Source organism: Psychrobacter sp. Ps7 (assembly GCF_022129225.1).
Classification (GTDB): Bacteria; Pseudomonadota; Gammaproteobacteria; order Pseudomonadales; family Moraxellaceae; genus Psychrobacter; species Psychrobacter immobilis_A.
On record NZ_JADQAH010000026.1, the window covers coordinates 1 to 42,690 of the forward strand.

Annotated in this window: 33 protein-coding genes and 1 pseudogene; 20 read left to right on the forward strand and 14 right to left on the reverse strand. The window is 42.7% G+C overall.

Going from position 1 to position 42,690, the window contains the following annotated elements:
- The 5 genes and pseudogenes from I3257_RS09505 to I3257_RS09525 form a co-directional block, all read left to right on the forward strand.
- Positions 1 to 635, forward strand: a pseudogene (locus I3257_RS09505) (hypothetical protein); the annotation flags it as partial.
- A gap of 273 nt (positions 636 to 908) precedes the next feature.
- A complete protein-coding gene (locus I3257_RS09510; protein WP_060490843.1) occupies positions 909 to 1,373 on the forward strand; it encodes a hypothetical protein in 465 nt (154 codons plus the stop codon).
- Positions 1,374 to 1,424: 51 nt separating this feature from the next.
- Positions 1,425 to 3,551, forward strand: coding sequence for a DUF11 domain-containing protein (locus I3257_RS09515; RefSeq protein WP_238049584.1), 2,127 nt, complete (start codon positions 1,425 to 1,427; stop codon positions 3,549 to 3,551).
- Between the two features lie 139 nt (positions 3,552 to 3,690).
- Complete coding sequence (locus tag I3257_RS09520; protein ID WP_238049585.1) at positions 3,691 to 9,024, forward strand: SdrD B-like domain-containing protein; 5,334 nt, start codon at positions 3,691 to 3,693, stop codon at positions 9,022 to 9,024.
- 166 nt (positions 9,025 to 9,190) lie between these two features.
- On the forward strand, positions 9,191 to 9,964 hold the full coding sequence (locus I3257_RS09525; protein ID WP_238049586.1) for a hypothetical protein: 774 nt from the start codon (positions 9,191 to 9,193) through the stop codon (positions 9,962 to 9,964).
- Positions 9,965 to 10,105: 141 nt separating this feature from the next.
- Here the strand turns inward: I3257_RS09525 and I3257_RS09530 are convergent, their stop codons facing one another.
- The 4 genes from I3257_RS09530 to glpK all read right to left on the reverse strand — a co-directional run bounded on the left by I3257_RS09530 (position 10,106) and on the right by glpK (position 14,685).
- Positions 10,106 to 10,798: a TetR/AcrR family transcriptional regulator gene (locus tag I3257_RS09530; protein WP_055124242.1), complete on the reverse strand. Its 693-nt coding sequence runs from the start codon at positions 10,796 to 10,798 to the stop codon at positions 10,106 to 10,108.
- Between the two features lie 238 nt (positions 10,799 to 11,036).
- On the reverse strand, positions 11,037 to 12,065 hold the full coding sequence (locus tag I3257_RS09535; protein WP_238049587.1) for an endonuclease/exonuclease/phosphatase family protein: 1,029 nt from the start codon (positions 12,063 to 12,065) through the stop codon (positions 11,037 to 11,039).
- Between the two features lie 248 nt (positions 12,066 to 12,313).
- Positions 12,314 to 12,826, reverse strand: coding sequence for a hypothetical protein (locus I3257_RS09540; RefSeq protein WP_238049588.1), 513 nt, complete (start codon positions 12,824 to 12,826; stop codon positions 12,314 to 12,316).
- A 266-nt stretch (positions 12,827 to 13,092) separates the two neighbouring features.
- On the reverse strand, positions 13,093 to 14,685 hold the full coding sequence (gene glpK, locus I3257_RS09545; RefSeq protein ID WP_238049589.1) for a glycerol kinase GlpK: 1,593 nt from the start codon (positions 14,683 to 14,685) through the stop codon (positions 13,093 to 13,095).
- Between the two features lie 621 nt (positions 14,686 to 15,306).
- Between glpK and I3257_RS09550 the strand changes: the two genes are divergently transcribed.
- The 5 genes from I3257_RS09550 to I3257_RS09570 all read left to right on the forward strand — a co-directional run bounded on the left by I3257_RS09550 (position 15,307) and on the right by I3257_RS09570 (position 21,833).
- Positions 15,307 to 16,980, forward strand: a complete 1,674-nt coding sequence (locus tag I3257_RS09550; RefSeq protein ID WP_238034246.1) for a TolC family protein — start codon at positions 15,307 to 15,309, stop codon at positions 16,978 to 16,980.
- Between the two features lie 210 nt (positions 16,981 to 17,190).
- Positions 17,191 to 18,057, forward strand: coding sequence for a YihY/virulence factor BrkB family protein (locus I3257_RS09555; protein ID WP_201538962.1), 867 nt, complete (start codon positions 17,191 to 17,193; stop codon positions 18,055 to 18,057).
- A gap of 48 nt (positions 18,058 to 18,105) precedes the next feature.
- Positions 18,106 to 19,290 (forward strand): efflux RND transporter periplasmic adaptor subunit, encoded by a 1,185-nt coding sequence (locus I3257_RS09560; RefSeq protein WP_238049590.1) that lies wholly within the window; start codon positions 18,106 to 18,108, stop codon positions 19,288 to 19,290.
- A 3-nt stretch (positions 19,291 to 19,293) separates the two neighbouring features.
- Entirely contained in the window at positions 19,294 to 20,631 is a 1,338-nt protein-coding gene (locus tag I3257_RS09565) for an ABC transporter permease (RefSeq protein ID WP_238049591.1), read from the forward strand.
- Complete coding sequence (locus I3257_RS09570; RefSeq protein WP_238049593.1) at positions 20,631 to 21,833, forward strand: ABC transporter permease; 1,203 nt, start codon at positions 20,631 to 20,633, stop codon at positions 21,831 to 21,833. The genes I3257_RS09565 and I3257_RS09570 overlap by 1 nt, the downstream gene beginning before the upstream one ends.
- Before the next feature lie 130 nt (positions 21,834 to 21,963).
- Here I3257_RS09570 and sthA read toward each other — a convergent pair whose 3' ends face one another.
- From sthA to I3257_RS09585, 3 genes are all read right to left on the reverse strand, one after another.
- Positions 21,964 to 23,613 (reverse strand): Si-specific NAD(P)(+) transhydrogenase, encoded by a 1,650-nt coding sequence (gene sthA / locus I3257_RS09575; RefSeq protein WP_087814997.1) that lies wholly within the window; start codon positions 23,611 to 23,613, stop codon positions 21,964 to 21,966.
- 81 nt (positions 23,614 to 23,694) lie between these two features.
- Complete coding sequence (locus I3257_RS09580; protein ID WP_238049594.1) at positions 23,695 to 24,099, reverse strand: DUF4377 domain-containing protein; 405 nt, start codon at positions 24,097 to 24,099, stop codon at positions 23,695 to 23,697.
- Positions 24,100 to 24,252: 153 nt separating this feature from the next.
- Positions 24,253 to 25,149: a pyruvate, water dikinase regulatory protein gene (locus I3257_RS09585; RefSeq protein ID WP_045446910.1), complete on the reverse strand. Its 897-nt coding sequence runs from the start codon at positions 25,147 to 25,149 to the stop codon at positions 24,253 to 24,255.
- A gap of 594 nt (positions 25,150 to 25,743) precedes the next feature.
- Here I3257_RS09585 and ppsA point away from each other — a divergent pair.
- The 6 genes from ppsA to I3257_RS09615 all read left to right on the forward strand — a co-directional run bounded on the left by ppsA (position 25,744) and on the right by I3257_RS09615 (position 31,240).
- Positions 25,744 to 28,128, forward strand: coding sequence for a phosphoenolpyruvate synthase (gene ppsA, locus I3257_RS09590; RefSeq protein ID WP_045452104.1), 2,385 nt, complete (start codon positions 25,744 to 25,746; stop codon positions 28,126 to 28,128).
- A gap of 129 nt (positions 28,129 to 28,257) precedes the next feature.
- Complete coding sequence (locus I3257_RS09595) at positions 28,258 to 29,253, forward strand: RDD family protein (RefSeq protein ID WP_238049595.1); 996 nt, start codon at positions 28,258 to 28,260, stop codon at positions 29,251 to 29,253.
- Between the two features lie 281 nt (positions 29,254 to 29,534).
- The gene (gene rpsF / locus I3257_RS09600) at positions 29,535 to 29,939 is read left to right on the forward strand and encodes a 30S ribosomal protein S6 (RefSeq protein ID WP_045446907.1); all 405 of its coding nucleotides are present in this window, start codon (positions 29,535 to 29,537) and stop codon (positions 29,937 to 29,939) included.
- 16 nt (positions 29,940 to 29,955) lie between these two features.
- Entirely contained in the window at positions 29,956 to 30,186 is a 231-nt protein-coding gene (rpsR, locus tag I3257_RS09605; protein ID WP_010198808.1) for a 30S ribosomal protein S18, read from the forward strand.
- Positions 30,187 to 30,212: 26 nt separating this feature from the next.
- A complete protein-coding gene (gene rplI / locus I3257_RS09610) occupies positions 30,213 to 30,722 on the forward strand; it encodes a 50S ribosomal protein L9 (RefSeq protein ID WP_238049597.1) in 510 nt (169 codons plus the stop codon).
- 269 nt (positions 30,723 to 30,991) lie between these two features.
- On the forward strand, positions 30,992 to 31,240 hold the full coding sequence (locus tag I3257_RS09615; protein ID WP_055124252.1) for a hypothetical protein: 249 nt from the start codon (positions 30,992 to 30,994) through the stop codon (positions 31,238 to 31,240).
- A gap of 77 nt (positions 31,241 to 31,317) precedes the next feature.
- On the opposite strand, the gene I3257_RS09620 is transcribed toward I3257_RS09615, so the two are convergent.
- The 3 genes from I3257_RS09620 to cobT are packed head-to-tail and all read right to left on the reverse strand — an operon-like array spanning position 31,318 to position 33,801.
- Positions 31,318 to 31,869 (reverse strand): histidine phosphatase family protein, encoded by a 552-nt coding sequence (locus I3257_RS09620; RefSeq protein WP_193009353.1) that lies wholly within the window; start codon positions 31,867 to 31,869, stop codon positions 31,318 to 31,320.
- 31 nt (positions 31,870 to 31,900) lie between these two features.
- Positions 31,901 to 32,749, reverse strand: a complete 849-nt coding sequence (gene cobS, locus I3257_RS09625; protein ID WP_193009354.1) for an adenosylcobinamide-GDP ribazoletransferase — start codon at positions 32,747 to 32,749, stop codon at positions 31,901 to 31,903.
- Positions 32,749 to 33,801: a nicotinate-nucleotide--dimethylbenzimidazole phosphoribosyltransferase gene (gene cobT / locus I3257_RS09630; RefSeq protein WP_193009355.1), complete on the reverse strand. Its 1,053-nt coding sequence runs from the start codon at positions 33,799 to 33,801 to the stop codon at positions 32,749 to 32,751. Before cobT ends, cobS begins: the two co-directional genes overlap by 1 nt.
- A gap of 226 nt (positions 33,802 to 34,027) precedes the next feature.
- On the opposite strand from cobT, the gene I3257_RS09635 reads away from it, so the two are divergent.
- Together I3257_RS09635 and I3257_RS09640 are read left to right on the forward strand one after the other, a co-directional pair.
- Positions 34,028 to 35,386 carry a GntP family permease gene (locus I3257_RS09635; protein ID WP_238049599.1) on the forward strand — a complete coding sequence of 453 codons (1,359 nt, stop codon included), beginning with the start codon at positions 34,028 to 34,030 and terminating at the stop codon, positions 35,384 to 35,386.
- A 20-nt stretch (positions 35,387 to 35,406) separates the two neighbouring features.
- A complete protein-coding gene (locus I3257_RS09640) occupies positions 35,407 to 36,543 on the forward strand; it encodes a glycerate kinase (RefSeq protein ID WP_238049601.1) in 1,137 nt (378 codons plus the stop codon).
- 39 nt (positions 36,544 to 36,582) lie between these two features.
- Here I3257_RS09640 and I3257_RS09645 read toward each other — a convergent pair whose 3' ends face one another.
- Together I3257_RS09645 and I3257_RS09650 are read right to left on the reverse strand one after the other, a co-directional pair.
- Entirely contained in the window at positions 36,583 to 37,530 is a 948-nt protein-coding gene (locus I3257_RS09645) for a tetratricopeptide repeat protein (protein ID WP_238049602.1), read from the reverse strand.
- A 112-nt stretch (positions 37,531 to 37,642) separates the two neighbouring features.
- A complete protein-coding gene (locus I3257_RS09650; protein WP_238049603.1) occupies positions 37,643 to 38,512 on the reverse strand; it encodes a LysR family transcriptional regulator in 870 nt (289 codons plus the stop codon).
- A 107-nt stretch (positions 38,513 to 38,619) separates the two neighbouring features.
- Here I3257_RS09650 and I3257_RS09655 point away from each other — a divergent pair, with 107 nt between their 5' ends.
- Together I3257_RS09655 and I3257_RS09660 are read left to right on the forward strand one after the other, a co-directional pair.
- Positions 38,620 to 39,120 carry a lactoylglutathione lyase family protein gene (locus tag I3257_RS09655; protein WP_114700921.1) on the forward strand — a complete coding sequence of 167 codons (501 nt, stop codon included), beginning with the start codon at positions 38,620 to 38,622 and terminating at the stop codon, positions 39,118 to 39,120.
- 202 nt (positions 39,121 to 39,322) lie between these two features.
- Positions 39,323 to 40,135, forward strand: a complete 813-nt coding sequence (locus I3257_RS09660; RefSeq protein WP_238049605.1) for an enoyl-CoA hydratase — start codon at positions 39,323 to 39,325, stop codon at positions 40,133 to 40,135.
- Between the two features lie 623 nt (positions 40,136 to 40,758).
- On the opposite strand, the gene I3257_RS09665 is transcribed toward I3257_RS09660, so the two are convergent.
- Together I3257_RS09665 and I3257_RS09670 are read right to left on the reverse strand one after the other, a co-directional pair.
- Positions 40,759 to 41,097, reverse strand: a complete 339-nt coding sequence (locus I3257_RS09665) for a RidA family protein (RefSeq protein WP_238049607.1) — start codon at positions 41,095 to 41,097, stop codon at positions 40,759 to 40,761.
- A gap of 58 nt (positions 41,098 to 41,155) precedes the next feature.
- Positions 41,156 to 42,403: an FAD-binding oxidoreductase gene (locus I3257_RS09670; protein WP_238049606.1), complete on the reverse strand. Its 1,248-nt coding sequence runs from the start codon at positions 42,401 to 42,403 to the stop codon at positions 41,156 to 41,158.
- Between the last annotated feature and the right edge of the window lie 287 nt (positions 42,404 to 42,690).

The following is a 42,690-nucleotide window of genomic DNA, read 5'->3' on the forward strand; positions in this document are numbered from 1 at the left end:
TTAATACGCTTAGTTTACCAAGTTTAGTTGTACGGTTTATTCAGCATAGCTCAATCAGTATTCCTAAAACAACACTGGCTAATAATACTAATCTTTGTTTGGTAGAAAGTCGAACAGGGGCTACTTATCCTATTCGCACTAGTAGTGAGAGCAGAAATGTTGGTTTCTCAGCAACCACTTATAATTATCCTAATAACAACTTTGGTAGAGTCATCGCTGCGAATGCAGCTTTGGTTCTGCAGAAGTACCAGTTTGTGAACGATTGCAATGCCAGTACTTTAGTTTACGCCTCAGTTCCGATGACTGGCGATCCAAGAACTGGTTTCAGTATGGATCCTATCCAAAATAATATCACTCCGCAGCAGTGTATTGCTTATAAGATAACCGCGACCAATCGCGCCAATCTTACTATTAATGACTTTATCATGAGTGATGTGCTTCAAAAGAAAGGGGTAAATAATGCACAGGTAACGTCTATACGTGTGGCGCCTACCGATAATAATGGCAGTTATGCTACTGATAGTGTCGCTCTTGGTTTGAATGGTACGGTCAAAACTACTGCATTGATATTGCAAAAAAATACTAAGAGTGATTTTTATTTCAATACCAAATACGGCACTACTGTGAATCCTTAGTAACTATTTCCCCTTGCTATATTATCAACTCTAAAGAATATTTTTTACTGACAAAGGCCCTATCTCTGTAGATAGGGCCTTTACCGTTTGTGTACTCCAAAATACCATTTGTCGTTTTTGTGGTGAATATTTGTATTGTTTGCGTGACAATCACATTAAGGAACAATTCTAACTTTATCAGCATCTCTTATTCATAGTTGATTGCAGTTTTTACATTGCATGGGACGAAGTCAAGATTGACTTGATAATAATGGTTTAAGCAAGGAATACGATATGAAAGGTTTTAATTTTTTACGCAGTGCCATATTAGCAAGCTTAGCGTCGGTAATAGCACTAAGTGCTGCTCACGCCAATGATGCCTTAAAAATGGATTTAACAGCCAATCAAGTCACCAAAAACGCCGAAGGTAAGATCTCTTATCTACCAGTTCGTAATGCTCCAGCGGGTACGGTCATTCAGTACAAGGCAACATACAGCAATATTATTAACAAAGATATCCAAGATCTGGCTGTCGTACTGCCTATCCCTGCCAATATGGCTTTCACTGGTGAAGCTAACCCTACCAGTGCTCAAGCCAGTATCGATGGCAAGAACTATGCCGATATGCCACTGATGCGTAAAGTCGATGGCAAAATGGTCAAAATTCCGTTTTCTGAATATCGTACCCTGCGCTGGAATATCAAGTTATTACCAGCACAGAAGTCTGCAGCCGTGGCACTTAACACGATCGTCAACTAGACCTCTCCTTCAACTCATAAAATCTTGCTCTTCTAATTTTAAGATATCTATATGAAATCAAATAATTTTAATTATAGCCTGTTAGCCGTTGGTATTGCTGCGGTAATGGGTCTATCTACTGGTGCTATCGCAGGTGAACAATCTACTGCAGGCTCTGCTTCTATTACGAACGTTGCCTCAGCAACCTACTCTGTTGGAGGTCAAGAGCAGAAGAAAGTTGATTCAAACCCAGTAGTAATTAGTATTACTGAAACAGTTAAATTCTCATTAGTGGCTACTAATATTGATGGCGATAATGACGTTAATACTAATAAAGGCATAGCTGTTATTCCTAACGGTACTATTACCTATAATCATACTTTGACCAATGGTGGTAACTTTACTGATAGTTATGATATGGACTTAGGTAGTGTAGATGCTACACAGCTTGCCAATATAACAGTTACTTACCAAACGCGTAATACTGCTGGCGACTTAGTCACAGTAACCAATCAGTCAGGTGCTGATTTTGCCAATGCCACTATTATCCTTAAAGCTGGTGATGTATCTTCAATTGTAATCAGTGAAAAAACTTCAGGTAATAAGGGTGGTGCTACTACAGATTTAACCCTATCTGCTACTAGTGATTACTTATCTAAAGACAAAGTTACTGGTAACGAGAAAATCACTAACAACGATGATTCAATTACTAAACTACCAGTATTCAGTATCGTAAAGAGAGTAACAAACTCTTTAGATCTTAACAATATTAACGATACAGCAGAATATACTATTACTGTAAAAAATGACGGTAGCGCAACTTATGCATCTGATGCTAAAAATATCAAAATCGTAGATATTTTACCCGCTGGATTGAAACTAGCAACAGCAAACGGTAGTACCTTACAACCAATTACTGTCACTAACTCCACAAGTAGTGATTCTGTAGGTACTACAACTACGACTAGTACTTCAAGCTCAGTTCCTAATGGTTTTACAATTGACGGTGCGAATTTGAAAGTTGGTAGCACCATTACTATCATTTTCAAAGTCCAAAGAATTGATGCAACGACGGTATTAGCTGCTTCTACAGTCAACCATGTCCGAGTTGAAGACCTCTTAGACGATACTGCAAATACGACTAACACTAGTAAAGTGATAGATAGTACTAATGCTAGCCCTGCTGGCACTCAAGACGATCCTGCTCAGACTACTGGCACATACTATCCTAGTGGTAGTGATTCAGAGACTTTAAATGGTACTGTGCCAACTACTGTTGGTAGTGACTATGCACAATCTTTAATAACCACTAAGCGTGGATTAAAGATTGAGGGATCAGCTACCAAAGAAATTCCAGTAACCACAAATGGAACAACTCGAGCCAACTACGAGTCAGTTATTACTAACTCTGGCGATCAGGTTGAAGGCGATGTATCAGGTGAGCTAACGTTCACTATCACTGGAGATACTACTGATACAGACGTAAACATTGGTAAACGTGCAAATACTCAAGTCAGAGATGTAACCGTAACGATAGGTACTGTCACAAGAGACATTTCTCCTACCACAGTAGGCGGCAATACATATGATATTTTCAGCGCTTTCCCTGCTGGCATACCTGCTAACGGCACAGCAACGATAAAGTACAACGTTGTCTCTTCAAATGCCATTATCAATACTACTAACAATACGCCAAGTGAAACTACTATCGTAACGTTAGTACCACTTGCACCAGGTAATGATAATAGTGTGCCAACAGAAGGTGCTCGAGTAGTAACTGACAATACTTATGTAAGAGGACTACTGTTGAGTAAAAAACAAGTCATAGACACAAACTGTAACGGCGCAGTGGATAGTGGTGAAACATTAGTAAATACCCAAATATCAGCAATTCCTGGGCAATGTGTCATCTATCAAATCGTAGCGGAAAATAATTCATCTTCTTCAGCAACACCGACAGGCTTAGGCTTTAGTATTACAGATCTAATTATTTCAGATGAACTAGCTAAGTTCACAGGTAACGCTATTTATAAAGATGATGCTGTAACCACTACTACTGGTGGCACTATAACAACAACAGCTACAACCTCAGGTGGCTTCGTTACAACTACTGTCAATCCGCTAACTCCTAAAGGTACAGCAACTTTACAGTTTTCAATTCGTATCAAACCTAATGCTGCGACAGTAACACCTAATTAATCTTATAAGGAATTCCAAATTCTACAAGCATCAAACGATGCTTGTAGGACTCCTCTAGCTTGACCTAGTTATTTTAAATTAGACAAGCTAGAGAATCTCTACCCTTACCCTCACTGATATTTTATTGGATAAGCGACATATGACTCTATCTACCATGACACCGTCTAATCGTACTGCATTGTGTTCAGCAAAGATCTCTGCGCTGTCATTGGCAATGTTGCTTATGCAATCAAATATCGCGATTGCAGCTGATGCAGCAAACCCTAATCTGCAAATCATTAACAATACTGCAAATGCTAATTATAACGTCAATAACCAGACTGACGTCACAATATCTAGCACCTCAAACCAAGTACAAGTCAAAGCCTCAGACCTTCCTGAATACGGTATTAAACTCACTCAACAGCCGTTACTCACCGTTATGCCTAACGCCTTGGTCAACTGGGTAAACGTCCTAAGCAATACCAGCTATAGCAACCAGACTGTTGAGCTAACATTGGCTGTATCGCCAACGCTCTCAAACTTAAAAGTCTATCAAGATTTAAATAAAAACGGCGTCGTTGATAGTGGTGATACTGAAGTTATTTTCGATAATTTAAGCGCACAAATCAAACTTGGACACAGTGAAAGTATCCAGTTTATCGTGCAAGCCTTATCAGATGTTAACGGCAAAAGTGGCGATACTGCAGATATTAAAATTGGCGCTGTCGTTCTAGAAGACCCATCCGTATCGAGTGTCAACGCGATTGATAGACTGATCATCGTTGAGCCTGAAATCAAATTTACAACGCCTAAGTTTGACGAAAACAAAACCACCTCGCAAATCGATGAAAATGTCTATATCGATGCCAGCTATGCGCAGTGTAACGTTCAACTAGATAAGCCAGATCAAGTATGGGTCACGATTACCTCTTTGTTGACGGGTGACAAATACGCATTGAAAGCGATTGAGACGGGCAATAGTACTGGTAAATATCAGCTATCAGCACCAACACAAAACAATGCCAACGCTGTCAATGACAAATTTATTCAGACTCTAGCAAATGATACGTTGACTGCAAGTCTAGACGCCTGTATCGCGCCTTCTGTCGGCACTGGCGCTGAGCAGCTACCAAGCGAAGGTGACTTCACCGTACGTATCGATGACTTAGATACACAAATCAATATCGTCGATGATAGCCCAAGCTTAGTCGTCACCAAAGAAAGCGACGTTAAAAGCGCTGAATTTGGTGATTATGTTAGCTACACCATTAATATCACCAATAGTGGCAACTCTACCGCTTACGATGTGCAACTAAAAGACGCCCTACCACGTGGTTTTGCTTATGTAGATGGTAGTGTACGTGTCAACCAAACTACTGATATCAATATCGACCAAGCGCAAACCACTGAGTTTAAAGCTGATGGTAAATATCAGGTGCTAAATTTAGGTAATATGGCAAATGGCGAAAGTAAAAAAATCACGTATCGTGTCTTAATCGGTGCTTCATCATTAGGCGGTGATGGCATCAACCGCGCGACTGCCGTTGCTAGCAATGAACAAGGTAAAAGCTTAGTTTCAAGAGAAGCACAGTGGAAGATTGAAGTAGAGCGCGGCGTCATGAATACTGATGGCATCATCATCGGTAAGGTCTACCACGATATCAACCGTGACGGCATTCAACAAAAAGAAGATGGCGAACTTGGCGTTGCAGGCGTGCGTATCTACATGGAAAACGGTAACTTTGTCGTGACTGATCCTGAAGGTAAGTATAACTTCTATGGTGTCAGTGCCAAAACTCACGTCTTAAAAGTTGACCGCACCACCATCCCTCACTCAACCGAGATGGTCACCCAAAGTAATCGCAATGCTGGTGATGCTGGCAGCCGTTTCGTTGACTTAAAATATGGCGAATTACATCGTGCCGATTTCGGTATCGTGGTCGGTATGGGCGATAGCACTGAGCGTTTGAATACGGAGCTTGTCGCTCGTAGCAAATCAGTAAGCGCTAAGAATGATAGCCTTGAGCAAGCAGTAAAAACCGAGCTAACCCTAGATCCTGACTACAATCGTGACTACGATGATAATGTAGACGCCAGTGGCTGCAACATCAATGGCGACTTAGATCTGGGTAGCAACTGTGACTCTGCTATCGTCAATGAGATAATCAATCCAGCCGCCAATCGTGTTGATATGACCGTAACTACGGTAGCACCGCCAGTAGAAAAAGAGCTGGAAGAATATCTCAAAGAAGTGGCTAACAATGACGTGGCTTTTATCAATTTAAACGAAGGTCAACAGCTCAGTACTTATAAACAAATGGTACAAGTACAAGCGCCACTGGGTTCAATATTTACACTATATGCCAATGGAAAAGCAGTATCAGAACAACAAATCGGCAAAACTGCTGAGCAAGAAAAACAGAATGTGACTGCCTTTGATTACTATGCCGTCGACTTAAAACGCGGCAACAATATCTTGCGCGGTGTCGCTACTGACGTGAATGGCAAAATTATCTCTGAGCAAACCATTAAAGTATCAACGCCAGACACTTTACAAGCCATTGACTATCGCACTCAAGCGCAGCTAGTACCGGCAGATGGCGTTAGCGATTATCAAGTCGTTATTAGCCTAAAAGACCGTGATGGCCGTCCTTATATTGCCTCAACACCTATCACTATCGATACCAATATCGGCCGTATCAATCTTAATGACAGCAGTAAAGATCAAGCTGGTACGCAAGTTATTGTCTCAGGTGGCGAGTTACTCATACCCGTGACTGCACCAAGTGTACCGGGTAAAGGTGAGTTGGTCATCGACACTGGTAGCAGTAAACAGATTATCCCGTTACAATTTACCGCGCAATTACGTCCTCTCATTGCCGTCGGCATCGTCGAAGGCGCGATCTCACTTAAAGACTTTGATGGCAGCAGCATTACTGACGCCCAAGGCGCTTTTGAGCAAGAGCTCAATGATTTCGCTGGTAACGATGACTATACCGCTTCTGGTCGCGCCGCGATGTTCCTTAAAGGCAAAGTACGTGGCGATTATTTGCTAACTTTGGCTTATGACAGTGACAAAAAAGGCGAGCGTCTGTTCCGTGATATCGAGCCTGGCGAATACTATCCTGTCTATGGTGATTCATCAGCCAAGGGCTTTGATGCGCAATCTACCAGCAAACTCTATGTGCGCTTGGACAAGGGCCGCTCATTTGCTATGTATGGCGATTTAAAAACTCAAATCGATAACGATGAAGGTATTAAATTAGGTCAATATAACCGTACGTTGACTGGCCTAAAAGCCCAGTATGAAGATAGCAAGACTCGCATTACCGCCTTTGTCGCGGAGACGAGTACCAGCCAGCGCGTCAATGAGACTCGTGGTCTTGGTATCTCAGGCCCTTATCCATTGGCTGAAAACTTTGATGCCGTATTAGAAAACTCAGAAACTGTCGAAGTGATCACTCGTGACGCCAACAATCCAGGCTTGATCATTAGCCGTGAGACCCTTACCCGCTTTGCCGATTATGAAATTGACCCTATCAGCCGCAGCTTATTTTTAAAAGCCCCTATCGCTAGCCAAGACATCGATGGCAACCCTATTTATCTACGAGTCACTGTAGAAGTAGATGAAGGTGGCGAAAAATACTTGGTCGGTGGCATTGCTGCCAAGCAGCAGTTGACTGACAAAGTCGCCATCGGTGGTAGCTATGTCAACAGTGATGACCCTCTTAACAAAGAAGAGCTGGCTAGCGTCAACAGCGTTATCAAGTTTAACGATAAGCTAAAACTGGTCGCTGAATACGCGATGAATAAAGCTGAGAATCCAAATTTTCAGCCAAGCAATCAAATCAATGCGACAGAATTAGACGGTCAGGACGCAGAAGGTAATGCCTTGCGTATCGAGCTTGACTTTGATAACAAGAAAAACACTCGTGCCAAAGCTTATTATAACGATACTGACGAAGGTTTCGTGACTGGTGCCTCGCCGCAGACTGCTGGGCGCGCTGAATCGGGCGTCGAAGTCACTCATTTAATTAATGACAAAAAGACCGCGCTAAAACTAGAAGGCGTCCGCACTAAAGATCATACCACTAATGCTAGCCGCCAAGGTGTCTTAGCCAGTATTGAACAGCGTTTGAGTACCAACATCGTTGGCGAGATTGGCTTACGTTATTATAAGCAAGATGCGACGGCAGCTTCACGCAATATCCAAGCGGTAACAGACGTCGTAGATGTGACTGATAACACTCTCTTTAATGACGATATTATCAATCAATCAGCGCTAAATAATGTCAGTGATTCTGAAAAAGATATTGAAGGTACTACCGCCCGCGCTCGTATCACGGCACGGTTACCCAAGCTCAATGACTCTTTAGTATTTGCAGAATATGAGCAAGATATTGATAACAGTAATCGTAATGCCACCTCCATCGGAGGCGAGACGCCGCTAAGTGGTTTAGGTCGCCTATACGCCCGTCATGACTTGATCAACAGTCTATCTGGTAGCTATGGTCTTGATGATACTGAAGAACGCCAGCGTACCGTATTTGGTTTTGACGCCAACTACATGAAAGACGGCAAAGTCTATAGCGAATATCGCATGCGCGATGCTATCAGTGCCCGCGAAGCTGAAGCGGCCATTGGTCTTAAGAACAAATGGTATGTCCAGCAAGGTTTAACCATCAATACTCTATTTGAGCGTGTTGAATCATTAGAGGGCGATACCGAGAACACCGCAACGGCAGCTGGCATTGGTGTAGAGTATCTTGCGAAAGAAGATTACAAAGCCTCGGCGCGTTTTGAGAAGCGTTGGGGTGAGACCAGTGACACATTGCTAGGTAGCGCTGGTATTGCTTATCGCTATACCGACGATGTGACTCTGTTGGCCAAAGACATCTACTCGCGCGTCGATTATGACGATGGCAATCGCACGATTAATCGCTTCCAGCTAGGAGCTGCCTATCGTGATTATGATAGCAATCAGTTAGACATGTTAGCCAAGCTTGAGTATCGCTTAGATGATAACAGTACTGGCGATGACGCCTATCAAAAAGATGCCGTTATTTGGTCATTGAGTGGTAACTATCATCCAACACGTCCGTTGACGTTATCAGGCCGTTACGCGGGTAAATATACTCAGTTTGATGCTGATAATATCAGTAGCGACAATACAGCCCATGCGCTTTATGCTCGTGGTCTATATGACATCAGTGAGCGCTGGGATGTGGGCTTGCAAGCAGGCACTTATTGGAACAAACAAGCAGATGATATGTCTTATATGTTGGGTGCGGAAGTGGGCTATAGCCCGATGACCAATCTTTGGTTGTCACTAGGTTATAACTTCATGGGCTTTGAGGATGAAGACATCGCTTATGACGATAGCACTATGGAAGGCGCTTACTTTAGATTACGTTTCAAGTTTGACGAAGACCTATTCAAACGTGATGATCCACGTAAGAACCAGCGTTTGACGACTCACTCTACATTGTAATTTATCCCCATTGTCGTGTTATCATCTGACGACAATGCGGGCGTTATCGCGCTGTTCATCACATTATATGACAGATATATTTTAATAAGCGATGAGATCAGCGCCAAAAACCGCAAGTACCAATATTGATACTGATACTGCTCCGCTTAATATGAGGTTTTGCATCATGCCTAATCCTGCCAACAAAGCAGCCCATTATAAACAGCCTATAAAGGCTTTATTATCAACCGTTTTCTTCCTGACAATGACCTCGGTTGCATCGGCGAGTCATCATACTCCTGAAGTGGCAGTAACCCATGACGCTACTCACTGTGCCAATGATGTTCAAACTCAGTCTCACCACCCAAAATACCAAAGTACGCGCCAACGTGCTATGAATTGTATGTTGAAAGAGTTACAAGCGTATCAACAAGAAAACATGAGCGCACGTCAACAATACTTTGCCTATAAAGCTCAGGCTTGGCTCAACTACGCCCTCCATCAAGACAGCATGAATAGTCGTTCACCTGCTGGACAGCAAGCAGCACAGGCAGCAGAGACGATTTTAACCACCTTAAAAAATGGCAAGGAACAAGATCTCAACCTTATTCAAGACATACCATCAAACTCTGCTCTCATGCGCCCCGATCTATGGGCAACCCTAAGCGCGCTAAAAGATAGCGGTGGTATCGAGTCAGCACCACGAGAGATAGCTTTCAGCGAGGTCGCTTTAATTTGGGCCGCTACGAACCAATGCGAGCGCGGCTGGCGGGAATCAGGCATCCATTTTCGCATGGCAGATCGTTGGCTTGAACAAGCTCGCGAAGCATACGTCAATACCCATGATTCACAGACCAACGTCGCTTTGGAAGAGCTGATCGTCAGCTATTATAAGCAATATGAGACATTAGATGCGAGTGCTGATATTTGCCGTGGGCAAGTATTAACCCCTATCCGTTAAGTCTATTACTACCACTGCTCATCAATGCAGCAAATACAAAAAAGCCGACATATGATGTCGGCTTTTTTGTATTTGCTTAGCAGACATTAGGGAATCTTAATCACACTCTAATGTCTATACATCATCTAAATAGCGAAAAAACTAGCGATTCTTACGCGGTAGCTTTTCTGGTAGATAGCAACGCAAATAAGCGATAAACGCAGTGTTTGCTTCTTGAATATATTCATTGGTAATGCTTTGATGACGGCGATAAGACAATGTAAATATCGCATTAATAATGCTATAAGCAATCAATAGCGTGTCTTGAATATCGTGGAAACTCGGCATCTCATAGCGCTCTGATAAACGCTTATAAACCAAATCGACGATCTGATGATCGATATCTTCACCAAAACTATCACCTTCAAAATCAGGCGTGTTCGTGTCATAAATGAGCTTGGCTTTGGTCTCGTCGTTATGGAATATCGTCACACAATTATCAATAAGCGCCGTCAAATAGCCCTGCCATCTGTCATAATTACCAATATCGACTGTTTCTACTATTTCTAATATTTCGATAGCATTCAAAAAACGCAATGCTAAAAATATCGCTTCGATGTTAGGAAAAAAGTGATAAGCAGAAGCTCTTGGAATGCCTGCTTCTTCACATACAGCCGCCAAAGTAATGTCATTGATAGGTTGTGTTTCACTTAACTTCTTAGCACCAGCCAAAAGTTTTTGACGGCGCGCACGGCCTTGTTGGCTAGTAAACTTAAACTTATTCGGGACCAGTTTTTTTGCCAGTTCCGAATCTACCAACACATCTTCAATCTTTTCGTCTTTATTTTCGCTCATCATAAGTCTCTTAATGTTACACCCTATTTTATAAATATAATCTTCAATAGATAGTATTCGCCCTAAATTGAAGAATTACATCCTATTAGCTAATAATGTAGCACTGATATTAGCGCTACTATGTCTAATGGAGAGGCATCATAAACGCTTGTACACTATCAAGCAAGGGAGATAAATAGGTTAAAAATTAATGTATAGGTCAACCGTTTAATAGCGTTAACCACGTAATGTAAAAAATTTAATCTTTGAGTTTAATTTTCGCTCTTATAATACCATGATCGATGACTCTATCTGCATAGTCCCACTTTAAATGATCATTGAAATAGTCTACTCTTTCAACCTGACCCAGTGAAAACTTGCTATCAGGAAGAAACTCTTCTGAAACAAATAATTGATCTATCACTTCTGGCATACCTTGATATATATGGGTATATGCCACATCTTTCATCCAACCATAGCGTGCTTGGATACGCGCAGCATCGAATAATGCAACATCGCGCATGCCTTTATCGTAATTAACTTCACCAGTCTCAGCCATCAATTGGGTGGTGACGCTACCGGTGACATCATTCATATCACCTAACAAAATCAATGGCTCACGAGTATGACGTAATCGATCTATAATAGACATCCGAATAGAGGCTGCTTCTGCGGCGCGCATACATAAGCTACGGAGCTTGGCACGGACTCGAATATTTGGATCGTCCATGTCTTCTAACAAATTGCCACTTTCATCACGCAAGAAAAATGCCCGTTTGCTTTTTAGATGCGCCGTAATAATCGTTATCGGTTGACCAAAGGCATCGACCCGTACTAGCAATGGTGGACGATTAAAGCGATGGTAAGGACCAATATCAGGGATATCAATCACCGCTTTTGGCGCAATATCTTCAAGCAAGCGGCTTTCTAATTGCTCAAAGCGGCTAATGATACCAACGGCAGGAGTGTTTTGTGCCCCTTTTCCATGGGTATAAGGGCTTGAACGGTCGTTACTTGCCAACGGAACAACAACATGCTCGGGCTTAAATCCCAACGACACCGCCAACGCTGCAAGCGCATTACTATCCCAGACTTCTTGCACCGCAATAATATCAGCATGTGCTTTTGCTAATAAATCGGTGATGCCGCTTAGCTTGTGCTCGTATTCATCGTTACTGTAAGCTGGCGCATTGTCATAATAAATTCGGTTAGGGTTGGCAAAATTGAGCAAGTTGGCAGTGGCAATATAAAATTGTCTGGTGCTTTTAGCTTCCGCATTATTGTTCATAGATTACCTATTATTTTTATTCTAGAATATTGCTTCCAAAGATGATTGGCTGTTTAATATATTCATACTTAGTAATATACAGCAAAAAAGCCTCCAAAGAAATCTTTGAAGACTTTAAAATAGCATAAATCGAAAGTATTTGGTCTATCAGCAGACCCAAGTCTACAATCAGACTAGGCCCAGTGATAAGGTAGTAAGCTTATATACTGTCTACTTACTTAAATCAAATGTGCTGTTAGTTTCGCTTATTACGATACACGATTCCACGCGTCATGCGATGCTTTGCGTGCTTCTTCCCACTCCATGCGTGATTCACCTTTTACTTCATGCCATGAGCGCTCTAATTCAGCTTCATGGTCTTCAAAACGTGCATCCGCAGGATAACGAGCACGGTTAGCGTACCCTACTGCATAAGCTGGATGTAGATCACGATCGAAGTCATAACCTTCTTTGTAATAATCAACATTTGCATATTCTGCACGCCAGTAAGCTTCTTCACGTGTTGGATCAATCGCTTCTGCTGCTGCATGTCCTGCACCGCCACCAACGATAGCACCAATCGCACCGCCAATGAGTGTGCCAAGTGGTCCTGCCATTGTACCGATTGCTGCACCCGCTGCTGCGCCGCCAAGACCACCAATAGCTGTGCCTACTGGATGAGAACCTGGCTCACCTGTGATGATATCAGCATTCAGATCCTGCTTAGCTTCTTTTGACATATGCTTTACTTCATTGCGATCAATACCGTCATAGTTACTCATAATTTTATCCTTAAATTAATTTGTTATATTTTAGATTTATTAAGTGCTAAAAATTAGCGGTCTTACTCGAATCATGTGTTACTTGAGTCGCCTAAAGTATAGAAATTTATGGATAACAACAGATAGATAGGTTGTGTAAATTGTGTCCAGATTGCGATTGCCTTGCGTTACAGCCTGTATCTTTATAATGATTTTGTAGGACAGTGAAGTGTTTTAAGTAATTTTTCATTGAGTTGTTACAATATTTTAATGTGTTTATTCAATACTTATAAGGATGTCAGTGCTCTATCGATGGCTCGTTGCCACTTATTAAGATGCTGTTCACGGATATCACTGGACATTTGGGGTTCAAAAACACGATCGACTTGCCATGATGCTTGCATCGTCCCTTCATCATATAACCCCGTTTTTGACCCCGCGAGTAATGCTGCACCTTTGGCAGTGATTTCTGTATCTCTGGGACGCAGGACAGGCACATCGAGTAAATCAGCTTGAAACTGCATCAATAAGTCATTGTTAGCCGCGCCACCATCTACTCTTAGCTCAGTTAATGGATGAGGACTGTCTTTTTGCATGGCAATGAGCACATCATAAGTTTGATAGGCAACTGCCTCTAACGCAGCACGAGCAATATGGGCTTTAGTCGTGCCGCGGCTCATACCAGTAATACTCGCGCTGATATCGGAGCGCCAATAGGGTGCTCCTAATCCTGTGAATGCAGGCAGTAACACCACCTCTTCACTGCTATCAACTTGGCGGGCTAAATCTTCGACTTCACTGCTTTGTTGAATCATACCCAGATTGTCTCGTAACCATTGGACAATAGCACCTGCCATAAAAACACTACCCTCCAAGGCATAAGTAACTTCCTTTCTGGGTGGCTGCAACATGCGTTTGCCTGACTGTACAATTTGATCGAACGATAAATTGTCTGGACGAGCCGATGTGGATTTTCGTTGCCAAGCGATTGTCGTTAGTAGTTTATGCTCGCTAAGTTTGGGTTTTTGACCAATATTCATCAGCATAAAACACCCAGTACCATAAGTGTTTTTAGCCATGCCAGCATCGAGGCAGCCTTGTCCAAAAAGTGCCGCTTGCTGATCGCCCAATACCGCTTGAATAGGAATTTGTTTGGCAAATAGTCCTTTTTTGGTTTTACCAAAGTCACCATCAGATGGTAGGACTTTAGGCAAAATATTCATGGGTATCGCAAAACGGGCGCACAGCTCTTCTGACCACTCAAGCTTGTGGATATCATATAATAAAGTACGGGAAGCGTTGGTCACATCAGTGACATGCTCGCCACCGGTTAGCTTATATATGAGCCAACTGTCTATAGTACCAACCGCTATTTCTCCTCTGCTGGCTCGTACGCTCAATTTCGGATTGTGCTCTAGTAACCAAGCGATTTTGCTGGCACTGAAATATGGATCTAAACGTAGCCCTGTAATGCGTTGCACTTCGCTTGCCACATCATCATGGCTGTCATTCATCATGCAGCTGGCACCCTCAGCCGCGAGTGTTTTACAGTAGCTCGCCGTACGGCGATCTTGCCAAATGATGGCAGGGGCTAAAGGTTTACCCGTTTGCTTATCCCACATGACAATAGATTCACGCTGATTGGTGATCGCGATACTGGTGACGTCGGTAGCAAGTAGCCCTGCTTGATTAATCACATCATGGGCACAGCTAATCTGCGTTTGCCAAATTTGTTGTGCATCTTGTTCGACAAAGCCCGCTTTTGGGGTTTGTAAAGTGGTAGGCTGCTGTGCCATTTTTATCGGACGCGCACGATCATCGTACAATATCGCTCGACTCGATGTCGTCCCTTGATCCAAAGCCAAAATATATCCTGCCATTACTCACATCCTATTTTGTCGCATTCATTTTTTACAATTATATTTTATAGCTGAGTTTTGATTGATAGTACGTACTTTTTGCGAGTAACGCCTATCGCAATAGCCAGTTTTATTTACATTAGCACTGCGCTAATGAGCAACTGCCGACAGTTAAAATAAATGCCGTTCATTTTAATCTTGCTCAACGCTATAAGGTGCTGAAATATAGCACACACCACTATTATGTATAGTTTATAAGCTGCTTTGTAATACAACAATCATCATTAACCATCATTATCGCTGAAAACTTTTAAAAGTGATCTAAAATCGATTTAAGTGCTAATGACTTGATAAACCTTTTATTATTAATTAACAAATGATGTTATTATTTGTCTTAACATCCGACCTCTAACATAAAATCATGGCTTATTCAACGCACAGTAAGCAAATACTGAGCATTGACCCGTCACCATTGTGCCACTACAGTGTAGCGCTTGTTATCCATAACAAAATACTGGCTTCTGTTAATGGTTGACCATATTGAACTGTTTGGACAGGGTTTGACCACAACAGTTGATATTTTTGATACTTTTTGCCTGACTCTAAAATACTTTGCATTCTAATTAATGGCTTATGTGACTTATGAAATTTGCTTTATCGACTCTGTCTACTGCGGTGATGACGATTACGTTCATGGGTTTAGCGGCGCCTGCTTTGGCAAGCGCTACTGATCATAATATCGAGTCACCGAATGAGGTCACAGCCGTTGCAGTGACGCAAATTATCGATGCTGATACTCAAAACAGTACTCAAAAAAATGAGATTCAAAATAGAAAGTCAACGACAGATACAGAGATGAGTCAAGCCGAGCAAAAAACTGGCTTAACAACGCTTATCGATCCCATTACCCATAAAAGTATTGATAATAGTTATCCATTAGCAGTATCTAGCCTGTTAAGCCTTGAGCAAGCTCAAAATATTTTATTGCAAGTGTCACCGAAACTGGCCGCCAATCAAGCGGCGATTGCTGCTAGTGAATATCAAACGGATGCGCTCAAAACTTTAGACAATCCATTGGTGTTTGCCCAATTATCAGCCAATGCTTACAACTTAGACGCGGATCTTGACTTATCATCATTGAAAAACGGTATTGTTAATGACGTTAACAATGGTGTCGATAATGTGATTCCGCCTATTCCACCGCTACCAGATTTGCCGAATTTTGGTGAATTGGTCGGTGAGCGTATCCCAGATTCTTATGAGTTAAAACGCTCAGGCTCAACGGCTGGTGCAGGTCTGGGCGTGGTTTGGCCCATCTATACTGCTGGACGTACCAACGCTTTGACAGGTGCTTCAAATGCCCGTACCCAAGAAGCCGTCGCAGACAGTCTATTGGATAAAAACGAGCTTTATAACACCCTGATTGAGCGTTACTTTAAGGCACAGTTGGCCATCATTGCCGCTTATTTACGTGAAGATGCTTATGATACCTTGCAGCAGACTGACCATATGGCGCAGCGGCTTTTTGAAGAAGGTTTTATCTCACGTGTTGATCGCTTAGAAGCACAATCTGCGCTTGCCGATGCAAAAAGTGAGTCCGTCAATGCCAATAACGATGCTCGTCTTGCGATGATGGCTTTACAGCGGCTATTGCGTACCGACTATCGTATCAAACCCACGACACCGTTATTCGTCTCTAGCCGTCCTTTACCCGATGTAAACTATTTTCAGAATTTATCACTCACCAATCACCCAGGTCTACAAAAAGTTGCCGCCAAACGCGCACAAGCTGAGCAGCTACATGCGCTATCAGATACTGGTCACAAGCCTACCGTCATGCTCTATGGCTACGGACAAATTGAAAAAGACCCCAGTTGGGTAGCCGGTATATCAGCCAGCTGGAAGCTGTGGGGTGGTCTTGATAAAAATGCATCACTCGCATCGAGTAATGCCAAAATACGCCAAGCGGATCTGTCTGAAATCGAAGTCAGTGACAATTTATTATTACTGGTCGAAAAAAACTGGCACGATGTGAATAATGCCCAATCTCGTTACCAGGCATTACAAAGCAATGTAGATCTGGCCGCAGAAGTATTGCGTTTGCGCCAGTTGGGGCTACAAGAAGGTGTAAATACACCGATTGAGGTAGTCCAAGCACAAACGCAGTCGCTTAAAGCACGTACTGAACAAGCGCAAGCGGCGAACAGCTATGTACAATCGCTGGCCGCACTCATGCAAAGCTGTGGTACGCCTCTTGCCTTTAACGCCTATCTTAATGCTGCTGATATTCGATTACCGACTTTGTATACTGAGTAATGATTTAATTTGAAAATGATAGATAGTGTGGATAAGCGTTTATATAGTTGATTCAATTTGAAAGTATGACAAGGCAGCTGAGCGAAGATATATATTTGATACCTCAAGCGAGGTTAACGCCGCAATACTATTACAGTAGCCTGACCATACTAACTATCATGAAGCTGCCATTAACCATACTATTGCTAACTCTATTGTGAATACTGTTTTATGAAAAACCCGACTTCTAAATTAATAAGTAACTGGCTGCAGCCTTCATTAAAGACGTGGCGTATTGCGAACAACTCTAATGTTTGGGCACACTGCGCGAGCGTGGGATTTTTTGGTTTCTTATCAATTTTTCCAGTAATGGCGGTGTTTGTGCTGCTTTATGGTCTCGCGTTTTCACCAGCTGAGATGCAAGAGCAAATCTCGATTTTGCGTCCGTTTATACCTGATACGGTGTATGAAGTCCTCAATTCACGCCTAAGCGCATTGGTCTCTAATACCACATCCGCACTCACGTTCAGTCTTGTCTTATCGACCTTACTCGCCCTTTATGCTGGCTCTAAAGGTGTTAAATCTTTAATTATTCTTATCAATCTTGCCTTTCATATCACTCAAGAGCGTAACTTCATACAAGGTAATATTTTAGCAGTCAGCTTAACCTTTGGCGCGGTAGTAATCTTGATTATAGCAGTCTCTTCTATTGCTATTATTCCTGTAGGGGCAGCCTATTTCCCCTTCCCGCAAATAGCTAAAACGATTGCGCTTTGGAGCAGGTGGCCTATATTGGCTGGTATCATATTTTTGAGCTTTTTAAGCCTCTATCGCCTAGCCCCAAACCGTGACGCCGTCGCGCTAAAAAAACTGGTGCCAGGAGCAGCTCTGGCGACCATTCTTTGGATTGTATTGTCTGTGCTATTTTCGATTTATGTGCAAAACTTTAATAACTATAGCGCTGAGTTTGGCGCGCTTTCAGCTGCCGTGGTCATTATGCTTTGGCTTTATTATTCAGCATTTATCGTCGCCTTTGGTGCGATTTTTAATTCTGAAGCCTTAGAAAGCGCCAAACCTTATGCTGTACGAATGTACTAATAACATACCCTTTATCCTCAATTTTGCTGCTTTAGGAATCTCACTGTCATGACTGAATCTACCAACGAATCAGACGACTCGCGCAAGTTAAACGACTCAGAGCAATCTACTGACTCAGTCAATAACCATAACGATCAAGCAACTGATGCTGAAAATGAGCAAGCAGTGCCTACTTATAAGCGCCATGCAGAAAAAGCGGATAAATCTGCCATGATAAAAAAGGCATTTCTGGCGCTATTGATTCTGATTGTATTAGGCGTTATTGCCTATGGTCTATATAAAAGCAATCAGCATAGCGAGCCTGAAGTCGTGACTTTGCAAGGGCAGATGCAGATGCAGCAAACCTCCATCGCTGCAAAAGTACCAGGACGTATTGCCAAAATTCTGGTCACAGAAGGTGATGCAGTGACAGTCGGGCAACAGCTGATTGAAATGGACTCGCCTGAGATTAACGCAAAGATCAATCAGGCGCTGGCTGGCAAGCAAATGGCACAAAGTCAGTTAGATAAAGCAGAAAATGGCGCCCGTCCACAAGAGATCGCTCAAGCAAAAGCGGCGTGGCAAGCCAACAAAGCTGCTTCTGATTTGGCGGAGAACACTTACCAGCGTGTCAACCGCCTGTATGAAGAAGGTCTTATGGCACGGCAAAAACGCGATGAGGCATATGCGCAATATCTGGCCACTCAAGATCAAACTGAAGCTGCGCGCTTGCAATACGATTTGGCAAAAGAAGGCGCACGCAGTGAAGATAAATCAGCGGCGACAGCACAAGTAGCACAAGTCGATGCCCAACTAGAAGAAGCACTGGTGGCAAAAGAAGAAGCCAACTTAAAAAGCCCTATTGCAGGCATTGTGGACAATGTCATTGTCAGCGCGGGTGAAGTCATCGGACAAGGCGTGCCTATCTTGACGTTGGTCAATACCGATGAGCAGTGGGTCGTACTTAATGTCACCGAATCCTACTTAAACCAGTTTGCGATTGGTCAGAAATTTACTGGTACGATTCCTGCGCTGTCATCAGCAAATAAGCCTTATACCAAACAGTTCACCGTTTATGCTACGTCAACATTGTCTGACTTTGCCACTTGGCGGCCGACCAATAATGATGATGGATTCGATGTACGTACCTTTGAAGTAAAAGCACGTCCGACGACTCCTGATGCACGTATTCGCTCAGGTATGAGCGTTATTGTACGCGTCAATCCAGCACTTACTAATGCAAGCCAAGAGTAAGCCATGCACCCGATGAAGTTAAGTAAGGCTTTTTTACGTAGTGCTGCCTATGAGCGACGGTTTTTGACCGAAAATCCGTGGGACTTTAGTATGGTGGTCTGGATACCACTGGCAACCGTTTTACTGATTTGGTGGATATTTTCACAAACGCAGATTACGGATTTGCCCATTGGGGTGATAGACCAAGACAATAGCCCGATTGCCAATACCGCGGTACGCTATTTGGAAGCCAGCCCTACTCTAACGGTTAGACAGCTTTATTACTCAGAGGCTGAGGCAAAAGCGGCTATTTTGCAGCGTGATATTTACGCTATTGTCATTATCCCTGAAGATTTTTCTCGGCATATTTTATCTGGTAAGCCTGCTCCATTGATTTTACAAGTAAATGCTCAGTACGGCACACATTCGGGCATTATCCAGACCAGCGTTCAAGCAGTCGCTGGAACGTTATCGGCAGGCGTTGAGATACAGCGTTTAGTCAAACAAGGCATGGCACCGTCGCAAGCTGCGATTGCTTACTCGCCGATTGGTATACAGCGCATCAGCCTATTTAACGCAGCCACCGATTATCAGCAGTTTTTGGCTTCAACCGTCATACCCGCGCTGCTGCATATTTTAGCGATGGTGATCGGTGCAACGACGATTGGTCGCGAGCTGCGGGATAAACGACTCGGCCACTGGTATCGCTTTATCAGTACAGGTCATCCTGATTTGACGCGAATCACAAAAAACGAGTCAACATCAGGGCAAATATTAAATGCCGTAGAAAACAATCAATACTTGAGCAAAAACGATCAAATCTCAGTCTCTAGCCATGCGAATGAAGATATGACGGAAAGTACAAACGTTTTAGTATTATTGTTTGGTCTGTTGGGCAAATACTTTTGGCCGACATTGGCCTTTAGCATTTGGGCGATGTTGGCTCTATGGCTTGCCACGCCGCAAGAATCCGTTGCCATGAGCTCAGTACTTGCAACTTATGCTGGTTTGATATTATTAATAATGCTATCGTTTTGGCTGGGTGCTGTCTTTACCTTAGGCTCATTTTCATTACGCATGGGCTTGTCTGCTACTGGCTTTATTTCAGCACCTTCTTACGCCTTTGCTGGTGTGACCTTCCCTTATATTGCTATCAGTGACAGTGCTCGGCATTGGTCAGATGCACTGCCACTCACTCACTATCTAAAGCTGCACATTGCACAATTACAGATGCAAGCGCCTGTTGCTGTGTCATTACCGATCGTCTATGGTCTGGCTATTGCCACGACGATTGCGATGACCCTGACTACTTTATTAACCAAACGCGCGCTGGCGCATCCTGAACGTTGGGGGGCGCGCTAATGTCATTACCACCAAAAGACCATTTATCTTCGACAACGTCAGATTCAACCAAGCAGTCTTCAACACCTAGTTTCTTAGCTAGTTTTTTACAAACTATTAAGGACATTTTTTCTGATAAAGGTGTGCTATTACTCTTACTGATTGCCCCCATTATTTATGGCTTCTTTTATCCTTGGCCTTATTCGACAGAAGTGGTCAACCATGTACCTGTTGGTATCATTGATAACGACAATAGTAATCTATCACGAACCATCGTTCGCTATGCGAGCGCCAGTCCGCAGTTAGACACACAGCTTTTTCTCAACGAGCAGCAGGCTAAAGAGGCCATATGGTCAGATGAAATCGCTGGGTACATGGTCATTCCAAGTGGGCTTGAGCAGCAAGTACTATCGGGAAAAGCAGCGAGCGTCAGCGTATTGGGTAATGGCGGCTACTTTCTGTTAAATAAAAACGTACAGATGGGGTTTTTAAAAGCAGTCAGTACGGTATCAGCAGGGATTGAAGTCAAAAAAAATGTGGCACAAGGTGCTTATTCAGCAACAGCGGCTGCTAATACTCAAGCGGTACCGTTAGTGATTGTCCCTCTATACAATCAAACAGAAGGTTATGGCGCTTACGTGGTGCCAGCGGTCTCTATTCTAATTTTGCAACAAACCTTATTAATCGCCACAGCGATGCTGATTGGTACATGGTATGAGCAGCGGCGACATGCGACGAGTATCCGTGGTTGGCTTGGGCGAATTGCTGCGCTCAGTATGTTTAGCTTCATTATTGGCTGCTTTTATTATGGCTGGACATTTGAGCTACACCACTATCCGCGCGGGCAAAACATGATTGGCAGTTTACTGTTCCTTTTGTTATTTTGTCCAACTGTGGCGACACTTGGCTGTGTGCTTGGACTCTGGTTTCGCCAGCGCGAACGTAGTATGCAAATCCTAATTTTTAGCTCACTACCGATGTTTTTTGTCAGTGGTTATCCGTGGCCAGCAGATCAGCTGCCCACAGTTTTACAAATCATACGTTGGTTCATACCCACGACACCGGGTATCAACACCTCCGTTCAGCTTAATCAAATGGGAGCTAGTATCTCCCAAGTTTCTACTGGATTTTATGCACTAGCCGCCTTATGGGTATTTTACTTTGCGCTACTTATGTGGGTGCGCTGGCATGATACGAATAAAGCACTTAAAACAGTGTCCTAAAGCAAAAGACGATTGCATGTCATTAGCGCCTACTATCAATAAAAGCCAAATCAATAATCCTGAATCAAAAAAAAGCGCCTGCTAACATAGCAGACGCTTTTTTATTTATAACGTTTCAATATTCTATCACTTAAAAAACACGATTAAGACCATTTAGTGCCGCCACGCGATACGCTTCTGCCATCGTTGGATAGTTAAAAGTAGTATTCACAAAGTACTCAAGTGTATTATTGCTCTTACACTTCATCACGGCTTGTCCAATATGGATAATCTCTGATGCATGGTTACCGTAGCAATGGATGCCTAAAATCTCTAACGTATCACGATGGAACAAAATCTTTAGTACGCCTGAGCGTTCACCAATGATTTGTGCACGTGCCAAATGCTTGAAGAATGCTTGACCCACTTCGTATGGGACTTTTTCGTCGGTTAGCTCTTGCTCAGTTTTACCGATACAAGAAATTTCAGGAATCGTATAGATACCAGTTGGCACGCTTGACACTGGTTCCGCATCGCTATCACCAACCATAAAGGCCGCCGCACAGCGTCCTTGGTCATAAGCGGCAGAAGCCAAAGATGGCCAACCAATCACATCGCCTGCCGCATAGATATTTTCGATTTCAGTACAATAGGTATCATCAACTTTTAATTGACCACGGCTGTTTGCTTTCAGACCAATCGCTTCTAAGTTTAAACCTTCCGTATTACCTGAGCGACCATTTGACCAAAGAATGGCATCAGATTTGATGCGCTTACCACTCTTTAGATGTAAGACGACATAATCGTCATGCGTCTCAAGATGATCAATCTCTTCGTTACTACGAATCAATACGCCAAATTGTCTAAAGTCATGCGCGATAGCATCGCTAATCTCGCTATCGAGATAACTGAGCAATTGATTTTGGTTATTAATCAAATCAACCTTATAGCCAAGACCCGTAAAGATAGAGGCATATTCACAACCAATCACACCCGCACCATAGATGATGATTTTTTTGACCACATAATCCATTTGCAAAATTTTATCAGAATCAAAAACGCGTGGATGGTTAAAGTCTAAAATTTCAGGGCGATAAGGACGACTACCAACCGTTACGATGGCTTTATTAAAGGTAATGGTTTCAAAGACATTGTCATCGGTTTCAACACGCAAAGTATGAGCATCAATGAAACTTGCCCAACCTTGAATCACTTCAATGCGATTGCGTTCATAGAATCGTGTGTGCGTACTAACCTGATTGCGAATGACTTTTCGAGCATTGGCAAGCACTCTATTTAGAGGAACTTGCTTGTACTCCATCGCCTTGGTAAACATAGGATCACGGCGAAAGTTAATGAGGTTAAATACCGATTGGCGCAGTGCTTTACTTGGAATCGTACCCACATGGGTAGAGTTGCCACCTACCTGATCACGTGGATCAATGACCACCACTTTTTTGCCAGATTTAGTCAGTTTCATAGCCGCCGCTTCACCAGCAGGACCTGCTCCTAAAACGACCGCATCATATTCATACTCGTGGTTATCGCCTTTTAAGCGACGTGAATCTTTTGTATAACCAGACTTGATATCGATTCGCGTATCATCGAGCGGATTAATAAGATCAGGATGGTGCATGACATCATCAGTGACCTGCTCATGGGTTTGTTCAATATTTTGTTTTTTATTTTTGCCTTCAGTATGCTCAGGATTCGGCACGCGACCGCTTTCTTTATTTGATATTTCGGTATGAATGTCCTTACCAATATCATTGGTCGCGTCGCTTGGTTTTTTAGTTCCCATCGTGTCCTCTTTACATTTACTTATTTATTTGATTTTTAGACTGTGTATGAATCAATAATTGCTTGAGTCAAAATCACACGACTAAGGCGTGCCCACCATACGTTGTGACACAATATTTTGCAGTGTCCAATGCCCAGTCGCGCTTTTCTGGCCCTCGTCAATCTGCGGACGCGCACTAATCACATATTCTGTGCCAAGGCTTGGTTTAAAGTCATCAATCCAATCATAAGGTACCTGAAACACGCTGCCATCTTTGCTTGATTTGGCCAGTAAACACTGCATCGGTAATGCCGAGGCGCAGGCCACACGATTGGGCATGATTGTTAGCGTTTGCGCTTCACCCAATACAATGGTTGGGATATAACGTGGCTCAGGCACTGGCTCACGTGAAAAAGGTGACGTTTGGCAAGCACTCAGTAAGCTGACCGCACTCAGCAAGCTGGCCAATAATAAAGGAGTCTTGTTAGACTTATAAGATGAACTCATAATATTCTCTATGTGATAATGAGATGGTATTAAATGATGATTATTAATAATAATGCTTTAAATAATGGTTCTTTTTTGAGCAATCGTTATTGCTAAACCGTTATTACTAAACAATTAATTGATTCAAGCAATTCATTGATAGCTTATATTTTATTAGCCGATACGGCGTTTGAGACCCGTCATCTGCAAGATGCGCGTAGCGATTTCTTCAACGGACATCTCAGAGACATCAAGGCTTGGAATACCATGCGTGATATAAATCCCTTGTATCGCACGCTGCTCCTGCTGACATTGCTGATAGCTCGAATAACGACTGCCCGCACGGCGCTCTTGACGGATTTTCACCAAGCGATCGGTATCGATCAATAGACCAAACAGCTTGTCTTTGTGCTCGCGCAATGCTTTTGGTAATTGATTATCGTACAAGTCATCTTCGGTCAAAGGATAATTCGCTGCTCGAATACCGAACTGTAAGGCTAAGTATAAAGAAGTCGGTGTTTTGCCTGAACGCGATACGCCCACCAAAATAATATCGGCCGCATCGTAATGACGCGTACGCGCACCATCATCATTGTCTAAAGCGAAATGCACCGCGTCGATACGTTCTTTATAAGTCTCAGAATCCACATCGTCGTGTGCATGACCCGAATGTCCGTCAGGCTCCACACCCGTTTCTTCAGCGACGCGACCTATCAAACCCTCATACATATCCAAGTTACAGCTTTGGGCAGAATTGATCTTTTCACGAATATCAGGGTTAACAATCGTATCAAAAACCAATGGCAACAAACCATCTCGTTGATACGCCATGTTGATTTGCTCAACGGCGTCTTCTGCACGCTCTAAGCTATCGACATATGGCAACACTCGTGTTTCAAAAGGTACTGAAGCAAACTGACTCAAGATAGCGCGGCCAAGTGTCTCCGCCGTAATCGCTGTGCCATCTGAGATAAAAAACGCGGTTCGAACGGCTTGAGAGCTGTCTAAGTTTAACGCGTTGCGATTTTGAATAGTGGGATTCAGTTGTTCAGCTGGATTACTTGAGTACATAACGTTGGCACCTCGATTGAAAACACAATGGTAATTTTCATTTGGCTTTTATTTTTGATCGGCTTTAGACTTGATTTTTAGACGTAATTTTCGTTTTGTATAAGCGCTAATATTGCACATTTATATCAGGATAAACCGCTACTATTAATGCTCTACATTATACGCATAATAGCGACCTAATAGAAATCAATGTTACAGGCGTACACTTAGAAAGCCACAGTGCCTTTAATCTTATCATGCCGATTAATAACCATTATTGTGCTGACTGGTTACTCATAATAGCGCAGCATTACCTGCTATATATAAAGTCAGCTATTGTCAGAATATCCTAAAGTTCTTCTGCTATTTATTTTAAATCCTCTATTTATCAGCCGATTTATAGATATATCTTGATAATTAGAGTGGTCTTTACTCGCATTTTTACGTCATCTCAAAAATAGAAAAATGAATAACCTTCTATTAATTATGTAGCAAACCCCACAATTTGTATCTTTTTGACAAAAATATTGGTTCAACCCCTCGAAATTCTCCAAATATAGCGGTATAATTCACCGTTATAATCTTTACTAAATAACCTTATTTTCTGGAGTTATCATGGCAGCGCAATCTACAGCACTTGTAATCAATCTTGATCAGCTAGGAAAAGACGACATTGAAATGGTCGGCGGCAAGAACGCCTCATTAGGTGAAATGATCAGCCATTTGTCTGATTTGGGTGTTAGTGTACCAGGCGGCTTTGCCACCACATCAAATGCATTTAACCGCTTTTTGAATGAAACTGGCCTGCTTGACAAAATCAACAGCGAACTAAAAACGCTAGATGTTGATGATGTCAAAAAACTTGCAGAAACGGGTAAAAAGATTCGTACTTGGATTATTGAGCAAGAGCTGCCAAGTGATCTTGAGCAAGAAGTACGTCAATCGTTTGAAACGATGAGCGGCGGCGAAGACATCGCGGTTGCTGTACGTTCTTCTGCGACTGCCGAAGATTTGCCAGATGCATCATTTGCGGGTCAGCAAGAGACTTTCTTGAACATTCGCGGCATTGATAACGTCCTAATTGCAATTAAAGAAGTATTTGCATCACTATATAATGACCGTGCCATCTCTTATCGTGTCCATAAAGGTTTTGAGCATGAAGGCGTTGCCTTATCTGCTGCTGTACAGCGTATGGTTCGCTCAGAAACTGGCGCGGCGGGTGTGATGTTCACGCTAGATACCGAAAGCGGTTTTGATCAAGTGGTATTCATCACGTCAAGCTATGGTCTAGGTGAAATGGTTGTACAGGGCGCGGTTAACCCAGATGAATTCTATATTTCTAAGCAATTGCTAGCCAATGGCAAACCATCGGTGATTCGCCGTAACCTAGGCAGCAAGCATAAGAAAATGATTTACGGTGATGAAGGTAGCACCACTAAATCAGTGAAAACTGTCGATGTTGAAAAACAAGATCGTATGCAGTTCTCATTATCAACTGAAGAGCTAACCTCTCTTGCTAAACAAGCCGTGACGATCGAAAAGCATTATGGTCAAGCGATGGATATCGAATGGGCAAAAGACGGCGACACTAACGAAATCTTCATCGTTCAGGCGCGCCCTGAAACGGTTAAGAGCCGCCAAGACAGCAATGTTATGGAACGTTATATCATCGACACGACTAACGCTAAAGTATTGTGTGAAGGTCGTTCAATCGGTCAGCGTATCGGTTCAGGTAAAGTCCGTATCGTTAGCAACTTAAATGAGATGGATAAAGTACAAGAAGGTGATGTATTAGTATCAGACATGACGGATCCGGATTGGGAACCTGTCATGAAGCGTGCTTCTGCTATCATTACTAACCGTGGTGGTCGTACTTGTCACGCAGCGATTATCGCTCGTGAGCTAGGTGTTCCAGCCATCGTTGGTTGTGGTAATGCCACTGAGCTATTGGTTGATGGTCAAGACGTCACTGCTTCTTGTGCCGAAGGTGATACTGGCTTCATTTATGAAAGCCAAATTGATTTTGAAGTACAGACCAACTCTGTTGAGTCTATGCCAGAGCTTGCCTTCAAAGTAATGATGAACGTTGGTAATCCTGATCGCGCCTTCTCATTCACGCAAATGCCAAACGAAGGTATTGGTCTTGCGCGTTTAGAGTTCATCATCAACCGTATGATTGGTGTGCATCCAAAAGCACTACTGAACATGAACAGCTTGCCACGCGAAATTGCACAAGCCATCCAAGAACGTATCGCTGGTTATGCCTCACCGGTTGACTTCTATGTAGATAAGTTGGTCGAAGGTATCTCAACGCTAGCCGTTGCCTTTATGGATCAGCCCGTTATCGTTCGTATGTCAGATTTTAAATCGAACGAATATGCTAACTTGCTTGGTGGTAAATTATACGAGCCATCAGAAGAAAACCCAATGCTTGGTTTCCGCGGTGCCAGTCGTTATGTGTCTGATAATTTCCGTGACTGCTTTGAGCTTGAGTGTAAAGCACTAAAACGCGTACGTGATGAGATGGGCTTGACCAATGTCGAGATTATGATTCCATTCGTTCGTACCGTTGGTGAAGCCAAAGAAGTCATCGAATTACTTGAGAAAAACGGTCTAAAACGTGGCGAAAACGGTTTACGCGTTATCATGATGTGTGAGCTACCAACCAACGCCCTATTGGCAGATGAATTCCTAGAGCATTTCGATGGTTTCTCAATCGGCTCTAACGACTTGACTCAGTTGACACTTGGTCTTGACCGTGACTCAGGTATCGTCTCACATCTATTTGATGAGCGTGATCCTGCGGTTAAGAAACTATTGACCATGGCGATTGATGCGTGCCGTAAAGCAAACAAATATGTCGGCATCTGTGGTCAGGGTCCATCAGACCATCCAGATCTCGCGTTCTGGCTCATGGAGCAAGGTATCAGCTCAGTGTCATTGAACCCTGATTCTGTACTAGATACTTGGTTCTTCTTAGCTGGTGAAGAAGCGAAGTAAGCCGTAACGTTCAGTCACAGCAGTAATTCACACAGTCATTAAAGAAACAATTATTAGGGTCTATTTGAAAAATGTTAAATAGGCCCTAATACTATGTATCATATATAGTGACTTAAGATATGACTAACTATGCAGGCAATTATGCAGATTTTCCTTGCTCGAAATAACGTACAAGCTGGTCCCTACAATTTGGAGCAGCTAAATATCATGTTGGCATCTGGTGAAGTACTGCTGGATGATTTGATGTGGCATGAAGGCTTAGACCAATGGCAGCGTGTCGGTAACTTGACCAATAATCAAACGGTTTATCGACCTACCAACCTTGGCAAGCCTGAGGTTAATGACTCTATTATCAATAATGTAACTGTTTTTCCTGAAGATAGCGCTAGCAATAGCTCGGATAGCAAATCAGTTTCATTAGATAGATTGTATGGCAAGCCTGAACGTCCAAAAGACACGGATAAAAATGTGAAAGCTGACATGACTACCAATCGTCAGCACACACCGCACAATAATGTGTCACTAAACAAGTCTAATAGCAATCAGGCTGCGGCTAGTAAAGACAAAGTCGTCGGCAATGTGGTACTTGCACCGATTATGTCGCGAGTATTAGCAACAGCCATCAATGGACTACTCTATCTACTGGCTATTTTTCCGCTGGTGATGGCATTGACAAAAATGGATGTGGATTATACTAAATTCCAAAATATCCAAGATATGGATGCGGCTTATCAGTATTCAATGACACTGATGGAGAGTCTTCCTAGTAGCACATTGATGATGTCGCAAGTGATGGTATTTGGCTTATTTGCGCTACAATTGGTATTTATCACACTGCGTGGTCAGTCACTCGGTAAGCTGATTACGGGTATTCGCGTGGTGGATCAAACCACTCATCGGTTGCCCTCTTTTACCAAGCTTATTGGTGTGCGTACTTTGTTATTGTTTATTATTTATAACTTATTGTTTTCGTTTACCAGCTTTCTAGGGTTCATGATTATTGCTATTCATTATTACATGGCCTCAAAAAGCCCTGAAAATATCGGCTGGCATGATAAGCTGGCTAAAACTTTAGTAGTCAAGGCTGATAGCAGTCAATTGACTAAACAACCAAAAGTAAAATAGCCACTATATTTGGCTATCTAAAATTATAAATATTAAAAAAGCAGCGTATCATCGTTGCTTTTTTATTGTTAAATAACCATTTATTGGTTTTATATTTTTATTAGCAGTGGCTTAGTGATTAACCTTTGTGTTAGTTGCTAAGTACTGTTATAATACGGCGCTTTATAAACTAAGCTTATTTCTTATTATTTTTCATAATAATAGCTAGAAATCTGGCTTACCTTATAAATCTCCTTGCTATTAACATAGGGTTAATAGCTACTAATCCGTAAGGAGTCATAATGCGACATTACGAACTGGTGTTACTTGTACACCCAGACCAAAGCGACCAAGTGGTCGGCATGGTTGAGCGCTACATCAAGTTAGTTCAAGACAACAACGGTGTTATCCATCGTTTAGAAGATTGGGGCCGCCGTCAATTGGCATATCCAATCAACAAGATTCATAAAGCTCACTACGTTCTTTTCAACATTGAAACTGACGGTGAAACTTTAGCTGAACTTGAAGAATTATTCCGTTATAACGACGCGATCATTCGTAGTCTAGTTATGCGCCGTGACGACGCTGTCACTGAAGAGTCGCAGTTAGCCAAGAATGCCGATGAAAAACGCGCACGCAAAGCAACTACTCGTCGTCCAGACAGTCGTGAAAACGATAATGACGACAACGACAACAGTGAAGACTAATTAAAGGAGAATACTCATGGCACGTTTCTATCGCCGTCGCAAATTCTGCCGTTTCACTGCTGAAGGCATCACTCACATCGATTATAAAGATGTTGAATTGCTAAAACAGTACATCAGTGATAATGGTAAAATCGTACCAAGCCGCATTACCGGTACATCTACTAAATATCAGCGTCAACTAGCTACTGCTATCAAGCAAGCTCGTTATTTATCGCTACTTCCATACACTGATAACCATCAGGGTTAACCGTTAATTTTAACTAGGAATGACTCATGCAAATTATTTTGTTACAGCGTATCGTCAACCTTGGTAAACTCGGTGAAACTGTCGATGTGAAACCAGGTTACGGACGTAACTTTCTTATCCCTTTGGGTAAAGCACTACCTGCTACTGCAGCTAACATTGAAAAGTTCGAAGCACGTCGTGCCGAGCTTGAAGCTGAAGAAGCGAAAGAAGTAGCTGTTGCTCAAGAACGTGCTGATGCGCTAACTGACGTTAATGTCATCATGCGTGCTAAATCAGGCGACGAAGGCAAGCTATTCGGCTCTATCGGTACTCGCGATATCGCTGAAGCATTGACTAACTCAGGTCTAGAAGTAGACCGTGCTGAAATCAAGCTTCCTGAAGGCACTTTACGTCAAGTTGGCGAATACAATGTTGATATTCAACTACATCATGACGTTACCGCTACTATTCTAGTTACCATTCTTTCTGAAGATGGCGACAACGAAGAGTCAGCAACAGAAGTTGAAGACGAGAACGAAGATTATTCAGAAGATTAATTTTTGAATATCTAGATCTAGTCTAAAAAAGCCAGTAACATCATGTTGCTGGCTTTTTTGCGTTTTGCTATCGCGTTTAATTTATGATTTTATCAGGTATCTTGTGCAGTGATATATTCTAGCAACTATTTGTAATAAATAGCTTGGAAAGCCTATACTTAACAATAAGATACTACCTATAAAGTCATCTTTATTATTGTCACCTGAGTTGATATGCTCGTTGTATTTGATTGATAGATTTTATTCAGATAACGATAGGCTGCAATGACATGATAAATACTGACGACAAATTACGATGTACACAAGGCAATCACTTTTATAGCGAAGGTGAAATTTATAAGGTGGGTAGAATCGTTAATAATAAATACTTTCAAATCCTAACCGATAATGATGCAGACCACTGGTACGCAACACTGGATGATAGAGGCATTTATGTGAGCTTTGATTCTAACCTAGGATTAGCAGAAAACGAGAGAGCCTATTTTGAAAAAATCGATGAGCTACAAGCTGAAAGCTAACAGCCTCCTAAATTATTCAAAAGCACTCAAAAGCATTCAAAATTTAAAAACGGTCAATATAATGGCCGTTTTTTTAATTAAATATCAATACGATTACAGGACAGATATGCGACAGAGCGCGGCCACTCAGCGGCTGTTTTCGGCACTTCTTGGTCAGCAGCTATTATCTTGGCTGCATTTATCCAGCCTGCATGACCGATGACTAATACTGGGCTATCTTTTTGTTCAGTTGAAACCTTAACCAACCAACCTTCAACACGCTCAAATAGCTGCTGCAAGCTCTCTCCATGACTGGGCGCAAAATGGGCAAAATTATGACACCACTCATCAATCTCTTGCTTGGTGATTTGCGCCCACCGACATCCATCCCATTCGCCAAAATGAATCTCAGCCAATTCAGGCGCGACGCGACACTCAAAACCACGTTGCGCTAATATTTGCCCGACTTTTAGTGAACGTTGTAAGGGGCTGACCCAAATTGTTTTTGGCAATTGATGCAAACGCACAAAGCGCTCGATTTTATTGGCAAGACGTTTCAACTTACGTTTATCGACGCCGACATCAGTTTGTCCAATACAAATTCCTTCAGTATTCATCGGTTTGGGATGACGCCAAATATAGAGAATCATGAATGAGTATGGTCCTTGTTGACGATTTGATTTAAATAAAGGGTATAGAAGCAGCCAGTCCGATATAAATAGCAATTTCACTAAGCTGCTGCGTCGCGCCGAGCCCATCGCCCGTGTAACCATCCAAGCGCCTGCGTAATAAACGTCGCATGTAATCAGTGGCTATCAGCGCCAATATCATGGCTAACAACCATTGAGCAAGCCCAATCTGCTGCATCGTATTGGGGAATATAAGTGCGACTAAAATAATAGCCAATATTAGCCAGCCACTGCTATATAGCCCTTGTATTGGCGTCAACTGCTGCGCCATCGGTTTGGCTTTTGCGTGTTCTATCTCTCCACCATAAGGCAGTAAAGACAGCAGGCTAATGCAAAGTAAACGCGATGCGGTATGTCCTAGGATAAGCGCGATGACAGCCATTGATATCGGCATCGAGGCAAGTAAGCTAATTTTGAGTAATAGCGCCGACACCAAACCTAATACACCATAAGTACCTAGGCGCGAGTCTTTCATAATAGTCAGTGTGCGCTCGCGAGTCAGACCACCGCCGAGACCGTCACAGCTATCCGCAAGACCATCTTCATGAAAAGCGCCAGTGAGCTTAATTCCAAAAGCTGTGCTCAGCACTGCAGCAACTAGGGGCGTAAATAACAGACTGCCCAGCCAAAACACGCCAGCACAGAGTAAGCCAACCAGTAAACCGACTGCGGGAAAATGGCGACTGCTCTGATGCAACCATTGCGGATCATAATGCTTAAATGGTGGTACTGATAATCTCGTTAAAAATTGAACGGCGACCAGTAACAATATCCATTCATGCTTTATCAATTGAGCAAGGGTTCGTCTAGGCGAGGATGGCTGATTTGATGATTGTGACATCAGTTGGTTTGCTCACTGATACCGGCGTCACTAAAGCTTGCCATCTCATTGATAATGGCGCAAGCGGATTGCAACAATGGATACGCGAGCGCAGCCCCGCTACCCTCGCCTAAGCGCATGCCCATATTAAGTAAAGGCTCAGCATTTAGTGATTTCAATAAATGCGCGTGCCCCGGCTCAACAGAGTGATGAGCAAAGACCGCGTATTGAGCAACACCAGGCGCTAGGCGTTCAGCCACCAATAATGCGCTACTGGCAATAAAACCGTCAATCAGGAGAATACGCCGTTCACTAGCAGCTTGAATCAGCGCACCCGCCATCATGGCAATTTCAAGCCCGCCCAATGCAGCGAGTACATCAAACGGTGCTTGTGCCTGTTGATGACGCTCTAATACTTGCGTCAAAATATCCGTCTTATGCTCTAATCCTGCATCGTCAAGCCCTGTGCCGCGACCAATACAATCAGCAATGGGAAAATTGCCCAATCTCGCCAGCAAGAGACTCGCCGCCGAAGTATTACCAATACCCATCTCCCCAACAATCAACAGATTACCCGCTAGATTCTTGACGACTTTCATGCCGTTTTCTAGCGCTATTAAACACTCTGTTTCTGTCATTGCAGGCTCTGTTAACGCATCACGACTACCATGACGAACCTTGTAATCCAGCAATTTTGGATGAGGAGCAAAGTCGGCATCCACCCCAGCATCAACAACCTTTAACTCAATATTATGCTGGCGTGCCAGTACGTTGATGGCGGCACCGCCTTGCAAAAAGTTATGAACCATTTGCGCAGTGACAGCACTAGGAAACGCTGATGTACCATGCTTAGTTAAACCATGGTCTGCCGCAAACACTCGTATTTGCGCTTGCTCAATATGCGGTGTGATCGTTCCTTGAATCATGCCCAACTGCACAGCGAGTGCCTCTATTCGCCCAAGCGCGCCCAGCGGCTTGGTTTTTAGGTCTATAATCTGCTGTAGCTGTAGACGTAATTCATCATTTTCTATATTGGCTATAGTAGGCGCGGTAAATATGGTCAAGGTAGGCATCCTGATAATGGTACGTGTGAAGCAAAAAGCACATACTAGCAGAGTATCTAAGCTTTACCATGAATAAAATCAAATATGAGCCGAATAGATTCCCTAGCAGCTTGGATTTACTATAGAATATGCCCCTTTAAAAATCCATATACCTATTGATGCTGCTATTAATGAAATAATAGCTCAGTAGCAGCATCCACAATTATCGCTATCAACCCTACATGTAGAGACAGTAATGATCGTATTTTGGCTTGTGCTGACCATTCTTTTTATTATTTTTGCCACAGCAAAGTTAAAGTGGCATCCTTTTTTAGTATTGATATTATCAGCCTTTTTAGTAGCGCTATTTTACCAAGTGCCGCTTAATACTGTTGCTAAAACCATCTCGGATGGCTTTGGCGGTATTTTAGGTTACATCGGTCTGGTTATTGTCTTTGGTACTATCATCGGGCTAATCCTTGAAAAAACAGGTGCTGCCATTGTAATGGCAGAAACGGTCATCAAAGTTTTGGGGCCCCGCTTCCCTACTTTGACCATGTCTATCGTTGGTGCTGTAGTTTCAGTACCAGTATTCTGTGACTCTGGCTATATTATTTTAAACTCATTAAAAGAAACATTGGCCGAGCGTTTACACGTATCCAGTGTGGCGATGAGCATTGCCTTAGCGACAGGCTTATACGCAACTCATACCTTTGTACCACCAACCCCAGGTCCAATTGCCGCAGCAGGTAACTTAGGGCTAGAATCCAATTTAGGCTTGGTTATTATGGTCGGTGTGGTGGTGACAGCGGTTGCTGTACTGGCTGGCTGGTGGTGGTCTAATCGCTTCTTAAATGTCGCTCCCGACAATATCGATGCACTGGACGCGCCAGCAGCGACTTTGCCTGAAAACATGAAGACACGTGACGACTATAGCAGCATGCCGTCAGCAACAATGGCGTTTTTGCCTATCATTGTCCCTATCGTATTGATTTGCTTATCGTCTGTTGCGAACTTCCCAAGTACACCATTTGGCAGTGGCACGCTGACAGATATTTTAGTGTTTATCGGCAATCCACTCACGGCATTACTAATTGGTTTATTCTTGTCTTTCTTATTAATTAACACTGAGCAAAAAACGCAGCAAATTAGCGACAGCATCTCACAAGGTTTGGTTGTGGCAGCGCCTATTCTCTTAATCACTGGCGCTGGTGGTGCATTTGGTGCCATGCTAAAGGTCACACCTATTGGTGACTATTTAGGCACAACGCTATCTGCGTTAGGGCTTGGTATTTTTATGCCATTCATTGTCTCTGCTGCGTTAAAAACGGCACAAGGCTCGACCACAGTCGCCTTGGTCACCACCTCTGCGATGATCGCGCCGTTATTGGATCAAATTGGTCTCGACAGTGAGCTTGGTCGCGTATTCTGTGTGATGGCCATTGGTGCAGGTGCCATGACTATCTCGCACGCCAATGACAGCTTTTTTTGGATTGTCAGTCAGTTTAGTCGTATGAGTGTGGCGCAGGCTTACAAAGCCCATTCTATGGCAACGGGTATTCAAGGCGTGACCAGCATCGTCTTTATCTGGTTATTAACCTTGGTATTTATTTAAAGAGATTCAAAGAGACATTCATGAAAATTTTAATTGCTCCCGACTCATTTAAAGAAAGCTTAGACGCACTGGATGTTTGCCGCGCCATTCAATCTGGCTTCAGTCAAGTGTTTCCAGAGGCTGATTATAAGCTATTGCCGATGGCTGATGGCGGCGAAGGCACGTCTGCGGTATTGTCTTATGTATTGTGTGGACGCTGGAAAGAAGTGGTGGTCAATGATCCACTGATGAGACCGATAACGGCAAAGTATTTGTTATTGCCCGACGCTACGGCTGTTATCGAAGTTGCTCAAGCGTGCGGATTACATCTATTGACAAGCGGTGAACGCAATCCTGTGATTGCTAGCAGTTACGGTGTCGGCGAGCTGATTGCTGATGCGTTAGAAGAAGGGGCTAAACGTATCGTGATTGGTCTAGGTGGTAGCGCAACCAATGATGCAGGTCTTGGCATGCTAATGGCATTAGGCATCACATTTCACGATATCAATGACACTCTACTCACTCATGGTGGTGGTGCACTTGCCAGCCTACATAGGCTTGATAATATAAATCTTCATGCAAAGGTATTAGACACAGTATTTGAAGTCGCTTGTGATGTGACCAATCCTTTATGTGGTCTTTTGGGTGCGAGCGCAGTATTTGGTCCACAAAAAGGCGCTTGTCCAGAGCAAGTCAAAGTCTTAGACAAAGCACTCAGTCACTTTGCCACCATGTGTGGTCATCACGGTTATGAGGACTGCCAACATGTCGAAGGTGCTGGAGCAGCTGGCGGTCTTGGCTACGCGATGATGACATTCTTTCAAGCTCAGCTAAAATCAGGCTTTGACACAGTTGCTGAGGTGGCTCATTTATCGCAGCATATCGCAGAGGCTGATCTCGTTATCACTGGCGAAGGTAAGCTCGATGCGCAAACAGCCATGGGTAAAGTGGCAGGTGGTATCAGTCAGCTTGCCAAAGCCAGCCATACGCCAGTCATTGCTATTTGTGGTAGTGTTGACGGACTCAAACCTGCGCAAACCAGCCAATTCAATGTTGTTATGCCTAGCATTCAAAAAGTAGATACCATCGAAAACGTACTGAGTCAGGCTTATGACAATATTGAAACCACGGCTGTAAATATCGCTGCTGCTATGCGCTTAGGTATTAATATGAGATAGATGTTTTTATCATTTCAAAGCAGAACAGAGCCAAACCATTTAATCTGTTTTTTGGCTCCATTCTGTATACATATCACAATATTTCTGGATGCCAGTGTCACAGATACGCTTTAACCCTGCTAACCCACCTACTCTATCGCCATGGACACCATCACTTAGAATATAAATTTTTGCTAATTCGTTTTGCACGTCTTGATATCCTAGCTGACTATAGCTTTCAAACCAATGCGCTGCTTTGCTATAGTCTAATTTTACACCCTCGCCTTTATAATACATATAACCAAGGTTAAACTGAGCCTCTGCCATGCCTTGCTTAGCCGATTTTTCAAACCATTCAACCGCTTTTATATTATTTTTAGGAACTCCTTGCCCCTGCTGATACAGCACACCTAAATTAAATTGAGCGCCAGCAACGCCTTGTTCAGCAGATTTTTGATACCATTTAAACGCTGTTTCATTATCTTTAGGGACACCTTTAGCATTGGCATAAGCAATGCCCAAATTAAACTGTGCTAACTTATTATTTTTTTCAGCTGCCTGTTGCCAATACTTAAGGGCATTAATATCACTTTGAGCGACACCGTCACCTGTAGAATAAAGATTACCAAGATTGTATTGGGCTCTGCTGTAGCCTTGTTTAGCAGACTTACTATAGTAAGCAAAAGCTTTTTCATGGCTTTGTGGTATTCCTATTCCTTTATCGTACATAACACCGATATCATATTGTGCTTCAGCTAATCCTTGATTGGCAGATTTATTCAACCACTCAAAAGCCCTAATGTTATCTTGCTCAATATCTAAGCCTGCTGCATACATGAGACCTAAATTATACTGGGCAGTAGCATTCCCTCGCTGTGCTAGTGACTCAATAGTAGTTAAATCTCTTATCAATACTGACTCTTCCGCAATAGCGGGTATTGTTAGTCCAGCTATCATATAAGTTATTATAATATTGAAGCAGGTCTTTTTTAATAGCTGTATATTCATCATTAGTCCATAGATATAGAGTAAATTGAAAACATTCATATATAAATACTGCTGCAAACTTAGCTAAACTGTATTACAAACAGAATGTAAGGCTAATACGCATGTGTCAATTTTATAACCATTTTTGCACTTCATTGATAACGGTTTGCATTCTGTTGGGCAGTACAGAATGACTGCGTACAGCAAGGTATAAGGTTTCACTGACAGGCACTGGTAAATAGTGACTTTTGATGGATTGAGGATTTGGATATGCAGCGACCGCATGCGCTGGTAACACAGTAAACCCAAGTCCCCTACTCACTGGCTCTAGAATTAAGCTAATCTGATTCGAAAACCCTTTTTTATCGAAATCATTGACGTGCTGGAATTCAGGATAATTGGCGCTTAGCAGCAAACTTGCGTGGTGCGCACCATCTGGATGATCTATAAACCCAAGCTGGTTTAGTGCCTCCCAGCTTGTCTCAGTAATCGTCGCAGGTGTAATCAATATCAATGCCTCTTGAGCTATTGGCTTGCAACTGACTGTCTCATCACCTGAGATATCTGTCATAAAACCAATATCAATCTCATGTTTGGCAAGTGCCCGCTCTATATCAGCATTGGGTGCAAAGCGATAATCAATCACTAGCTTTGGGTGCTGCTGTTGTAAGTTCAATAGCTTTGGATACAGCTTAAGTCCCACGCTACCAGGCGACATCACTCGTACCAACCCTTCATAAGCGAGATCTTCGCCAATGCGCTGCTCTAAGCGCGCCAATCGTTGTAAGATATCTTCAGCTTCCTGATAGAGCTGCATACCAGCATCGGTCAATGAAAACTGCTTACCTTGTCGAATAAGCAAGTCAATATCCAACTGACTCTCTAGCTTACTGATATGTTGACTGACACCTGATTGCGTCATGTGTAAGCGCTCAGCCGTACGTGTGAAATGACCGACATCAACAAGCGTACAAAAGGTACGTAACCATGTGGTATTTATCATTACAATAGATACTTATATTCATAACAAATGATAATTTTACGTAATTACCCTCTGTTTGTATACTGGCTCCACGTTAGAAAAACGTACATCAAACAGGAGTATCAACAATGAATAACGTTTATCCAAGAAGCTTTTCGCACATCGGTCTTTCAGTTCCTGACCTAGATGCAGCCGTAAAATTTTACACTGAAGTGATGGGCTGGTATACCATCATGGAACCTACTGAAATTGTCGAAGATGACAGTGCCATTGGTGAAATGTGTACCGAAGTATTTGGTGCTGGTTGGGGCAGCTTCCGTATTGCTCATTTATCTACTGGCGACCGTATCGGTGTTGAGATTTTTGAATTTAAGAACCAAGAAGATCCTGAAAACAACTTTGAGTACTGGAAAACGGGTATCTTTCACTTCTGTGTTCAAGATCCAAATGTTGAAGAGTTGGCTGAGCGTATGGTAGCAGCAGGCGGTAAAAAACGTATGGAAAAACCACGCTACTACTATCCTGGTGAAAAGCCATATCGCATGATTTATATGGAAGACCCGTTTGGCAATATCGTCGAGATATACAGCCACAGCTACGAGCTTATCTATAGCGAAGGCGCATACTAAACTCAGTGTAAATACAGCTTAATACAGCCTTGGCTTGTATCTGACTGATAAACAAATAGCGACCTCAGAATATGAGATCGCTATTTTTATTTGTCTGCTTTCTACACGAGCAACCTATTATATAAGAGGTAAGCCATGCTACTATTTAGGTAGCTATACATAGCATCTACCAAACGAAACAACCCATTATCAAGGATGATAAATGACAAACTCTGACGTTGCCTTAAACATGGACGACTTTCTCGTTATTAGAAAAGACGATAGAAAAAGTGGCGTGGTCACTCTCACCTTAAACCGACCAAAGCAATTCAATGCCTTATCCGTTGAGCTACTCTCTGCGCTACAAGCGGAGCTGGACAGTATCGCTCAAGATGACAATATCCGTGTAGTCGTCATTGCAGCAAATGGTAAAGCGTTTTGTGCCGGTCACAATCTAAAAGAGATGCGCGCACATTCAGATGAAGCCTTTCAGCGCGCCCTATTCCAGCAATGCAGTCACATGATGCTCACTATTAACCGTATGCCACAAGTCGTGATTGCAAAAGTGCAAGGTATCGTGACAGCAGCAGGGTGCCAACTGGTCGCTGCCTGTGATTTAGCCGTTGCCGCTGATAAAGCCAAATTTGCCACTTCAGGGATAAACGTTGGGCTTTTTTGCTCCACGCCTGCTGTAGCCGTCAGTCGCAATCTACCTCGTAAGCAAGCGTTTGAGATGCTGATTACTGGTGAGTTTATCGACGCACATACTGCTTTGCAATATGGATTGATTAATCGAGTAGCGCCAGCGGGACAATTAGAGCAAGTTTTGCAATCGTTGATAACGGCAATCACCGTCAAATCTCCAGTAGCGATAAGAATTGGCAAAGATATGTTTTATAAGCAATTGAATATGAGCATCGAAGATGCTTATCACTATGCTAGTGAAGTAATGACTTGTAATATGATGGCAGACGACGTGAGTGAAGGTATTGACGCCTTTATTGAAAAGCGCCAAGCCGTATGGAAAGGATGCTAACTGTTTGACGAAAACACTCTGACTAGAGAAAGATGACGTTACTATTATTATGAAGCCATCAAAGCGCCCACAATCATAAATACAACGGCTATGAGTGATCTCAAAAATGGTGAACTGCACTCTGCCCAGCGAGTGATAATAAAGTATAAATTGGCAAATGGAAGAAATAGATATAACAGCCCCCACAGTACCGACTCTTGGAAGGCTATAATAATTAACTTAATGCTATAAATAATGCACATGATGCTTGCGATGACAAGTAAAATAACACCTATGAATTCCACGTGAATTTCCTCAGAATATTCAATAAGAAACAAACTATTATTAATTTAAAAAGACATTGAAAATATAACTACCAGCAGTTTGCTTAGCCATCAATGCTAAAAAATGATGGTTTTGAGAGGCTATTTATTATCTCAGAACTGTTGCTGGCGTATAATAACAGGTAACGTGAGAAAAACATAATATTATAAAACATAAGTTGAATAAATATAGCTTAATCTACTTTGATCGCTTATAAAAACATATTCACAACCAATCTATGAGAAAACAGGAAAACAAAAAAAGGCCATGATAGCGATATCATGGCCTTTTTTAAACAACTACTACAATCAATCTATTACTTACTTAGCGGCGATGGCAATCATCTCAACCAACAGCTCAGGACGTGCCAATGCAGACTCGCCACAAGCACGAGCTGGCGGCTGAATGCCTTCAAACCACTGGTCATAGACTTCATTCATAGCAGCAAAGTCTGCCATGTCTTTTATCCAAACCGTTACTGACAGTAGTTTTGATTTATCGCTACCCACTTCTTCTAATAACGTTTGGATTTTCTCCAAACAAGTCAATGTTTGCGCTTTGATATCGTCTTCTGCATTACCTACTTGACCACACAAATATACAGTCTGGTTATGGACGACAATCCTGCTCATGCGTGGCGTGCTGTGTAGCTTCTTTATCATGTTTATACCTTCAGTTTATTGATTTAAGTCTGTACTCAACCTAGTAGATGTGCACTTATTTCGAAAAACGCTGAGCACTAAACGGTGCAAGGTCTACCAATAATGGCTTTTCATGAATCATCTCTTCAACCAAACGCCCTGTCATAGGTCCTAAAGTGAAACCCTGATGACTGTGACCAAATGCGAACCATAATTTTTCATGTTTGTCTGCAGGACCGATAACTGGCTTCATATCAGGCATACAAGGACGTGATCCTGCCCAAGCTTCAGATTCTACCGCGTCTTCTAATGGTAATATCTTGCGTGCCAGCTTCAGAACGGTTTTTAATTGACCAAAGTTCTTTGGCGCATCCATGGTGGTCATCTCAGCACCAGTCGTAATACGGATACCCTGCTGCATTGGACCCATCACAAAGCCTTTGTCCATATCAAACATGCTGTGATTGATGGTATTTTTTTCTGTTACTTTGAAATGCTGATGATAGCCACGCATTGGGAACAACGGCAAGTTATAACCAAGTGGTCTGATCAAATCGTTCGACCATGGACCCGCTGCAATGACCAATTTGTCACTATAGTAAGTGTCATTATCAGTGATGATTTTCCAGCCTTCACCGTCTTTTACGATTTCTTGTACATCGCTCTCTTTGATCGTACCGCCCATTTCTTGGAAGTTTTTCGCATACGCTTTTACAAGCGAGCTTGGGTTCGATACTTGCCAAGAGTTTTTCCAATGGATCGCACCAACGAAACCTTCAAAATTGGCACTAGGCTCCATGGCCTTTAGTTCCGCAACGTTCAACACATTGTGATCAACACCTTGATTGCGTGCATCAATGGCTGCCACTTGCGCTTCTTTAAACGTCTCTTCAGAACGATGCAGTTGTAACCAGCCATCACGAGTAATTAACTCGTCAGCACTAGATGCTTCAATCATCGTCTGATGTTCGCTGGTGCAATGCTCGATCAGTGTCTGCCATTCTGATTCAATTTGTTTGACCGTCGCAGGTACAGAATACTTCCAGTATTGTAGCAATGCTTGATGGTAACGCAGAATCGCTGGTATACGATAGCGAATATCCGTACCTTGGTTCGGCAATACTCGGATCATCTCAGTAAGTTGACGAGGAAAAGGATGGGTATGAATGGCTTCGCGCTGAATCAATCCTGCATTGCCATACGAGGTCTCTGAGCCTGGCAACTTCTTGTCTAACATCAGTACTTTTGAATTATTTTTTTGTAAATGCCACGCGACTGACGTGCCAACCATACCTGCACCGATAACGATCACTTCATAGCGCATAACCTATCCTTTTCTTATGGTGTTAATACAAAGTATCAAATATGAGGGTCTAACGGAATAAGGTGGTAATAGTAACGCATTGAGCTGAATATTAAACCCCAATCTCATAAATATTTTTGCTATTAAATACTTTTGGTTATAGGGTTTTTGAAAAGGTATTTTTGATAGGAATGAGACTCAAAGCTATAAAGCGATATGTAGAAATACTTAATAAAAAAATTAATTAATAATATTAGGGCGTGTTGAACATTGGGAATAAAACGATGGCAAAAAAATAGCAAACGGTT

Coding starts and splice junctions, on each gene's coding strand:
- I3257_RS09510 (WP_060490843.1), top strand. CDS start 909: ATGAAAGGTTTTAATTTTTTACGCAGTGCCATATTAGCAAGCTTAGCG.
- I3257_RS09515 (WP_238049584.1), top strand. CDS start 1,425: ATGAAATCAAATAATTTTAATTATAGCCTGTTAGCCGTTGGTATTGCT.
- I3257_RS09520 (WP_238049585.1), top strand. CDS start 3,691: ATGACTCTATCTACCATGACACCGTCTAATCGTACTGCATTGTGTTCA.
- I3257_RS09525 (WP_238049586.1), top strand. CDS start 9,191: ATGCCTAATCCTGCCAACAAAGCAGCCCATTATAAACAGCCTATAAAG.
- I3257_RS09530 (WP_055124242.1), bottom strand. CDS start 10,798: ATGAGCGAAAATAAAGACGAAAAGATTGAAGATGTGTTGGTAGATTCG.
- I3257_RS09535 (WP_238049587.1), bottom strand. CDS start 12,065: ATGAACAATAATGCGGAAGCTAAAAGCACCAGACAATTTTATATTGCC.
- I3257_RS09540 (WP_238049588.1), bottom strand. CDS start 12,826: ATGAGTAACTATGACGGTATTGATCGCAATGAAGTAAAGCATATGTCA.
- glpK (WP_238049589.1), bottom strand. CDS start 14,685: ATGGCAGGATATATTTTGGCTTTGGATCAAGGGACGACATCGAGTCGA.
- I3257_RS09550 (WP_238034246.1), top strand. CDS start 15,307: ATGAAATTTGCTTTATCGACTCTGTCTACTGCGGTGATGACGATTACG.
- I3257_RS09555 (WP_201538962.1), top strand. CDS start 17,191: ATGAAAAACCCGACTTCTAAATTAATAAGTAACTGGCTGCAGCCTTCA.
- I3257_RS09560 (WP_238049590.1), top strand. CDS start 18,106: ATGACTGAATCTACCAACGAATCAGACGACTCGCGCAAGTTAAACGAC.
- I3257_RS09565 (WP_238049591.1), top strand. CDS start 19,294: ATGCACCCGATGAAGTTAAGTAAGGCTTTTTTACGTAGTGCTGCCTAT.
- I3257_RS09570 (WP_238049593.1), top strand. CDS start 20,631: ATGTCATTACCACCAAAAGACCATTTATCTTCGACAACGTCAGATTCA.
- sthA (WP_087814997.1), bottom strand. CDS start 23,613: ATGGGAACTAAAAAACCAAGCGACGCGACCAATGATATTGGTAAGGAC.
- I3257_RS09580 (WP_238049594.1), bottom strand. CDS start 24,099: ATGAGTTCATCTTATAAGTCTAACAAGACTCCTTTATTATTGGCCAGC.
- I3257_RS09585 (WP_045446910.1), bottom strand. CDS start 25,149: ATGTACTCAAGTAATCCAGCTGAACAACTGAATCCCACTATTCAAAAT.
- ppsA (WP_045452104.1), top strand. CDS start 25,744: ATGGCAGCGCAATCTACAGCACTTGTAATCAATCTTGATCAGCTAGGA.
- I3257_RS09595 (WP_238049595.1), top strand. CDS start 28,258: ATGCAGGCAATTATGCAGATTTTCCTTGCTCGAAATAACGTACAAGCT.
- rpsF (WP_045446907.1), top strand. CDS start 29,535: ATGCGACATTACGAACTGGTGTTACTTGTACACCCAGACCAAAGCGAC.
- rpsR (WP_010198808.1), top strand. CDS start 29,956: ATGGCACGTTTCTATCGCCGTCGCAAATTCTGCCGTTTCACTGCTGAA.
- rplI (WP_238049597.1), top strand. CDS start 30,213: ATGCAAATTATTTTGTTACAGCGTATCGTCAACCTTGGTAAACTCGGT.
- I3257_RS09615 (WP_055124252.1), top strand. CDS start 30,992: ATGATAAATACTGACGACAAATTACGATGTACACAAGGCAATCACTTT.
- I3257_RS09620 (WP_193009353.1), bottom strand. CDS start 31,869: ATGATTCTCTATATTTGGCGTCATCCCAAACCGATGAATACTGAAGGA.
- cobS (WP_193009354.1), bottom strand. CDS start 32,749: ATGTCACAATCATCAAATCAGCCATCCTCGCCTAGACGAACCCTTGCT.
- cobT (WP_193009355.1), bottom strand. CDS start 33,801: ATGCCTACCTTGACCATATTTACCGCGCCTACTATAGCCAATATAGAA.
- I3257_RS09635 (WP_238049599.1), top strand. CDS start 34,028: ATGATCGTATTTTGGCTTGTGCTGACCATTCTTTTTATTATTTTTGCC.
- I3257_RS09640 (WP_238049601.1), top strand. CDS start 35,407: ATGAAAATTTTAATTGCTCCCGACTCATTTAAAGAAAGCTTAGACGCA.
- I3257_RS09645 (WP_238049602.1), bottom strand. CDS start 37,530: ATGAATATACAGCTATTAAAAAAGACCTGCTTCAATATTATAATAACT.
- I3257_RS09650 (WP_238049603.1), bottom strand. CDS start 38,512: ATGATAAATACCACATGGTTACGTACCTTTTGTACGCTTGTTGATGTC.
- I3257_RS09655 (WP_114700921.1), top strand. CDS start 38,620: ATGAATAACGTTTATCCAAGAAGCTTTTCGCACATCGGTCTTTCAGTT.
- I3257_RS09660 (WP_238049605.1), top strand. CDS start 39,323: ATGACAAACTCTGACGTTGCCTTAAACATGGACGACTTTCTCGTTATT.
- I3257_RS09670 (WP_238049606.1), bottom strand. CDS start 42,403: ATGCGCTATGAAGTGATCGTTATCGGTGCAGGTATGGTTGGCACGTCA.